This is a genomic window from Elusimicrobiaceae bacterium, from assembly GCA_017528825.1.
Taxonomy (GTDB): domain Bacteria; phylum Elusimicrobiota; class Elusimicrobia; order Elusimicrobiales; family Elusimicrobiaceae; genus Avelusimicrobium.
This window is the reverse complement of record JAFXOI010000001.1, coordinates 57,672-115,342: the sequence shown is the minus strand read 5'-3', so window position 1 is coordinate 115,342 and position 57,671 is coordinate 57,672. Positions and strand designations below refer to the sequence as shown.

General features: G+C 43.9%; 47 protein-coding genes, 3 tRNA genes and 3 pseudogenes (2 of these 53 cut by a window edge). 37 read left to right on the top strand and 16 right to left on the bottom strand.

What is annotated here, in order from left to right; translation table 11 throughout:
* Nucleotides 1-692 carry the 3' portion of a hypothetical protein gene (locus IKN49_00530; protein ID MBR3631546.1) on the top strand. It extends 277 nt beyond the left edge of the window, so the window shows 692 of its 969 coding nt (coding positions 278-969); the start codon falls outside the window, past its left edge; the stop codon is at nt 690-692.
* A gap of 7 nt (nt 693-699) precedes the next feature.
* Complete coding sequence (gene galE, locus IKN49_00525; GenBank protein MBR3631545.1) at nt 700-1,671, top strand: UDP-glucose 4-epimerase GalE; 972 nt, start codon at nt 700-702, stop codon at nt 1,669-1,671.
* Nucleotides 1,672-1,733: 62 nt separating this feature from the next.
* On the opposite strand, the gene IKN49_00520 is transcribed toward galE, so the two are convergent.
* Nucleotides 1,734-3,413, bottom strand: coding sequence for a diphosphate--fructose-6-phosphate 1-phosphotransferase (locus tag IKN49_00520; protein ID MBR3631544.1), 1,680 nt, complete (start codon nt 3,411-3,413; stop codon nt 1,734-1,736).
* 237 nt (nt 3,414-3,650) lie between these two features.
* Between IKN49_00520 and rfbF the strand changes: the two genes are divergently transcribed.
* From rfbF to IKN49_00475, 9 genes are read left to right on the top strand one after another with little or no spacing between them, the layout of a single operon-like run.
* Nucleotides 3,651-4,430 (top strand): glucose-1-phosphate cytidylyltransferase, encoded by a 780-nt coding sequence (rfbF, locus tag IKN49_00515; GenBank protein MBR3631543.1) that lies wholly within the window; start codon nt 3,651-3,653, stop codon nt 4,428-4,430.
* Nucleotides 4,431-4,440: 10 nt separating this feature from the next.
* Complete coding sequence (locus IKN49_00510) at nt 4,441-5,340, top strand: NAD(P)-dependent oxidoreductase (GenBank protein ID MBR3631542.1); 900 nt, start codon at nt 4,441-4,443, stop codon at nt 5,338-5,340.
* Complete coding sequence (gene rfbG / locus IKN49_00505) at nt 5,337-6,428, top strand: CDP-glucose 4,6-dehydratase (protein MBR3631541.1); 1,092 nt, start codon at nt 5,337-5,339, stop codon at nt 6,426-6,428. Before IKN49_00510 ends, rfbG begins: the two co-directional genes overlap by 4 nt.
* On the top strand, nt 6,419-7,681 hold the full coding sequence (locus IKN49_00500) for an FAD-dependent oxidoreductase (GenBank protein ID MBR3631540.1): 1,263 nt from the start codon (nt 6,419-6,421) through the stop codon (nt 7,679-7,681). The genes rfbG and IKN49_00500 overlap by 10 nt, the downstream gene beginning before the upstream one ends.
* Nucleotides 7,678-8,712 (top strand): hypothetical protein, encoded by a 1,035-nt coding sequence (locus IKN49_00495; GenBank protein MBR3631539.1) that lies wholly within the window; start codon nt 7,678-7,680, stop codon nt 8,710-8,712. The genes IKN49_00500 and IKN49_00495 overlap by 4 nt, the downstream gene beginning before the upstream one ends.
* Nucleotides 8,699-10,630 carry a DUF4422 domain-containing protein gene (locus IKN49_00490; protein MBR3631538.1) on the top strand — a complete coding sequence of 644 codons (1,932 nt, stop codon included), beginning with the start codon at nt 8,699-8,701 and terminating at the stop codon, nt 10,628-10,630. Before IKN49_00495 ends, IKN49_00490 begins: the two co-directional genes overlap by 14 nt.
* Nucleotides 10,631-10,659: 29 nt before the next feature.
* Entirely contained in the window at nt 10,660-11,712 is a 1,053-nt protein-coding gene (locus IKN49_00485; GenBank protein MBR3631537.1) for a DUF4422 domain-containing protein, read from the top strand.
* On the top strand, nt 11,709-12,668 hold the full coding sequence (locus IKN49_00480; GenBank protein ID MBR3631536.1) for a DUF4422 domain-containing protein: 960 nt from the start codon (nt 11,709-11,711) through the stop codon (nt 12,666-12,668). Before IKN49_00485 ends, IKN49_00480 begins: the two co-directional genes overlap by 4 nt.
* 8 nt (nt 12,669-12,676) lie before the next feature.
* Nucleotides 12,677-14,449 carry an ATP-binding cassette domain-containing protein gene (locus IKN49_00475; protein MBR3631535.1) on the top strand — a complete coding sequence of 591 codons (1,773 nt, stop codon included), beginning with the start codon at nt 12,677-12,679 and terminating at the stop codon, nt 14,447-14,449.
* A gap of 74 nt (nt 14,450-14,523) precedes the next feature.
* On the opposite strand, the gene IKN49_00470 is transcribed toward IKN49_00475, so the two are convergent.
* From IKN49_00470 to IKN49_00450, 5 genes are all read right to left on the bottom strand, one after another.
* Complete coding sequence (locus IKN49_00470; protein MBR3631534.1) at nt 14,524-15,450, bottom strand: prepilin-type N-terminal cleavage/methylation domain-containing protein; 927 nt, start codon at nt 15,448-15,450, stop codon at nt 14,524-14,526.
* A 395-nt stretch (nt 15,451-15,845) separates the two neighbouring features.
* On the bottom strand, nt 15,846-16,517 hold the full coding sequence (locus IKN49_00465; GenBank protein MBR3631533.1) for an ABC transporter ATP-binding protein: 672 nt from the start codon (nt 16,515-16,517) through the stop codon (nt 15,846-15,848).
* Nucleotides 16,510-17,733, bottom strand: a complete 1,224-nt coding sequence (locus IKN49_00460) for an ABC transporter permease (GenBank protein MBR3631532.1) — start codon at nt 17,731-17,733, stop codon at nt 16,510-16,512. Before IKN49_00460 ends, IKN49_00465 begins: the two co-directional genes overlap by 8 nt.
* 267 nt (nt 17,734-18,000) lie before the next feature.
* Nucleotides 18,001-18,072: transfer RNA gene (locus tag IKN49_00455), tRNA-Phe, on the bottom strand.
* Between the two features lie 17 nt (nt 18,073-18,089).
* Nucleotides 18,090-18,551, bottom strand: coding sequence for a GAF domain-containing protein (locus IKN49_00450; GenBank protein MBR3631531.1), 462 nt, complete (start codon nt 18,549-18,551; stop codon nt 18,090-18,092).
* Between the two features lie 94 nt (nt 18,552-18,645).
* Between IKN49_00450 and IKN49_00445 the strand changes: the two genes are divergently transcribed.
* From IKN49_00445 to IKN49_00430, 4 genes are read left to right on the top strand one after another with little or no spacing between them, the layout of a single operon-like run.
* A complete protein-coding gene (locus tag IKN49_00445) occupies nt 18,646-18,852 on the top strand; it encodes a 4Fe-4S binding protein (protein ID MBR3631530.1) in 207 nt (68 codons plus the stop codon).
* A 12-nt stretch (nt 18,853-18,864) separates the two neighbouring features.
* On the top strand, nt 18,865-20,031 hold the full coding sequence (gene vorB, locus IKN49_00440) for a 3-methyl-2-oxobutanoate dehydrogenase subunit VorB (protein ID MBR3631529.1): 1,167 nt from the start codon (nt 18,865-18,867) through the stop codon (nt 20,029-20,031).
* Nucleotides 20,028-20,774, top strand: coding sequence for a 2-oxoglutarate oxidoreductase (locus IKN49_00435; GenBank protein MBR3631528.1), 747 nt, complete (start codon nt 20,028-20,030; stop codon nt 20,772-20,774). Before vorB ends, IKN49_00435 begins: the two co-directional genes overlap by 4 nt.
* Complete coding sequence (locus tag IKN49_00430; protein MBR3631527.1) at nt 20,774-21,310, top strand: 2-oxoacid:acceptor oxidoreductase family protein; 537 nt, start codon at nt 20,774-20,776, stop codon at nt 21,308-21,310. The genes IKN49_00435 and IKN49_00430 overlap by 1 nt, the downstream gene beginning before the upstream one ends.
* 481 nt (nt 21,311-21,791) lie before the next feature.
* Here the strand turns inward: IKN49_00430 and IKN49_00425 are convergent.
* Nucleotides 21,792-21,908, bottom strand: a pseudogene (locus IKN49_00425) (prepilin-type N-terminal cleavage/methylation domain-containing protein).
* A gap of 374 nt (nt 21,909-22,282) precedes the next feature.
* The gene (locus IKN49_00420; protein MBR3631526.1) at nt 22,283-23,512 is read right to left on the bottom strand and encodes an MFS transporter; all 1,230 of its coding nucleotides are present in this window, start codon (nt 23,510-23,512) and stop codon (nt 22,283-22,285) included.
* An 84-nt stretch (nt 23,513-23,596) separates the two neighbouring features.
* Here IKN49_00420 and IKN49_00415 point away from each other — a divergent pair, with 84 nt between their 5' ends.
* Complete coding sequence (locus tag IKN49_00415; protein MBR3631525.1) at nt 23,597-24,925, top strand: RHS repeat protein; 1,329 nt, start codon at nt 23,597-23,599, stop codon at nt 24,923-24,925.
* A 72-nt stretch (nt 24,926-24,997) separates the two neighbouring features.
* On the opposite strand, the gene IKN49_00410 is transcribed toward IKN49_00415, so the two are convergent.
* From IKN49_00410 to IKN49_00395, 4 genes are all read right to left on the bottom strand, one after another.
* Nucleotides 24,998-25,468, bottom strand: a complete 471-nt coding sequence (locus IKN49_00410) for a tRNA (cytidine(34)-2'-O)-methyltransferase (GenBank protein ID MBR3631524.1) — start codon at nt 25,466-25,468, stop codon at nt 24,998-25,000.
* 197 nt (nt 25,469-25,665) lie between these two features.
* Nucleotides 25,666-28,224 carry an alpha-glucan family phosphorylase gene (glgP, locus tag IKN49_00405; GenBank protein ID MBR3631523.1) on the bottom strand — a complete coding sequence of 853 codons (2,559 nt, stop codon included), beginning with the start codon at nt 28,222-28,224 and terminating at the stop codon, nt 25,666-25,668.
* An 82-nt stretch (nt 28,225-28,306) separates the two neighbouring features.
* A complete protein-coding gene (locus IKN49_00400; GenBank protein MBR3631522.1) occupies nt 28,307-29,362 on the bottom strand; it encodes a DUF1646 family protein in 1,056 nt (351 codons plus the stop codon).
* A gap of 28 nt (nt 29,363-29,390) precedes the next feature.
* Nucleotides 29,391-29,464: transfer RNA gene (locus IKN49_00395), tRNA-Glu, on the bottom strand.
* Between the two features lie 195 nt (nt 29,465-29,659).
* Between IKN49_00395 and IKN49_00390 the strand changes: the two are divergent.
* The 4 genes and pseudogenes from IKN49_00390 (at nt 29,660) to IKN49_00375 (ending at nt 35,012) form a co-directional block, all read left to right on the top strand.
* Nucleotides 29,660-29,767 (top strand): annotated as a pseudogene (locus tag IKN49_00390) (prepilin-type N-terminal cleavage/methylation domain-containing protein).
* 526 nt (nt 29,768-30,293) lie between these two features.
* Complete coding sequence (ychF, locus tag IKN49_00385) at nt 30,294-31,373, top strand: redox-regulated ATPase YchF (protein MBR3631521.1); 1,080 nt, start codon at nt 30,294-30,296, stop codon at nt 31,371-31,373.
* Entirely contained in the window at nt 31,366-32,586 is a 1,221-nt protein-coding gene (rlmD, locus tag IKN49_00380) for a 23S rRNA (uracil(1939)-C(5))-methyltransferase RlmD (protein ID MBR3631520.1), read from the top strand. The genes ychF and rlmD overlap by 8 nt, the downstream gene beginning before the upstream one ends.
* Nucleotides 32,583-35,012, top strand: coding sequence for a UvrD-helicase domain-containing protein (locus IKN49_00375; GenBank protein ID MBR3631519.1), 2,430 nt, complete (start codon nt 32,583-32,585; stop codon nt 35,010-35,012). The genes rlmD and IKN49_00375 overlap by 4 nt, the downstream gene beginning before the upstream one ends.
* 77 nt (nt 35,013-35,089) lie before the next feature.
* Here IKN49_00375 and IKN49_00370 read toward each other — a convergent pair whose 3' ends face one another.
* Nucleotides 35,090-35,698: a M48 family metallopeptidase gene (locus IKN49_00370; GenBank protein MBR3631518.1), complete on the bottom strand. Its 609-nt coding sequence runs from the start codon at nt 35,696-35,698 to the stop codon at nt 35,090-35,092.
* Between the two features lie 95 nt (nt 35,699-35,793).
* Here IKN49_00370 and gcvT point away from each other — a divergent pair, with 95 nt between their 5' ends.
* The 10 genes and pseudogenes from gcvT to IKN49_00320 all read left to right on the top strand — a co-directional run bounded on the left by gcvT (nt 35,794) and on the right by IKN49_00320 (nt 45,790).
* A complete protein-coding gene (gene gcvT, locus IKN49_00365) occupies nt 35,794-36,873 on the top strand; it encodes a glycine cleavage system aminomethyltransferase GcvT (protein ID MBR3631517.1) in 1,080 nt (359 codons plus the stop codon).
* A gap of 9 nt (nt 36,874-36,882) precedes the next feature.
* A complete protein-coding gene (gene gcvH / locus IKN49_00360) occupies nt 36,883-37,263 on the top strand; it encodes a glycine cleavage system protein GcvH (GenBank protein MBR3631516.1) in 381 nt (126 codons plus the stop codon).
* A gap of 39 nt (nt 37,264-37,302) precedes the next feature.
* The gene (gcvPA, locus tag IKN49_00355) at nt 37,303-38,625 is read left to right on the top strand and encodes an aminomethyl-transferring glycine dehydrogenase subunit GcvPA (protein MBR3631515.1); all 1,323 of its coding nucleotides are present in this window, start codon (nt 37,303-37,305) and stop codon (nt 38,623-38,625) included.
* A 1-nt stretch (nt 38,626) separates the two neighbouring features.
* On the top strand, nt 38,627-40,078 hold the full coding sequence (gene gcvPB / locus IKN49_00350; protein ID MBR3631514.1) for an aminomethyl-transferring glycine dehydrogenase subunit GcvPB: 1,452 nt from the start codon (nt 38,627-38,629) through the stop codon (nt 40,076-40,078).
* A gap of 1 nt (nt 40,079) precedes the next feature.
* Nucleotides 40,080-40,778, top strand: a complete 699-nt coding sequence (locus IKN49_00345; GenBank protein ID MBR3631513.1) for a hypothetical protein — start codon at nt 40,080-40,082, stop codon at nt 40,776-40,778.
* On the top strand, nt 40,775-41,473 hold the full coding sequence (locus IKN49_00340; GenBank protein ID MBR3631512.1) for a M50 family metallopeptidase: 699 nt from the start codon (nt 40,775-40,777) through the stop codon (nt 41,471-41,473). The genes IKN49_00345 and IKN49_00340 overlap by 4 nt, the downstream gene beginning before the upstream one ends.
* Nucleotides 41,470-43,776 carry an AsmA family protein gene (locus tag IKN49_00335; GenBank protein ID MBR3631511.1) on the top strand — a complete coding sequence of 769 codons (2,307 nt, stop codon included), beginning with the start codon at nt 41,470-41,472 and terminating at the stop codon, nt 43,774-43,776. Before IKN49_00340 ends, IKN49_00335 begins: the two co-directional genes overlap by 4 nt.
* Nucleotides 43,763-44,356, top strand: a complete 594-nt coding sequence (locus IKN49_00330) for a hypothetical protein (protein MBR3631510.1) — start codon at nt 43,763-43,765, stop codon at nt 44,354-44,356. Before IKN49_00335 ends, IKN49_00330 begins: the two co-directional genes overlap by 14 nt.
* Entirely contained in the window at nt 44,349-45,521 is a 1,173-nt protein-coding gene (locus IKN49_00325) for a class I SAM-dependent rRNA methyltransferase (protein MBR3631509.1), read from the top strand. Before IKN49_00330 ends, IKN49_00325 begins: the two co-directional genes overlap by 8 nt.
* 131 nt (nt 45,522-45,652) lie before the next feature.
* A pseudogene (locus IKN49_00320) lies at nt 45,653-45,790 on the top strand (prepilin-type N-terminal cleavage/methylation domain-containing protein).
* A gap of 341 nt (nt 45,791-46,131) precedes the next feature.
* Here IKN49_00320 and IKN49_00315 read toward each other — a convergent pair.
* Nucleotides 46,132-46,482: a hypothetical protein gene (locus IKN49_00315; protein MBR3631508.1), complete on the bottom strand. Its 351-nt coding sequence runs from the start codon at nt 46,480-46,482 to the stop codon at nt 46,132-46,134.
* Between the two features lie 151 nt (nt 46,483-46,633).
* Here IKN49_00315 and IKN49_00310 point away from each other — a divergent pair, with 151 nt between their 5' ends.
* The 4 genes from IKN49_00310 (at nt 46,634) to IKN49_00295 (ending at nt 49,406) form a co-directional block, all read left to right on the top strand.
* Nucleotides 46,634-46,915, top strand: a complete 282-nt coding sequence (locus tag IKN49_00310) for an aspartyl/glutamyl-tRNA amidotransferase subunit C (GenBank protein ID MBR3631507.1) — start codon at nt 46,634-46,636, stop codon at nt 46,913-46,915.
* Nucleotides 46,916-48,331 (top strand): Asp-tRNA(Asn)/Glu-tRNA(Gln) amidotransferase subunit GatA, encoded by a 1,416-nt coding sequence (gene gatA, locus IKN49_00305; GenBank protein ID MBR3631506.1) that lies wholly within the window; start codon nt 46,916-46,918, stop codon nt 48,329-48,331. It begins immediately after the preceding gene.
* On the top strand, nt 48,328-48,774 hold the full coding sequence (locus IKN49_00300; GenBank protein ID MBR3631505.1) for an NUDIX domain-containing protein: 447 nt from the start codon (nt 48,328-48,330) through the stop codon (nt 48,772-48,774). The genes gatA and IKN49_00300 overlap by 4 nt, the downstream gene beginning before the upstream one ends.
* A 134-nt stretch (nt 48,775-48,908) precedes the next feature.
* Nucleotides 48,909-49,406: a type II secretion system protein gene (locus tag IKN49_00295; GenBank protein ID MBR3631504.1), complete on the top strand. Its 498-nt coding sequence runs from the start codon at nt 48,909-48,911 to the stop codon at nt 49,404-49,406.
* Nucleotides 49,407-49,471: 65 nt separating this feature from the next.
* Here IKN49_00295 and IKN49_00290 read toward each other — a convergent pair whose 3' ends face one another.
* Nucleotides 49,472-50,797 carry a PhoH family protein gene (locus tag IKN49_00290; protein ID MBR3631503.1) on the bottom strand — a complete coding sequence of 442 codons (1,326 nt, stop codon included), beginning with the start codon at nt 50,795-50,797 and terminating at the stop codon, nt 49,472-49,474.
* Between the two features lie 120 nt (nt 50,798-50,917).
* On the opposite strand from IKN49_00290, the gene IKN49_00285 reads away from it, so the two are divergent.
* Nucleotides 50,918-53,287, top strand: coding sequence for a DUF3536 domain-containing protein (locus IKN49_00285; protein MBR3631502.1), 2,370 nt, complete (start codon nt 50,918-50,920; stop codon nt 53,285-53,287).
* Between the two features lie 261 nt (nt 53,288-53,548).
* Here IKN49_00285 and IKN49_00280 read toward each other — a convergent pair.
* Nucleotides 53,549-53,632 (bottom strand) — tRNA-Tyr (locus IKN49_00280).
* Nucleotides 53,633-53,811: 179 nt separating this feature from the next.
* Between IKN49_00280 and mutS the strand changes: the two genes are divergently transcribed.
* Together mutS and mutL are read left to right on the top strand one after the other, a co-directional pair.
* Complete coding sequence (gene mutS, locus IKN49_00275) at nt 53,812-56,379, top strand: DNA mismatch repair protein MutS (protein MBR3631501.1); 2,568 nt, start codon at nt 53,812-53,814, stop codon at nt 56,377-56,379.
* Nucleotides 56,372-57,671, top strand: the 5' portion of a protein-coding gene (gene mutL / locus IKN49_00270) for a DNA mismatch repair endonuclease MutL (GenBank protein ID MBR3631500.1). It continues 578 nt past the right edge of the window; only the first 1,300 of its 1,878 coding nucleotides appear in the window; its start codon is at nt 56,372-56,374; its stop codon lies off the right edge, out of view. The genes mutS and mutL overlap by 8 nt, the downstream gene beginning before the upstream one ends.

The window sequence follows — 57,671 nt, the reverse complement described above, 5'->3', positions numbered from 1 at the left end:
ATTTGCTAGATACCTATGCCAAAGTGCTTTATGTAGATGTAGATGTGATGATAGGCGGAGATTTATCTTATATTTTTGACAATTTCGGTTCTAAGGGCGGGGTTGCCATGTGCAAAGATACGCAAAAGGGTCTCACGCTGATTACCAAAAATTTTATCAAACCCTTGCCGCAATATGATATGACCGTGCCGTGTTACAATGCAGGGGTGACATTATTTACAGACCAAATCCCGCATCGCAAAGAACTTCGTATGTGGTGTTATAATAAGACAGCCGAGTGGTTGGAAAATTTAGTCTGCCCGGACCAAGGGGTAGTAAACGTGATGTTCCAAGAGTTCAAAGTGCCGGTAGAAGTGTTGCCGGACATTTGCAACTGCCTCCCTTCCAACCCTAAATACTTGGATAAAGACTGCCACGATGTGCTAATCTATCATTGTGCGGGCGGCGGGGTGCGTTTTTGGACCTATACCTATAATGCTCCGTGGCAAAAGTATTACCAAGAGTATTTAGCCATGGGCGGTAAACCCCATACCGATAAAGAACATGCGTGGCTTAAATTTATTAAAAAGTATGACTTACAACGTTTTGATTTCTTTGAACGCTCTCCGGACCCGCAAATGCATCCGGCGCGTTTCTTAAAATACATCGTAACTTGGCCGTATAAATATGTACGCCGTAAATGTTGTAAGTGAGGAAAATATGAAATCTATTTTAGTCATGGGCGGAGCGGGTTATATCGGCTCTCATACCGTTAAACATTTGGTGGAACAAGGCTATCACTGCGTGGTGGCGGATAATTTGTCCAGCGGCCACCGGGAAGCTGTGCATCCTCAGGCTGCTTTTGAAGAAGCGGATTTATTAGATCCGGTTTCTTTGGAGGCGGTTTTTTCAAAATACGATTTTGAAGCAGTGTTACATTTTGCGGCATTTGCCAGCGTGGGCGAGAGTGTGCAAGACCCGCAAAAATATTATCAAAACAATGTAATCGGAACTTGGAATTTGTTACAAGCCATGCTTAGGCACGGAGTGAAGAAAATCGTTTTTTCCAGCACGTGTGCCACCTATGGCGAGCCGCAATATACTCCCATAGATGAGAAACATCCACAACATCCGATTAATCCGTATGGACGCACTAAACTGGTAGTAGAAAATATCTTTGCCGATTATGCAAAAGCATACGGCCTAAAATACATAGCACTACGGTATTTTAATGCGGCAGGGTGTTCCAGTGACGGATCTATCGGAGAGTCTCATGATCCGGAAACGCATTTGATTCCGCTGGTATTGCGTGCGGTGCAGGGAAAGCGGGATTGCATCCAGATTTTCGGTACGGATTATCCCACCCCGGACGGTACCTGTTTGCGCGATTATATTCACGTGGAAGATTTGGCAGTAGCCCACCGGTTGGCATTAGAAAAATTAGATAGTTATAGCGGATATATTAATTTAGGTACCGGTGTTAAGACTTCCGTTAAGGATATTATTGCCGCCGTGGAAGCGGAAACCGGCAAAAAATGTCCGGTGCGCACGGCTGCTCGTCGTGCCGGAGACCCGGCGGAATTATATGCCGCTAATGGCAAGGCCGAAGAAGTGCTGGGTTGGAAGCCAAAATATATGCTCAAGGATATTATTGCCACAGCGTGGAATTGGGAAGAGCATAAAAAGTATTGAGCTTTAAGAATCCGTTAAAAACCCCCGCTTTGGTAAGCGGGGGTTTTGTGATGTCCTACAGATTATTTCTTACCGCCGCGTTCAAAGGCCAGCGTATAAGTAGTCATATCCGTGATTTCGGCCGGCCCGAAGTATTGGATCGGTCCCGGGAACAAATAGGATTCGCTCATCGCCCATAAATCACGTTGTTTGGCAAAGGCCTTAAAGACCGGCCCGTTGAGTTCTACTAAGGCTTTGCGGATAACCGGTTTTTCTTTGCCTTTGCGGCGTTCCATATTCATCATCATGGTCAAAGGTACACCACCGCATTCCCATTGAGTGGCTTTTTTGGTCAATTTGCGTACGGAGGATAAATAGCCCGTGCAGTTATTGAGAGCCAACGCGGCCGCATTAAAACCTAAAGCGTACGTATAATTGGCATCAAAGGTGGACGGTACTCCGCAGCGACCTTCGTAACCGAAGAAATGCGTAATGGTGGAAAATTTGCCATTATACTTGCCGGCTTTTTTGAGAGCGGCTAATTTGGTGCGCAACATATCAATTAACAGTTTTTCCGTTTCAATCAAAGAAACCTGTACATTGCCGTGCGGATCGCGGTCCAACATCAGTTGTGCGGCAATTCCTTCCGGTAGAGAACTCATCAAATCGGCCAATTTTTTCGGCAATTTGGAAATGATGAAGGCTTTCTTTTCCGCAACCGTGTTCATTTTGCTTAGTGCGGCTTCATGGTCTGCCAGTAGGTCATTTAACGCGGCAATTAAAGCCTTCATTTCCGGAATAAATTCAATTAACCCTTCCGGTACCAGCACTACACCAAAGTTTTTGCCTTGTTTGGCCCGTGCCGCAATAATGCCGGCCAAGTAATCAATGATTTGTTTCAAGGTCATTTTTTTGGCTAAAACTTCTTCGCCGATTAAGGTGACATTGGGCTGGGTTTTGTGTGCTACTTCCAGCGTAATGTGAGAAGCACTGCGCCCCATTAAGCGAATGAAGTGCCAGTATTTGCGGGCCGAATTGACATCGCGGCAGATATTGCCCACCATTTCGGCATAGATTTTGGTGGCGGTATCAAAACCGAAGGAGGTTTCAATCTTGTCATTTTTCAGGTCCCCGTCAATAGTCTTGGGAACGCCAATTACACAAATGTCTGCCCCGTGGGCCTTAAAATATTCCGCCAACACGCCGGCATTGGTATTAGAATCATCTCCGCCGACAATTACTAATGCATTGAATTTGTTTTTCTTCAAGTTAGCTAATGCGGTGGCTAATTGTTCTTCGGTTTCGATTTTGGTGCGTCCGGATTGGATTAAATCAAAACCGCCGGTATTGCGGTAACCTTCCATGAGTTTGGGGGTAATTTCTTTGAATTTATTGTCCAAAATGCCGCTCGGGCCACCCAAAAAACCATACAATTTGTTTTTGGGATTGGTTTTTTTCAATCCGTCCAGTAGGCCGGCAATTACGTTATGACCGCCCGGAGCTTGTCCGCCGGACAATACAACGGCGGCTTTAATGGCTTTTTTGCCGATAGCCGGGTTGGCTCCTTTTACAAAAGTGATCTCCGGCATACCGTAAGTATGGGGGAACATTTTCTTTACTGCAGCTTGGTCAGCCACGCTTTGGGTGGCTTTGCCTGCTTTGGGTTTAATAAAGCAAGCGCCTTTTTTCAAGATTTCCGGCAGCACCGGTTTATAAGCGCAACGGTGCTGTTGCAGAGGAGAAACAGCGTTTTTATTTGCCATAACAGCTCCTAAAGTAAAATATTTACTAAATTATAGCAAACTTATTTTCCTTCGTGGTGCGCTAGAGGAAAAAGCAATGGCTGGTAGCGTGTATAAATGCTACAATATGATTAGGGATTACAGAAGTAGCAATTTAGATTTACAAAAAACAAAACTTGTGCTAAAATGAAAAGAGGTCGGCGCACAGCTAGGATGTGGGCTGATGTCGTGGTTTTTAACAAGGAGAGTGCAGATATCATGAAAGTATTGTTGCTGGCAGGTGGACTCGGAACACGTTTGGGCGAGGAAACATCCTTGCGCCCTAAACCAATGGTAGAGATCGGCGGATACCCTATTCTATGGCATATTATGAAACTTTATACGCATTACGGATTTACGGAATTTATTGTCCTATGCGGTTATAAAAGCGAAGTAATCAAAGAATATTTCCTAAACTACTATACCAACAACTCCGACGTAACTATTAATTTCTCCAACAATGAAGTGGACATTCACCGCACCTCCGCAGAGCCTTGGAAAGTAACCATGATTTATACCGGCCGCAATAACATGACCGGCAGCCGCATCAAACAAGCCCGCCACTATGTGGGCAAACATCCGTTTATGCTCACGTACGGAGACGGCGTGGCCGATGTGGATATTAAGAAACTGGTGGAATGCCACAAAAAATCCGGCAAATTGGCCACATTAACTGCGGTACAGCCTTCGGGTCGTTTTGGTGCATTGAACATTGAAAATGATGGTCAAATCACGCGTTTCCAAGAGAAACCGAAAGGAGACGGCATGTGGGTCAATGGTGGGTTTTTTGTATGCCAGCCGGAAGTGTTTGATTATATTCCCGACGGAGATCAAGTAATTTGGGAAAGAGAACCTTTGCAAAACCTAGCCAACGCCGGCCAACTCAATGCTTACAAACACAGCGGTTTTTGGCATCCGATGGATACACTTAAAGACAAAATGGACTTAAATGCCCTGTGGGAACAAGGCAAAGCCCCTTGGAAATTGTGGAATAAATAGGGAAATTTGTATGGATAAGCGTGTTTTAATTACGGGCGGTACCGGATTTATCGGGCAACAAGTAGTACGCCAATTATTGGAGAAAGGGTATGAAGTGCATAGCCTAGTTTATCCGCCTTTTGCACCGGAACAAAAAGGGCTCATTCAACATGAAATGAACGTGCTGGATGGACAAGCGGTTAATGCTTTTCTGACAGAACATAAGTTTGAAAGTTTGATTCATTTGGCTTGGTACGTAGGGAAAGGATGCCATGGGTCCGACTTAAATTTAGACTGGGTGGTAGCCACCTTGAACCTGCTGAAAAGTTTCAAAGAAAACGGCGGCAAACGCTTCCTAGGTGCGGGTACCATTTCGGAATATGAGTATAAGTACGGTTATTTTACCGAAGATGTTACTCCTACTGACCCCGGTACCATGTACGGGAATGGTAAAAATTCCGTCTATCATCTAGCTAAGATATTCTGCAAACAAAATAATATCGCTTTCAAATGGCCGCGGATTTTTAACTTATACGGTCCTAACGAAAAGCCTCAACGCCTGATGCCGTCGGTGATGGTGTCTTGTTTGAAAGGGGAAGATGTTAAAGTAAGCGATTGTCTTAAGTTCCAAGATTATCTGCATGTCGAAGATACTGCTCGTGGAATTGTGACGGTGTTTGAGTCCGACGTAAATGGATCGGTAAACATTTGCTCCGGTAAGCCGGTGCAATTACGCTATATTGTGCAAAAAATTGCCGAAATGACGGACTTTAAAGGGAAAATTTTATGGGGTGCTATCCCGGCAGCGTTTGGGGATGAAGTAGTGGTGGGAAATAATGCCAAGCTTTTGTCCTTGGGATGGAAACCTAAATATACTTTGGAAGAAGGATTAAAACAAACTATTGATTGGTGGAAGGAGCATATAAAATGAAAGCATTTAACGATGTGTACCGTGGAAAAACAGTTTTGGTGACCGGACATACCGGTTTTAAGGGAAGTTGGTTGTCTATTTGGCTGACTTCTTTGGGAGCGAAGGTCATAGGATATGCTTTGGACCCGTACTCTCAACGTAGCAATTATTGTGCATCTCACTTAAAAAATCATTTATTTGCCGATGAACGCGGAGATATGCGCGATAGTGCCCGACTGGAAGAAGTTATTGCCAAATACAAACCGGAAATTATTTTTCACCTGGCCGCACAAGCTCTGGTACGTGCCTCTTATCAAAACCCTAAATATACATATGAAACTAATTTGATGGGTTCATTAAATTTATTAGAGGCCGTGCGAAAATTTGATTTTATCAAAACGGTCATCATGATTACTTCTGATAAATGCTATGAAAATGTAGAACAAATTTGGGGCTATAAAGAAACCGACCGTATGGGCGGTTATGATCCTTATTCTTCTTCTAAAGGTTGTACGGAATTAATGATCGCTTCGTACCGTAATTCTTTCTTTAATCCGAAAGATTATGCCAAGCATGGCAAAGCAATCGCATCCGTGCGCGCCGGAAATGTTATTGGCGGTGGAGACTGGAGTGATAACCGGTTGATTCCCGATTGCATTCGCTACATTGAAGAAGGAAAAGATATTGAAATACGTAGCCCGCATGCCACCCGCCCTTGGGAACATGTGTTGGAACCGTTGTCCGGCTATTTGCGCGTAGGACAAAAACTAATGGAAGACCCGGTCGGGTATGCCCAAGGGTTTAACTTTGGCCCTTCCATTGAATGTAATAAAACCGTATGGGAAGTGGTGGAATACTTAGTTAAATACTACGGAAAAGGCAAAGTAGTAGATGTGTCCGGCGTGGAAATGGTGCATGAAAATACTTTGCTGAGTTTAGACGTAACGAAAGCATACCGTATGTTGCAATGGAAAGCGATGCTTAATTTGCATGAAGCAATTGAATTTACAGTAGATTGGTATAAAGAAGCGTTGCATAAAGATGATATGTTTGAATTCTGCCAAAAGCAAATTCAGGCGCATATGGATAAAGGTTATCTGTGGGAATAGTAATTTTAGGAGCAGGGATAGCCGGCATTTCTGCCGGCTTCCATCTTAAAAAGGCAAATAAACCCAGCGTTATTTATGAAAAGACAAACGACTGGGGCGGTTTATGCGGAAACTTTACAATAAAAGGTTTCCGCTTTGATCGTTTTGTGCATTTTACTTTTACAGATGATCCCTATATCAAAGGAATTTTTGAAACTTCTTCCCCTCTTTTAGAACATCCGCCGGTATCGAGCAACTATTATAAAGGGTACTGGCTCAAGCACCCGGCACAAAATAATTTAGCACCGTTACCTACCGAAGAAAAAGTAAAAATCATCACAGATTTTATTAATCGTCCGCACAAAGAAGTGCAAGATTTGAAAAATTACGAAGAGTGGCTTCGTGTGCAGTACGGTAATTATTTTGCGGAAAATTTTCCGTTTCGCTATACCCGCAAATATTGGGGGTTAGAGCCGCGGCAGTTGGAAACCAAGTGGGTGGGCAACCGGATGCACGCGCCGGATTTAACACAGGTGTTGGCGGGAGCTTTTGAAGAACAACAACAAAATTTCTATTACACCAAATATATGCGCTACCCTAAAAAAGGGGGATTTCGCTCTATTTTAGATACATGCCGCGAGGGGTTGGATATTCAGTTCAACAAAGAAGCGGTAGCAATTGATCCGCAGGCCAAAACCGTTACTTTTGCCGATGGCACCACAACGCCTTACACGCGTTTAATTTCTTCGATCCCTTTGCCGGAAATGGCCCATATTGTAAAGGGAATGCCGGAAGAAGTAAAAAGAGCCGCAGCCGCACTGCATAATACGTGTGGGTATATGGTGTCATTAGGATTTAAGCGGCCCGATGTGGCAAAATATTTATGGTTTTATATTTACGATGAAGATATTTTGCCGGCGCGTGTCTATTCGCCCAGTATGAAATCACCCGACAATGTGCCGGATGGATGTAGCTCTTTGCAAGCGGAAATTTTCTTTGATTGTAAAGCAAAAGTTCCCACTAAAGAAGAAGTGCTTAAAAATACCATTGAAAAACTTTCGAGTATGGGGCTTTTTAAGCCGGAAGAAATTGCGGTGCAAGATATACGGTTTGAAAAATATGCCAATATTACCTTTGATAAGGATATTTACAAAAACCGCCAAATCGTATTAGATTATTTAAAGTCTGTTGGGATAGAAAGTATAGGGCGCTTTGGACAATGGGCGTATTATTGGACACATCAAGCCTTCGAAAGCGGCCGGGAGATCATTTGATGATAAATCTAAATGTTGACAAAATACAGCCCGTATTTTCTTCTAATTATGTAACTATTGCAATGAGTAGTTCAGAGGCTTATGTCCCCTATTTAGCAGTTTGTTTGAATTCATTAAAAGAACATACTTCTTCAACATGTAATTATGATATTGTGGTATTTACATCTGAAATCAAAGATAAAGATAAAAAGATATTACGATCGTACATTGAATCAAAAAATATTTCTTTAAGATTTTTTAATCCCAAAAAATATTTCCAGTATGTAAAATTACATATTTCTCATAATTATTTTAAAGAAGAATGCTATTATCGAATTATTGCTCCATTAGTTTTTAATCATTATGATAAATTAATTTTTACAGATATTGATTTAATCTTTAATGAAGATATTCAATATTTGAATAATGTCAAAATGAACGGAAAACCTCTTCTTGCTGCTATTGATTTAGTATGGCACGGAATAATAAATCAACGGCCTGATTTAAAAGAACAATATTGTAAAGAAGTTTTAAAGATTGAGGATCCTTATCAATATGTAAATACGGGTGTGTTAGTGTTTGATATCCAACATTTTGATTGGAAAAAATATATTTCAAAGTTATTTGTATTAATCAATAATAATAAATTTGAAACCCAAGAACAATGCGCAATCAACTCCCTATTTTATGGTAACATTGAATTTTTAGATTATTCTTGGAATACAGCTACTAAGACGCATTGGATAACAGATTTATTAAGTGCGATGCCTCCGAAAACTAAAGAAATTTATTTAGCTAGTTGGCAGTGCCCAAAAATTATTCATTATTTGGGTGGTAACAAACCCTGGCATGATCCTGATGAAGATAAAGCAAATATTTGGTGGCAGTATGCCAAAGAAACACCATACTATAAGATAATTAAAAACAGATTGTATAATACATGTAAATATCGTTGGTATCAATATTTGTTTTCGATAAAAAAATTTTATAGTTATAAAATTATTATGATTTTAGGTTTCAAAATAGTTATCAATCAACATGATGAAAAGTAATATTAAAATATTTGTAACATATAAAGAAAAAAATAAAGTTTTACGCTCGAATATCATATCCCCCATTCAAACAGGAAGAGCTATTTCTAATGAAGTATTTGAAAATATGTTGGGTGATGATACGGGGGATAATATTTCCAAAGAAAATCCGTGTTATAATGAACTGTCTGCCCAATATTGGGTGTGGAAGCATTATGAAGAAATAGGCAATCCGGACTATGTGGGTTTCATGCATTATCGTCGGCATTTTTTATTTAATGAGGCGTATGAACATTCAAATCAAAGATGGTTGAATCATACTATATTTTTTGAGCCGTCAATAACTACGTCTTATATAGAAACAAATTTATCTGATTTGGCAATACAAAATGCAGTTTTGGGAAACGATATATTGATTTTAAAAAAAATTGATATTCAGAAAATAAATCCAACTTTTCGTAACATTAGAGATTGTTATACCCAAAATGTTCCTCAAGCAAATGGAAAAAATTTTGATATTTTAATAGAGTCAATTTTACAATTATATCCTGAGTTGCAAAAAGAGGTCAACTATCTTAAGACAACTAATTTTCAATGTTTATGTAATATGTTTGTCATGAAAAAAGAGCTCTTTTTTGAATATTCTAGTTTTTTATTTAAGATTTTAGAAAATGTAACTAAAAAAATTGATATACAAGGTTATTCCTCACAAGCACTTCGATTCTGTGGCTATTTTGGCGAGATGTTATTAACTCTATTTGTGCATTTGAAAGAAAAAAATTCAAATCTTAAAATCAAACAATTGGATGGCGTTTATTTCTTAAATACAAAAGAACAAGAAGAATTATTTCCAGTATTTCAAAAAAATAATGTCGCTGTTGCTATGTCTTCGAGTAATGAATATGTGCCCTATTTATCAGTTTGTTTGCAATCTTTACAGGACCATGTATCAAAAGACCATAATTATGATATTGTCGTTTTTGAACGAAATATTACAGATGAAAATAAAGCAATTTTAAAAAAACAAATTGAACAAGAAAACATTTCTTTAAGATTCTATAATCCGGTTGATTTGTTTGAAAAATATAATTTACATTATCCTTCTTGTTATAACTTGGAATGTTATTTTAGATTAGTTTCTCCTTATATATTTAGGCATTATAAAAAAATAGTTTTTACAGATGTGGACTTATTATTTAATGCAGATATTGCAGAATTGTATGATATCAATATTGATAAATATCCCTTAGGGGCCGTGCAGGATTATATTTGGGGAATATTCGTAAATAATCCAAAGTTAGACTGGCGAGAATATGCACGAGATGTGTTGAACTTAGAAAATCTATATAATTATTTTAATACCGGTGTTATGTTGTTAAATGTGGAAGAATTTAATAAAAATCGATATTCGAATAAATTATTAGAATTGGTATCTCATACGCAATTTAGAATATTAGAGCAAGATGGATTAAACAAATTTTTTCAATCCACTATCAAATATATTCCCTCTGCATGGAATTTTCCTACTTTAAATAGTGTGTATAAATCCATGATAGAGTGGATGCCCTATGAATTTGCTGTTAAATACAAACAAGATAGATTATCTCCAAAAATCATACATTTTGCCGGAAGTGAAAAACCTTGGTATTATTTAGAAAATGAAATGGCAGATATTTGGTGGAAATATGCCCGCAAAACTCCTTTCTATGAAATGATATTAGAAATGATATTAGAACGAAAATGGAAGCATGAAATTACGCAATTAAGTGCGAATACGAACTTGTTGTTTAACTATCATAAAAACTTGTTGCATTATTATAAATATAAAATAATTCTTCCTTTTGTTTGGGGAAACCTACGAGTCAAATATAACAATAAAAAATCAATGTATAAACAAAAAGTATCTCAAGCCCGTCATTGGCTTTCCCAACATAACTAATTTTGACAGGCAAAATATAGGATTATGAAATGAACTCACCAAAAGTGAAAATTTTTATTTCTTATAAAGACGAACATAAATTGTTTAAAAATGAAATTATTACTCCGATTCAAACGGGGCGTGCCATCGCCACGAAATCTTTTGAAGGAATGCTTGGAGATGATACCGGAGATAATGTTTCTAAAGAGAATCCGCGTTATAATGAACTCTCAGCCCAATATTGGGTATGGAAGCATTATGAAGAAATAGGAAATCCGGATTATGTAGGTTTTATGCATTATCGCCGGCATTTTGTGTTTGATGAAAACTTTTCCTTACAGAATAAAGCTTCATGGTTCCCCGGAATGCCCATTTACAAAATCGCTGCCCAGGATGCTTCGTGTGAAAAAAACCTCTATCCGGAAGCAATCCTGGCGACGTTAAAGGAACAAGCGGATTGTTACGTAATTAAACCCTATGATATCCGTCAGTTTGCCCCGGGTGATTTATATATGAAACATCATTTCCTCAATTATGTACCGGGTAGTAGGCGGGATGTTTGGAATCAATTTGTCCAGGTTGTGTGTGATGTAACGCCTGACTATGTGCCGTATCTTAGACAATTTATGTACGGGCACACATTGCATGCTTGTAATATGTTTATCATGAAAAAAGATTTGTTTTTTGAATATTCCTCGTTCTGTTTCCGTGTTCTAAAAGAATTAGATAAGCGGGTGGACAGTAGTTCGTTTAAAGGACAAGAGGAACGTTTCCTGGGATTTTTGGGGGAATATTTGTTGACCATTTTTGTCATGAAACTACAGCAAGAATCATCGCGTAAGATAAGTTACTTAGACGCCTTGTTCTTGACGGAGAAAAATAGTTCCTTTACTAAAAAACTGTCTGATTATTTTGCCATTATCAATACCTCCACCCACAAAGTATTAGTTCTGTTTGGTAAACAGATTAAACTGAAACGTCATAACCGTGCACGGTTATTGGTAAAAAGATTAGAGATGCAAGAAAAACAATTAGCTGTCTTGGAAAGTAAAATTACGGATTTAGAAGAAGAATTGTTTTTCAAAGAGTTGAAAAAACGATGAATAGCCCTAAAGTTAAGATTCTTGTTGCCCATCATGATCAACGTTGCCCCGCGATAAATAGCGAGGTGTTGTGCCCTGTTCAGACGGGTAGTGCGTTGGCGCCGGACTTATTTCCGGACATGTTGCATGACAATAGTGGGGAAAATATCTCGAAACAAAATCTAAAATACAATGAGTTGACTGCGTTATATTGGGCATGGAAAAACCAAGATAAGTTGGGAAATCCGGATTTTATAGGGCTGATGCACGATAGACGGCATTTTCTGTTTAATCCGGCCCTGCCTATCCCGAATAAAGATGTTACTTGGCTACCGCAGTCACCGGTGTATATGTTTCCTCCTATTTGCGAGCGGTATTTAACTTATTTAACAGATGATATCATTCGCTCTTACTTTACCCAGTATGATTGTATGGTTCTTAAACCGTATAATAGTCTTCCGCGTATTGGGCAAGGAAATATGCGAGATTGTTTTTTGCATTCGGAAGAAATGACTTATGAAATTTTTGATGTTTGGGCCGCTACTGTTAAAAATTTATTTCCGGATTATCTCACAGAGCTGGAACAATTTTCAAACGGCACTTATGGATATTTGTGTAATATGTCGGTCATGCGTAAAGATTTATTTGATCAGTATTGTCATTTTCTGTTTTCAGTTTTGCAGAGCGTCGATGCACAAATAGATTCTACCGGTTTTTCTGTAGCTAAAAAACGGTTTTTAGGCTACTTGGGGGAATTTACGCTGTCGCTTTTTATGATGAAGCTGAAAAAACAGAAAGATGTACGTGTGATTGAAATGAATGGATTATTTTTTATGCCGCAAGATTGCAAAGAGTATCACAAGTTAGCAAAGTATAAATGGGGCAAAACTTTCTTATGGGGAAAGTGGCGTCAGAAATATCAACGTAAATATGATATCCTATCTTCTAAGTTAGCCGTTTTGCATTTTTTTAAGTGAAGGTTATTATGAAAAAAATATTACAACTTATCAACAAAAACACACTAGCTAAAAATTTTCGCCGAATGTGGCCCTATATTAAGCCGTATTGGTTCCGGGCCTGTGTCGGCGTGGCACTTACCATACCGGTGGGTGCGTTGGACGGGGCCGTGGCAATGTTTCTTAAGCCCTTTATGGATAAAGTGATGGTGGATAAACAACCTCATTTTTCTGCCATGATTCCCTTTTTGATTGTGGGATTTACGGTGGTACAGGGGATTTTAATTTACGCTTCTAACTATTTTAATACCTGGGTGGCGCAAAAAATCACGATTGGAGTCAAACGCGATTTGTATAAAAAGCTACTTGCCATGGATACCAGCTATTTTGATAAAAATAATTCCGGTACCATTGTGATGCGTTATTCTAACGATGCTGAAACTGCATCCTCCGGATTGGTCAATAATACCAAACAATTTTTATCGAAAACATTTTCATCTATCTCTTTGATTTGTGTATTATTGTACAACTCGTGGCAGCTGGCTTTAGTGGCGGTGGCTGTGTTGGGATTTTTTGTTTATCCGATGAGCGTAGTGCGCAAAAACATGAAAAATCTGATGAAAAAAACCGTCGGCAATTTATCTTACATTATTACCATTTACAACGAAACGTTTGCCGGAAATAAAACCATTCGCTCCTTTACCTTAGAGGAAGAATTTAAGCACCGCTTCCATCATGTAACGGATATGACCTTTGATTTGGCTATGCGGATGGTCAAAAGAACTAACTGGCTTAGCCCGCTGATGCACTTTTTGATGTCTATTGGGGTGGCTATTGTAATCGGATGGGGAGGCCATTTGATTATTACAGGGAAGATTACCAGTGGTAACTTTGTGGCATTTGTGGCGGCATTAATGATGTTATATACACCGCTCAAATCTGTCGGGAATAACTATATTGCCATTCAAAATTCGTTCTTGGCTATTGTCCGTATTTTTGAAATTTTAGATTTACAACCCAGTATTACAGATCGGGACAATGCTCTTGTTTTAACAGAAGTACGCAAAAAGATTACCTTTGAACATGTGCATTTTGAATATGTCCCGGGTCGTGAGGTCTTGAAGGATATTAATTTAGAAATTCCTGTAGGCAGTACGGTAGCCTTGGTGGGTAATTCCGGTGGCGGAAAGACCACTATTTCTGCTCTGTTGCCCCGACTCTATGAAATTAAACAAGGGGCCATTAAAATTGACGGGCATAATATACGTGATGTACAACAGAAAAGTTTACGTCAATTAATTGCCATGGTGTTTCAGGACAATTTCTTATTTTCCGGTACGATTCGGGAAAATATTTTATTGGGCAACGCCGGCGCCAGTGAAGAGACCATTTGGGCGGCTTTGAAAAATGCCTGTTTGGACACTTTTGTCAAAGAATTACCCCAGCAATTGGACACCGAGATTGGTGAACGCGGCATTTTACTTTCCGGCGGACAGAAACAGCGTTTAGCTATTGCGCGGGCATTTGTAAAGAATGCGCCGATTGTAATTTTGGACGAGGCGACCAGCGCATTGGATAACAAATCTGAAAAAGTGGTGCAAGAAGCGTTGGATAACTTGATGAAGAACCGTACGGTAATTGTCATTGCCCACCGCTTGTCCACGATTCAAAACGCCGACAAAATTGTGGTGATTAATGATGGAAAAATTGCGGAAGAAGGAACGCATGACGAATTGCTTAAGAAAGCAGGTGCCTACGCGGCTCTCTACTCCATGCAATTTAAACCGCATGAAAATAAATAGCGTGTTTATTTCGGTTAAAAATCCCGCGTCCATTGTGTGGCGCGGGATTTTTGATACACTCTCAGTTGATTCTATTATAAATATTGCGGGTCACATGCGATGCCGCGCGACTGACATGTCGGAGCGGATCCACAACCGCTGGTGCCATTCTTTGCACAACAACAAGAAGTTTCATCATAGGAATTTATATAGTTTGGATGAGTAGTGCCACAATCATTCCAATCGCCGTAACAAATAGAACCGTTTGTATAACTATTGCCTAGACACCCCCACTTTACGTCAGACACACAAGCACCTCCATTTTCAAATTTTGATCTGTGACAGCCGGCATTTTTACTGCCCATGCAAATTCCTTCGGATCCGATCGTTTTCTCAGCTCCATCTACATATCCGCATTGCTCATTCATTCCTGCTACAACACCCAGACCTAATGCTTCACATCTATCTGCCGTTGTCTTATAACATTTTGTTTTGCTTGTACTCCAACTGCGACTAGCATGATCACACGTGGCTTTGTCGATTTCTTGGTCTAGTAGATAGCCCGTATAGCCGTCTGATGAGGTTAGTTCTTGCCCCATAAGTAATTTTCCGCACAGTCTTTCCGCGCGCTCATCACCCGTCTTGGCTTCACAATGTAACTGCCCGGCAAATTTCGGGTTATCATCTAAATAACTGGCTAACCGTACATTGGCTAACTTACTATTCGTCACTCTGATTACATTCGGGTCGGCCGTATTATTAGGTGTTACTAAAGCAAAGGTTAAATCTGCATTATTCATAGTAACATCTAAATTAGCCATATTATCTGTATAAGCTCCATTGCTCATTTTGATAGCTTCTTCGGCGTCTTTTATCGCTTTAGCTCCGGGGAGCATAGTGCTCCAATGGCTTTTATCTACAGCTCCTTGATACATGGGGATAGCAATAGCTGATAAAACTCCTATAATGAGTACGACGACTAATAGTTCTACTAGTGTGAAGGCATGTCTGTTTTTTTGCATACGACTCTCCTTTCAATTCTGTTTTGGAAAACGGACGCAAAAAAACGGCTGTTATGCTTGAGCCAGCTCACCTAACCCAACACATAACAGCCGTGGTCTGCCGCACCCAAAGGTGCGGCAAACACTCGGCACAAGAAAAATCAGGAGCGACCCTTTTCTTCTTGTGCCTAAAACGACTGTCTTTGGAGGTGAGCTGTGCCGTCAGATTTCCGACAGCGCACCGTATTCTGCATACGGTTCCAAAAACAGATGAAATTGTAATTTACCGCGTTGGTGCGCGGGTACTTTTGCTCCTATACGACTCTCTTATTATAACAAAATACACCGCTTTATAAGCGGGGTATTTTTTGCATATTGTTTTATTGATCGTTGGATTTATTATTAAGTTTTACAGATTATTGGGTGCGGGTCAAGCGGCGGTTTTCCAATCTATATACCGCATCAGCAAAGGTGGCGGCGTGCACGTCATGAGTGACCATTAAGACGGTTAAGCCCTGCTTGGCAAGGGCGGCAAAATCGGCAAATACCTGCTCTTTGCGGGCCGTATCTAAATTGCCGGTGGGTTCGTCGGCCAGTAATAAATCAGGTTTATTGCACAAAGCCCGTGCAATAGCGGCGCGTTGCTTTTCCCCGCCGCTTAAATCAGCCGGCATTTTATGGCTAATGTTGCCAATACCAAATTGATCCAGTAATTTCTGTGCGCGGGCCGTTGCCTCTTTGCCGCGCATGAGCGCCGGTAAAGCCACATTTTCCAGTAGCGTAAACTCCGGTAGTAGCCCGTCAAATTGGAAAACGAATCCCATTTTTTTCAGCCGCAAAGCCGAGCGTTTGCTTTCGCTTTTGATTTGGCTAATCTCTTTTCCTTCAAGAAAAATTTGGCCGGAGGTGGGTCTGTCCAGTAATCCGATTAAGTTAAGTAGCGTGCTTTTTCCGCTACCGCTGGGGCCCAGCAAAACTACAAAATGTCCGCGCGACACCGTCAGCTCCGCATTTTCCAATACACAGAGGTTTTCTTGGCCTTGGCCGTAAATCTTAGTTAAGTTTTTAATTTCTACCAGTTCAGCCATAACGAATCGCATCCGTTGGATTGACGCGGGACGCTTTTACTGCCGGATATAACCCCGCAGCAAAACACACCAAATAGCTACCGCCAATCACAGCTAAAATATCGGCCCATTGCATACGCACAGGGACCTTGGTTAAATAATAAATATCACCGGGAAGTTCTACTATATTAAAAGTGGCAATGATCCAACACAATACTACCGCCAACATTACGCCCAATACAATGCCGATCGTAGCGGTCATCATAGCTTCCCACATGAAAATACCGCGTATCATTTTGGGGCTGGCACCTAAGGAGCGCATAATGCCGATATCACGCAATTTTTCCGTTCCCAAAAGAATAAGATTAGAGGCAATGTTTAACGAAGCTACGATGATAATTAAAAAGAGAATGATAAACATCACGGCTTTTTCCAATTTCAAAGCGGCATAGAGAGTGCTGTTCATTTGTGCAAAGGTGCGCACCGCATAACCAAAGCCCACCGCCTCTTGAATGGTCGGGACCAATTTTTCGGCTTGATTCATGTCGTTTAATTTAACGGCAATGCCCGTGACACCCTGTTTGAGACCTAAAAAATCACTCGCTTCAGATAGCGGTGCATAGGCAATAGTATTGTCAAATTCGTAATATCCCGTGCGTAAAAGTCCGCTGATGCGAAACTTTTTCATCTTAGGAAACATCCCCGCACTGGTTGAGATAGATTGAGGGGAAATGAGCACTACGTCATCACCGATTTCCGCATTGAGATTATCGGCCAGTTCTGTTCCCAGCACCAGCGGGGCGGGGGCATATTCTTCCCAATCTGTCGGTTGAAAGGCGCCGTCCACCAGAGATTGGTTCAAGTTATTAATTTTAGCTTCTTGTGCAGGGTCTAAACCACGAATTACTACGCCGACGCTTTGTCCGTTTGCGGAGATAATCGCTTGTCCGTAAATGTTGGGAGCGGCCCCGGCTACTTCGGGCAAAGATTCTAATTGGCTGATTTTCTGCGGATAAACGTCCGCGTTCATACGTCCGAAAATAAGAATGTGGCTTTGCGCCCCGATGATTTTTTCTTTAATATCGCTTTGAAAACCGTTCATCACGGATAAGGTGGTGATTAAGGCAGCCACGCCCACGCTCACGCCCGCCACGCCGATGAGCGTGGTAATCAGCGCAAACAAACCTTTGCGGTGCAGCATATAGCGTAGGGCTACAAAACGCGGAAAAGATTTCATATGTATATTGTACTTTAAAAGTGAGTGCAATGTGCGAAGCGGCACGATAGTGCCGAGGTATTCGAGTTTTTGAGCGACAACGAAGTGGGGTAAATTACGAAGAAAAGAAATGCCGAGTAAGAAAAACGGGGCACCGTGCTTTTCAAAGAAAAATATTTTAATTCGCGGAGTGAGATTGTGAGGTATACTGTAGGAACGCGCCCGGAGGGCGGAGGTATCCGAACAATCGAACGACAAAGAAGTAAAGGATTTTACGAAGAAAAGAAATGCCGAGGGACAGGATCGAACTGTCGACACCTGGTTTTTCAGACCAGTGCTCTACCACTGAGCTACCTCGGCATTACCTCTATATAATACTATATTTGCACGACACTTGCAAATACCCGCACGACTTCTTCCAATCCCGCGCGGTCCATCTCATCAAATCGGTTCAATACCGGTGAGTCTATATCCAATACGCCCCACACTTTTTCGTCTTGAAGTAACGGGATTACTATTTCGCTTTTAGAAGCACTGTCGCAGGCAATATGTCCGGTAAATTGATGCACATCGGGCACTACGAGCGTTTTTTGTTGCAGGGCCGCCGTGCCGCATACGCCTTTGCCAAGCGGAATTTCCGTACAGGCCGGTTTTCCCTGAAAGGGGCCCAAGCGTAATATATTTTTATCCAGCAGATAAAATCCGGCCCAGTTGATATCCGGCAACGTATGGTAAATCAGCGCAGCTAAGTTAGCCATATTGCTCACAAGACCAAAACGCGCCTCTAATAAAGCGCCGGCTTGTTTACTAAGTAGGGGGTATAAATCCGTTTTAGACATGAGCTTATTATAACAAATCCTTTTGCAGCGCTTGCACCCCCAAGGAAAAAGACATACAATTTAAGTAGGACTTATTAATAAGGAGGCATACCCGATGCCTAGAATTGAAGTGGATGCCAATCGCTGTAAAGCGTGTTACTTGTGTGTCAACGCTTGCCCTAAAAAATGTTTGGACAAAAGTGAAACCATTAGTAAGAAAGGTTATTTCCCAGCCGAGATGAAACACCCCGAAAATTGTATTGGCTGCACGATGTGTTATATGATGTGCCCCGATATTGCTATTACGGTAATTAAAGACTGATTTGAGGAATTTATGACCCAAAAAACATTAAGAAAAGGCAATGAAGCTCTCGCCGAAGGCGCCATCCGCGCCGGGGCACGCTTTTTTGCCGGATACCCCATTACCCCGCAAAACGAAGTGCCGGAATATATGGCGGCTTATATGGCCGATGCCGGCGGCGCTTTTGTGCAGGCGGAAAGTGAAATTGCCGCGATTAATATGGTCTATGGTGCGGCCGCTACCGGTACACGAAGTATGACATCATCTTCTTCTCCCGGAGTGAGTTTGAAACAAGAAGGTATTACCTATTTAGCCAGTGCCGATTTGCCTTGTTTAATTGTTAATGTCATGCGTGGCGGCCCTGGACTGGGCAGTATTGGCGGTGCGCAGGGGGATTATTTCCAAGCTACGCGCGGTGGCGGTAACGGCGATTATCATGTGATTGTACTGGCCCCCAATTCCGTGGAAGAATTAGGCAATTTCCCTAAATTGGCTTTTGATTTAGCCGAAAAATATCGTATGCCGTGTATGATTTTGGCCGATGGTATTTTGGGTCAAATGATGGAAAGTATGGCGTTTAATTTTGACCCGGTAGATCCCAATCAACTGGGTAAATTTGACTGGGCGGTAGATATTGAAAAAGGGGCTCGCCCCAAAGCCAAAGTGTTTTCTTACAAAGGGGACAATTTAATTGCTGACGTGACCGAGCGCGCCAAACGCTATGGACTGATTGAAAAGACCGAAGCACGCTATGAAGAGCGCAACACCGAAGATTGCGACGTGTTACTCGTGGCGTACGGACTTTCCTCCCGCGCTTGTTTGGAAGCTGTTAATCACGCCAAAGAAACGGGCTTAAAAGTAGGACTGTTCCGTCCGATTACCTTGTGGCCGTTCCCGTCTAAACGCTTAGCGGAACTGGCCGGAAAATGCAAGGCGATTGTAACCGTAGAGCAAAGTTTAGGACAACTGGTGCAAGATGTGAAACTCGCCGTGGGAGATAAAACGCCCGTTTATTTGAAGGCCTATCCCGCCGGCGGCCAGCCGGAAGGAGCGGCGATTTTAGAGGCGTGTGAGTCGGCTTTGAACGGAAAAACCGACGGACTGTTTGACTTGCAACGCCATGCAGAAGGATTTACCTACGAGTGTAAACGTGACCTCGCTTTAGGGGTACAAGGTGACCGCAAAGGAGGCAACAAATGAGCACGATTTTAGCACAAAGACCCAAAAGTTTAACCGATAAACCCATGCATTATTGTCCGGGTTGCGGCCATGGAATTGTACACCGTTTGATGTGTGAAACGTTTGACGAGCTGAAAATTGCCGAGCGTGTGATTGGCGTGGCGCCGGTAGGATGTGCGGTATTTGCCGACGACTATTTTGCCTGTGATATGGTCCAGGGCGCACACGGCCGCGGCCCGGCGATTGCCACCGGTATTAAACGCAGTAAACCCGGCGCGATTGTGTTTTCCTATCAGGGAGACGGAGATTTGGCTTCTATCGGCATGGCGGAAATTGTGCATGCCGCGGTGCGTAGTGAAAATATTACCGTCATTTTTATTAACAATGCTATTTACGGGATGACCGGCGGTCAAATGGCCCCGACGACTTTGGTGGGCCAAGTAGCCACCACTGCCCCGAAAGGGCGCGACCCGAAATTGCAAGGTTGGCCGATTAATATGTGCGAAATGCTTTCACAGATTACCGGCGCCAAGTATTTAGAGCGCGTAGCGGTAGATACGCCGCAACACGTCATGGCGGCCAAAAAAGCCATTAAAAAAGCGTTTGAAAATCAAGTCAAAGGCGTCGGTTTTAGCATGGTGGAAGTGCTTTCCCAATGCCCGACCAACTGGCATGCCAATGTGGAACAAGCGCTGGAATTTGTGCGCACTAAAATGATGCCGCAATATCCGTTAGGTGTCTTTAAAGACGAGGGGGCCAACTAATGTATCAAGGAATTAGAATTGCCGGATTTGGCGGACAAGGGGTTATTTCGGCGGGCATTTTGCTCGCGCAGGCCGGTGTGGAAGATAAGAAAAATGCAAGTTGGTTGCCTTCTTACGGACCGGAAATGCGCGGCGGCACGGCCAACTGTTCGGTGGTGGTAACCGACGGGGAAGTGTATACGCCGATTGTGTCTGCTCCCAGTACGGTGATTGTGATGAATGAGCCGTCACTACCGAAATTTGAACCCATGCTCAAAAAAGGCGGACTTTTAATTTTGAACAGTTCGCTGATTAATTCCCGCCCGACACGCACGGATATTACCACCGTGTGTGTGCCGTGTAATGAGTTGGCCCAACAAGTGGGAATGGACCGCGTGGCTAATTTGGTGGCGCTCGGAGCGTTTATTAAACTAACCGGCACCGTCACACTAGATAGCGTATGTGACGCGATGAAAAAAGTATATAAACGCGCCAAACCGGAAATGTTGGAGCTCAACCGCAAAGCCCTACAAGCCGGATTTGATAGCGTGAAGTAAAAGGGAGTTTTAGAACAGAAATAAAAAGCCACAATTTTTATTGTGGCTTTTTATTTATCTAATAGGGAAAAGTATAAAGATAGCTTCCATTGCTTCCAATATATTTTCCACCTAATACCTTTTTACAAAATCCGCCTTGACCGGTAGTCATGTCTGATTTTTCAAAACAAACAATTTGTAATCTATCGGGAAATCTATCGTGCTGTTGCCCACTATCTCGCACTAACCATATAAAACCACTTTGTGCATACTTGCCTGTTAAATGCCTTAGCTCAATATAGCGCCAACCATGTTTATTATCATAAGAAAAGTATAATTGCCATTCGCCATTTGTAGCGATATTGGTATCTGTGCCAGTCCAATCGTCCGGTAGAATATGGCCCAAAGCATCAAAATTGGGAGCTAACGATTGCCCATGTTCTAAATCATACATTTCATTAGCTTGAATAACAGCTTTATATAAAGGAAGCATATTTATGATTTTAGATTTTTCGACTGCTTTTTCATATTGCGGTAAGGCAATGGCTGATAAAATACCGATAATCAGTACCACTACCAATAATTCTATTAGGGTAAACCCTTGTTTTTTATTTTTCATCTTATTCTCCTTATCTTTATTAAGTCGTCATGCTGAGTCGTCTTTGCTCAGCATCTCCTCCACTTTTACCTGTTTTGGAAAATAAGATGCAAAAACGGCTGTCATGTTTGAGCCTATTTCCCTAACCCAAAACAAAACAGCCGTAGTTTACCGTCAAAAACGATAAACATTCGGCACAAAACAACGGGTTTCGAAGGTCCGTTATTTTGTGCCTCAATCGGCTATTTTTGGAGGGAAATAGTGCCGCCGATTGGCAGCTCTCCGTATTCTGCATACGGTTCCAAAAACAGATTAAATTGTGTGCCGGGGGATCAGCCCGGGGTACTGCTATAACTCCTTTTTATAGTATAGTAATTTTTGGATAAAAAACAAATTTATTCCGCTGTATCTACCGCATAATAACGAATCAGGCGGCCTTCGGCTCGGGCGGTTTTGACACAAGAGTATAAGAAAAGGCAGGCCGGTAACAGCATTGCCAAACATCCCAAAAAGGCCATTTTTAGACCAAACAAGTCGGACACTTTGCCAATAAGCGTCGGGGAAATAGCATCCCCCAACGCATGAATGAGAAATATATTGACCGCAAAGGCCATCGAGCGTATCCGGCGGCTACTTAAAATGACTAATGAGGCACTAATCGGCCCCATGGGGATAAAAATACACGTTATTGCAATAAAAAAGGTAATGAGCGAAAACGGCATCCGGTGGCTTAAAATACCGGCCCCGCCAAAAGGAATGGTTAAAATCAAACTAGCCGCGATGACAATAAAATAGGCATAATTTGTTTTTTTAAGCAACCGGTCTGCCACGTGCCCACCTAAAAAAGTACCTAGCGCCCCCGCCCCAATAACCATACCACCGAAAATCATGCCTGCCTGTCCTAAATCTAAATGAAAGAAACGGTGCAAATAAGTGGGCATCCACGCGGATAAGCCACCCAAGACAAACGTTTGCATGGCATGGGCTAAACATAGGAAAAGAAACGGTTTGTTGCGCAGGAGTGCCAAATATTGTAGAGAAGAAGGCATAGCGCGGTTAGCTAGGTGGCGGTGCGGGCGGTCTTTGAGGAAAACAAAACTGAGCAGGCCTAAAATGGCCCCCGGTATCCCCATCAGCATAAACGCTGTTTTCCAGCCCCAGTATTTGCCCAAGAGGCCGCCTGTCAAATATCCCAAAGCGGCTCCCAACGGGAGCGCAAGTGCAAAATATCCCAAAATGGTGGCGCGCTTTTGCTTGGGATATTGTTCGGCCAGGAAAGGTTGCGCAATAGTAGTAAACCCGCCTTCGCCTATGCCGATAAATGCCCGTGTGCCCAGCAAGGAAAAATAATTTTTGACTAGTCCGCTACAAAAAGTGGCCGCGCTCCAAATCAGCGCGCTGGCGGCAATCCAGTAATGGCGGGGTTGCCGGTCGGCAAAAAAACCGACTATCGGGGCATAACACATATACACCAGCATAAATATAGAGGCCAATGTGCCAAGCTGAAAATCGCTGATTTGTAAATCGGCTTGAATGAGCGGAAAGACGGAAAACAGCACTTGCCTGTCTATGTAATTAAACAGGTTGAGCAAAAATAAAATCCAAAAAAATCTCCGTGCGTTCATTGTAGTTATTTTATAAAAAAATCGACTATAAATTTCCTTGAAATTTAACGGGAAATTTATATAATAAGTATAAGGAGGATGTTTATGAATATATTTAAGAAAGGTTTTACACTTATCGAATTGTTAATCGTCATGGTCATTGTGGCGGTCATGGTGACCGTTGCTTTGCCGCAATATAAAGTGGCGATGGAAAAAGGCCGCGCTATGGAAGGACTCCATAACGTACAAGCCATGAGCGAGGCGGCCAACGTGGCTTACATCAAAAATTACAATGCTTATCCGGCCACAGTGGATAACAATTTGTATGCCGGAACGAAGTCCAAATTTTTCAATATCTCGGTGGATAGAAAAAGTGCCAGCGAATTGCAAGTCAACGCGGAGAGAAGTAATTTGGGTGGCAACGGCTATACGATTTCTTTTACCAATAAAGATGGTGAAGTTACTGCCCGCTCCTGCAGTAGCAGTAGCAGTATGGGACAACGATACTGTAAAACTTTGGGAATTACCCAGCAGACCGTTCCCAGCAGTGGTGGAACCAGCGGCGGGACCAGCGGTGGAACCAGCGGCGGAACCAGCGGCGGCGGCAATAACGATGACCTCGGAGCAGCAGCTGACGAGCCCGGTCTGGGGGAAACCACGGAGTGTGAAGAACATTTTGAAGGATACAGTTGTGTCAGAACCTATACGGAAGAGGGATATAGTGAGAATAAATGCAGAGATGACTATTCCTCCTGCGTAGAAACGGTATACAGTAAAGATGGCACGAAATTAACGGAAACTACCAGCCGCTGCGAAGGAGAGGATAAGTGCGAAAAGGGCGTGACCAAAACCTACGATGAGAAAGGAAATATCATTTCGGAAACGGATAATGAAACTGGAACGACTATAGATTATATTTATGATGAGGATGGCCGTTTGACTCAAAAGGGAGATACTTACTACGAATACGGAGACGATGATAGATTGGCCTATGCCTGTACGGAAGGAAATTGTAAGGACCGTTTTGGCGGAATGGAAGAATCGTGGATGACTCGTTCCGGCAAAGAGGTGAACTATTGTATGGAAGGCCAGTGCCAGGCTTACACATACGATGATGGCGGCCAGCTCAATTATCAATGGAATTTCAATAAGGACCTGGATAAAGGTGTCGGAGTTGAGTATTTTGAAGGACAAACTGTTTTAAACGTATGTGACAGCAGCGGCAATTGTAAAGATGTGGACGTACCGGGCGGAGAAAACTTGTTACACAACTCTGTCGAAATCTCTTGGTCTTCAGACTATGGATTTGCCGTGCTGAATTTCTACAATGAAAAGGGAATGTTGACGAGCCAAATTGAAGTAAGAGACGATGGCGGCGGACGACAAAAACTTTACAATGAAGAAGGAGAACTCAAGGACGAATCGGAGTTCTAGTATTAGTTGATTTAGTTGAGTGCCGCCCCGTTTTATACAAAAGCGGGGCGGTTTTTTTATGCTAATCGGAAACTATTTTTTCAAGTAGGTTATTTGATTTTGCCGAAGGGCTTCAAATAAGGTAATAGCGGCCGATGAAGAAAGATTTAAGGAACGTACGGGCCCTGTCATCGGAATGGTGAAAAGACGGTCTTTGTAAATTTCGTAGAAGTCTTTGGGCAAGCCGCAGGATTCCGCTCCGAAACAGAGGTAACTGCCATCCTTAAACTCAGCATCCCAGTAAGCGGTTTTCCCTTTCGTGGAAAGGAAAAATAATTGCTCCCGGGTCGGTTTATTTACATCCAAAAATTCTTCCCAAGTTTCATAGCGTTTATAATCCAAATTAGGCCAATAATCCAGGCCCGAGCGGCGTATTTCTTTAGAAGCGATTTTGAAACCTAGTTTCCCTACCAAATGCAAACGAGTACCGGTAGCCACACAGGAGCGGCCGATATTACCGGTATTAAACGGGATTTCGGGGTTAATGAGTACGATGTTGAGCATAAGTTGTAAATTTCAATTAGTTTTTTAGGGCAATCATAGAAATGCTTAAAAAATTGAGTTTTAAGGGAGTATAATTTTTATTGTTTGAGCAAAGGTTACTTTGCAAGTTATAAAAATTCCCTTAAAACCCAATTTTTTATTTCTCAGATTGCCTAGCTTTTTGGTTACTTTTCTGCAATGAAAAAAGTAACAATTACTTACTCTTCCCAACGGATAAAGAACGGCATGAGTACATTGGGCACTTTATCGCAGGCGGGCAAAATACGCAAAGCATAATCTTGTCGTCCGCTGTTAAACGGAGAAATTTGCACGTCATAGATATAGGCTTCTCCGTCCTTTCCGGTACAATTCATATCTACGGCATCTTCTTTGTCGATATCTCCCAAAGCACCGCGTGTGCCTAAGTACAATTCTACTTGGACATCTTCCGGAGCTAAATTACCCAAAAATACTTTTGCTTTGAAATTTAATTTGTCTCCCATTAAAATGGCTTTGTCAAAGGAAGGAGTAATGTCTGTCACATTGACACGATACCAGTTATCCATAATTTTCTTACGCCAAGCAGCCACTTGTACGGCGGTATCATTTTGTGCCAAACCCTGGCCAAAATTATGTGCACCCACATAGAATTTTTCATAATACTCTTTGACCATACGGTTGGTATTGAAGAAAGGTGCAATTTGCTGAATAGATTTCTTCATTAACGCAAGCCAGGTGGGGGAGAATCCTTTTTCATTCTTGGCATAATAAGCGGGAGCAATTTCTTGCTCTAATAAGTTATAGAGAGATTCCGCCTCCACCGCATCACGTTCCGCATCGGAGCCGTATTTTTCCGCGCCGCCAATTGACCAGCCGAAATCACACGGGCCCACTTCGTCCCACCAGCCGTCCAAAATGGACAAGGCAAGTGCTCCGTTCACGGCGGCTTTCATGCCGGACGTACCGCTTGCTTCCATGGGGCGGATGGGGTTATTAAGCCACACATCGACGCCTTGCACCATATAGCGGGCGGTGTTCATATTGTAATCTTCCATAAATACAATTTTATTTTTGAAGCGAGGATCGTTTTGCGTTAAATTGTAGATGGTCTTAATAAATTCTTTTCCCATCGTATCGGCCGGATGTGCTTTTCCGGCGAAAACGAATTGCACCGGGCGCAACGGGTTATTGACGATTTTATCCAACCGGTCTAAATCTTTAAACAGTAAGGTGGCCCGTTTGTAAGTCGCAAAGCGGCGGGCAAAACCGATGGTTAATACTTCCGGTTTTAAGACACGATTGGCTTTGTTGACGGTCATAACGTCAAAACCCTGACGTTTGAGCTGCTGTTTTAAGCGTGTGCGTGCCATATTGATGAGCTTGACTTTGCGTTGGTTATGCACACTCCACAAATCTTCATCGGGAATGTCAGCCACTTTATTCCATATTTCTTGTTTGGACGGGTCTATTTCGTCGAGTTGGTTATTGTTATAGAGATATTTGCGATATAAATCATTGATTTCATGCGAAATCCAAGAGGAACTATGTATCCCGTTGGTAATACTGTCAATGGGCACTTCGTTGATGGGCAGTTGCGGCCACAAGTTGCGCCACATTTCACGGCTGACTTTTCCGTGCAATTTGGCCACTCCGTTGGCATAGGCAGTTAAACGTAATGCCAAAACGGTCATGCAGAAAGTAGTTGAATCGGATTTTTCTTTTCCAAGCGCCAAAAAGTCTTCCCAGGAAATTCCCATTTGTTGGGCGTAATATTCCATGTATTTGCGCACGAGCATAGGATCAAAATGTTCGTTTCCGGCAATTACCGGTGTGTGGGTGGTAAATACGGAAGAGGCCCACACAATTTCCCGCGCCTGAGAAAAATTCATTTGTCGAGCCTGCATGATATCCAAAATGCGCTGGATCAGTAAGAAAGCACTATGTCCTTCATTGATATGATATACGGTAGGGTGGAGGCCCATGGCAGCTAAGGCTTTCACACCGCCGATGCCCAGCACCACTTCTTGGCGGATACGATTTTCACGATCACCACCGTACAGTTTTTCCGTAATTAAACGTTGGGCCGGGGTATTTTCCTGCAAATTGGTATCTAGTAAATATAACTGGGTGCGGCCCACATCTACGCGCCAAATGCACGCTTTTACATTTTCATTAAATCCAAGTGGAATATCTACGGTAATTTCTTTTCCTTCTTGATTGAGTACCCGTTCTACGGCCATGTGGGCCCAGTCATTATCGGGATATTCTTCATTTTGCCAGCCTTCGCGGTTGAGCACCTGTTGTACATAACCTTTCTTATAGAATAGACCTACCCCGATAATCGGCATTCCAAGGTCACTGGCAGATTTGATATGGTCGCCGGCGAGCATTCCCAAACCACCGGAATAAATAGGCAACCCTTCTCCAATACCATACTCCATGGAGAAATAAGCGGTTAACATATTACCTTGTTCTTGTTTGTGTTCGTGATACCAAGTGTGCGGATTGTTCTTATAAGCATAATAAGCGTCTTTTACTTGGTTGACTTGCGCGACAAATTGGGCATCTTTGCTGAGTTCTTCAAGGCGTTTTTGCGGAACGCATCCTAACATCCATTTGGGATTTCGGTGGGAATCTGTCCAAAGTTTTGAGTCGATTTGCATAAACAACATAATAGCCGGCCAGTTCCAAGTGAACCACATATCATTGGCTAGTTCTTCTAAAAATTTGATGTTCTCCGGCAAATTTGGTTGTACATTGAAGGAATGAATTTTCATGACAGCTCTCCTTTTTAAGATACTTTTATTATATAAAAAATCCGCCTTCTATTGGGAAGGCGGATCTCAAAAAGCTTATTTTTTATAGGATGGCCGATAAAATGAAGAAATAGACAAACATTAAAATGAGCCCCAGCCCAAACGCTGCTTTGACCCATTCTTTGCTCTTAATTCCTAACTTGGAGGCACAAATAATGTTGGGAATGTTACCCGGAATTAGCATACCTCCGGAGATAATTAAACTCATCAATAAGAAAGTAATAGAGCGGTCTGTAATAGCGGGGGTAACCTCTATAGCGGCCAAGGTGGCATTGTCCAGCACGGCAGAAAGCATATTGATCCAATACAGCCAAGAGTCGCTTAAATAGGTAATGGTTTTCATGGCCAGTGGTTTGAGCCCGTCACCCAGCAAAGTTAAAGCCATGACAAATAAATATACCTTGCCGGCCCGCACAAAAATACTTTTGACGGTGTGTTCGCTGGCGGTATCGGCCGCTTTAGCTCCGGGAGCCTTGGTTTCGTCGGCGCGTAGGGAGCTGGCCATCCCTGCCATGAATAATACACCTCCCAACACATACCATCCTAAATGTTGAATTAAAAAGAAAAATCCGGCATGATGTGGTGCTCCGGATAATTTGGAAATGACTACCGTGCCTAAAGGTTCTCCAATAGCGGTTAACACAGCCCCCATACCAATGGCATAACACGAAAAAATGACCAGCTTGATGCGGCTTCTGCGGTCCAGCGGCAGCATAACAGCTACTTCTGCCAAAATGAGTGCGGCAATAATGGCGGTAATAATACTAGAGGTAAATCCCAATGCTGCCACAATGGTAAATAAGGTAATACGCAGGCCAAATTTTTTGACGGCAAATTGGGTGAGTTTTTGTAATTGGGAGTGAAATTGCTTAAATAATAACCCGGCAATCAGTACTGCGGCGGTAATTTTGATGGGGTCTTCCAAGGCCGCTCCTACTAGATGCCAGCTCCATACCTTGGAAACAGTTACGGCAAATGCCCCGCACAAAAACAAAAACGCTTCTAAATTTTCTTCTACTTTATGTACCGTTAACGGTAGAAACAGCACTACGACAATAAGTGCGGAGAGTAAGACCATTTGCAGGGTTGATAATTCCATGATTTTTATATTTCCTATACAAAAAATACGTCCCGTACGAGATTCGAACTCGTGATCTCCGCCTTGAGAGGGCGGCGTCCTGGACCACTAGACGAACGGGACTTATGCTATCATTTTATCAAATTGCGAGGCATAAGGGAAAGGGGAAAAATAAAATAGACTGTATGCGGTGACCCCAAAATGCCTACGCTTGATTTTTACTTTTTTTTTGTATCTTTTTACTGGTAGCCGTTTTAGCGCGTTATACACTTATTTTTGGCGCGCGAAAGGGTATATAAAAACAAGGAGCCAAACAATATGAAAAAAGGTTTTACCTTAATTGAATTACTCGTGGTGGTACTGATTATTGGTATTTTATCTGCCATTGCCTTACCGCAATATAAAACGGCGGTAGAAAAAGCTCGTGCAGTAGAGGTTGTAACACTTGCAAACAGTTGGCAAAAGGCTATAGAATTATACCTTTTAGAGAACGGATATCCTTCAGAGACTGTTGAGTTTTTAGATACTGAAAGTAGTGCAAAGGGAGAATTAGTAGTAGATGTGCCATTAGATTGCACAATAGATATGGGATATTGTAGTAGCAAAAATTTTGCTTTCAGGGCTTATTGTAATGATACATTTTGTCAGATAGAAGTGTGGCGTTATCAGAATGGGGATCCTGCAAATGATGCGGAATATGAATTGGCAGTAGGGACAGACAGTTCTGAAAGTTCAGGGTGGTTTAAATCATGTTTTGTTAATGATAGATACCCCTATAGTAAACATATTTGTAAAAGTTTAGAGGCTCAGGGGTGGGATGTTTATTAATAACGTTTCCTTTTACCGATACATCTAAGAGGTGAAATAATTGATCCTATAATACTTTTCATCCTGTTTTCTTAAAATGCTAAAATATCTATAAGATTTTTAGCATTTTTTATGTCCGAAGGAGATTTTCATGGAAATTGGTATTGTCGGATTGCCTAATGTGGGCAAATCTACCCTTTTTAATGCGCTTACCTGCGCAGGCGCAGAAGCCAGTAACTATCCTTTTTGTACGATTGAACCCAACGTCGGCATTGTGCCTATTCCCGATAAGCGGTTGGATAAATTATTTGAGATGTTCAAACCACCCAAGAAAACCGCGGCTTTTATTAAATTTGTAGATATCGCTGGTATTGTCAAAGGCGCTAGCCAAGGCGAGGGACTGGGCAATAAATTTTTGGCCAATATCCGCGAAGTGGATGCGATTATCCACGTCGTGCGTTTATTTGAAGATGAAAACGTGACCCACGTGATGAACTCGGTAGATCCCTTGCGCGATATTGAGGTAATTAACACTGAACTCATGCTGGCCGATTTGGAAAGTGCCACTAAAATTTGTGATCGGTTAGGTTCCAATGCCAAATCGGGCAAAAAAGACGCCATTGCCGCCTTTGAGCGGATGAAAGAAATCAAAGCCGCGTTGGAAAACGGCAAGCCGGTATCGTCTTTGGGGCTGGAGCCGGAGGAGTTAAAAGAGTATCAATTTTTGACCGCCAAACCCGTTTTATACGTGGGCAATAATTCTGAAAAACGCAACGTGGAAAATGCCGAAAAGGTGGCTAAATACGCCCGTGAAACCGGTGCCGGATTTGTGGAATTGTGCGTGAAGTTTGAAGCCGATATTGCCGAATTTTCCGAAGAAGAAAAGAAAGCGTTTTTGGCCGAAACCGGCAACGATTATACCGGCCTTGAAAAAGTGGTGCGCGAAGGCATGAAATTATTAAATCTTTGCACGTACTTTACCGCCGGGCCGGAAGTAGAAGTGCGCAGTTGGCTCATTCCCGTCGGCTGCACTGCTCCGCAAGCGGCGGGCAAAATCCACAGTGATTTTGAAAAAGGTTTTATTCGCGCCGATGTATACACCTATGATGACCTTATCAAATACGGCGATGAAAAGGCCTTGCGCGAACATGGTCTGATTCGCTCGGAAGGGAAGGACTATATTGTAAAAGACGGCGATGTGTGCCTGTTTAAAATCAATGCCTAGTATTACGTGTAAACATTTCAAACAATGTGGCGGTTGTGCGCTACTACACTTGTCTTATGAAGAGCAAGTGTCCAAAAAGGCCGCGTGTCTAAAAGAAACCTTAAAAGATTTTTGGTCCCAAGATATTCCGGTTACCCAAACAGATCATCCCGAATTTTTCCGCAATAAAGTGGAGCTTGGTTTTTGCCGTCAGCCAATTTGGAAAGAGCCTTTTGATAAAAAAGTCAAACGCGATAAAACCTTGCCGCTGGAATTTGAACAATGCTTCGGCTTTAAGCTCAAAGGCCGTTGGGACCGTGCGGTAGATATAGAGGAGTGCCACACGTTTGATGCGCAGATGATTGATTTGGTGCGGGCCGTGCGCGCCTGGGCCAAAACAGAAAATTTAGAGTATTACGATCACCGCAAACATACCGGCATTTTGCGTCATTTGATGTTGCGTGTCGGCAAAAACACAGGCGAGCAAATGGTGGTGTTATTTGTAACGGATGATGTACCTGAAAAAACCTTTGTCCAAGCGGTAGAAAGTGTGTGGCCGCAAGCCAATATCTTGCTGGCGGTAAATACCTCGCTGGCCGATACCGCCGCGCCGGAAATCTTGCGCGTGCTGAAAGGACAAGACCATATTTGCGAAAAAATTATTTTAACAGGGCCCGACGGTAAAAAAGAAAGAGAAGTCACTTTTACTCTCGCGGCACAGGCGTTCTTTCAGACCAATACGCTTACCGCTCAAAAGATGTACAGTCGCGTGCGGGGGCTGGTCAAAAAAATATCCCCGAAAATCATTTATGATTTGTATGGAGGTGCGGGCAGTTTTTCACTCTCTTGCGCGGATTTGTGCGAAAAAAGTATTTGCGTGGAGTCTGTTGCCCCTGCCATTTACAATGGTATTGAAAACGCCAAAATCAACGGGGTCAAAAATGTGCAATTTTTCTGTGCCAAAGTGGAAGATTTCGTCAAACAGCAACCGATAGAGAAAAAAGACGCGCTGATTATTGTGGACCCGCCGCGCAGCGGTATGCATCCCAGAGCCGCCAAAGCGGTGGCTGAATCGGGTGTGGCAAATGTTTTGTACATTTCGTGCAACCCCGTAACACTAGCCAACGATTTGAAAATTTTAACGCAATCTTATGAAATACTGGACGTGGAAGCGTTTGATTTCTTTCCGCATACCGAACACATCGAAACGCTCGTACAATTGAAATTAAAATGATCGTAGAACAGGCCCTTAATTCCTTAAATCCGCAACAAAAACAGGCCGCCTTATATGAGGACGGCCCGTGTCTGATTGTGGCAGGTGCGGGAACGGGCAAAACCAAAACGCTGACCACCAAAATCGCTAAACTTATTGAGGAAGGATATTCTCCGTACCGCATTTTGGCTGTTACCTTTACCAATAAAGCCGCACAGGAAATGCGCGAGCGTGTGGAACAATTAGTCCCCGGCCAAAGCCGCCAAGTGTGGATACATACTTTTCACTCATTTGGCGTGCGTGTGTTGAGGCAAAATGCCGAAAAAATAGGTTTGTCTAAAGATTTTGCCATTTATGATGAAAGCGAGCAAAAGCGTGTAGTCACCTTACTACTTGAACAGCTTGGCGTTAAAGACCCTAAGAAAGAAGCAGGGCAAATTGTCGGTACCATTTCCCGTGCCAAAGATGATGGAATTACCCCGGAGATGTTGACCACCTCCGCTATGCAAAGCGGTCTGGATTATCAAATTCGCGCCGCGGAAATTTACAGACGTTACGAACAAAAACTCAAGGAAGCTGGCGCTTTGGATTTCGGAGATTTGCTCGTTAAAACCTTACAACTTTTCAAAGAGCACGAGGATGTACGCACGTATTATCAGCAGTTTTTCCAATATGTATTAGTGGATGAGTATCAGGATACAAACCATACCCAGTATCTCATCACGCGTTTGTTGGCTGAAAAGCACCGCAAGTTGTGTGTGGTGGGCGACCCGGACCAAAGTATTTATTCATGGCGTGGGGCGAACATCCGCAACATTTTGGAATTTGAAAAAGATTTTCCGGATGCCAAAATTATTACGCTGGAGCAGAATTATCGCTCCACAAAAGTGATTTTGGATGCCTCTAATAAACTCATTACCAAGAACACGCAACGTAAAGAAAAAAATCTCTTTACCGATAAACCGCACGGCGATGAAATAGAAGTGCGGCAGGCTCCTACCGAAGGCCAAGAGGCCGATTGGGTCGCCAAAACCATTAAATATCAAATCGATGTGGAAGGGAACTCATTAAATGGTATTGCGGTTTTCTACCGCACTAATGCACAGAGCCGTAATTTTGAAGAAAAATTCCGCCGTTATCAAATTCCCTATCGCTTGGTCGGTACGGTGCGTTTCTATGACCGAAAAGAAATTAAAGATATATTGGCGTATGCGCGGCTATTGATTAATCCCAATGATGATATTAATTTGTTGCGCGTTATCAATACGCCCACGCGCGGGCTGGGCAAAACCGCCCAAGAGAAATTTATGTCCTATGCCCAAGCCAATCATATTTCTTTATATAGCGCCTTAAAAGCGGTACAAACCGTGCCGGATTTAACCCCGCAAGCGCGGCGCGCGGCACTGGAATTTGTGCGTTTAATAGAGGGTTGGCGAGCGGCTGTTTTATTCTCTACCCCGACGAATTTGATGGATAAAATAATTAAAACGTCCGGTTACGAAGCAATGCTTGAGTCGGAGTTGGAAAAAGACCCCGAAGCTGAGTCCCGCTTGCAGAACTTAGACGAATTAATTAATGCGGTCAAGGAATATGAAGAACGCAAAGAAGAGCCCTCTTTATCAGATTTTTTGCAGGAAGTTTCTTTGATGACTGGTACCGATGATTCCCAAGCCGGTGAAAGCGGGGCCGTCACGCTGATGACAGTGCATTTGGCTAAAGGGCTTGAGTTTAACACCGTGTTTGTCACCGGTTTAGAGGACGGGCTATTCCCTATTCATAGCGATGATGAAAATGAGATGGAGGAAGAACGCCGTCTTTGCTACGTTGCTATGACACGTGCGAAAGAAAAATTGTTTATGACTTACGCCGCACAACGGCGTCGATATGGCGAGCTCAAAGACAATGTCCCCTCTCGCTTTTTATTTGAAAGCGGCTTGTTAAAAGAGGAAGACCGGGAACAGTACGAGCAAAGCCGTCCGCGTTATGATAATTTCCGCACGAAGTATGGATTGTATGGCCAAGGCGGCGGTTTTTACGGTGGGCAACGTAATAAAAGTGGATATCAAGGCAGTTTTGGCCGAAGTGCGGATAGTTACAATGGTTTTGAAGGATTTGTTAGCCGCAGTAAATTTCAGAAAAAATACGATGAACACGGCTACGAGATAGAAGAAGTAGATCTTGATTACGCGCCGCGTCGTTTTGCCACTTCGGATTCACGCCGGCATTTCCCAAATACTTCTGCCCCTAAACAAGAAAAAGGCACCTCCACTACTACAGGTAATGGCAAGACGGTAACGGTGGGGGGAAAAGTAAGACATGGCGTCTTTGGAGAGGGACAGATTACTGCCGTGGCCGGCTCGGGGGACAGTTGCAAGATAACGGTGCAATTTGGCAAAGGCGTCATGCGCACCTTTATGCTTGCCTTTGCTCCGCTGGAAATTTTGTAGCAAATCGTGAAAAGATATACGCGGAGCAAAAATTTCGCTCCGCGTTTTTTGTTCATTAACAGATGTTTTGTACTCGCTTATTTTTCCGGCGTATATTTTAGTTCCAGATTTGCACAAACTGCGCCGCGGTTTTCATTGAGCCATCGGCGGCAGGTTTTGTAATCTGGGCAGAACTGTCCTACCAATTGCCAATACTCGGTGCCGTGGTTCATGTGCACTAAGTGGCACAATTCATGCACGACTAAATAATCCCGTATGGCAGGCGGCATTTTGATGATGCGGTAGGTGTAATTGATATTCTTTTTAGCAGAGCAACTGGCCCACAAGGTTTGTTGATCTTTGATGACTACGTTATTATATTCTACCCCTATTTTAGCGGCCCACTGAGCTGTTTTGGCTTTTAACACCTCTGTTGCTTTTTCGCGCAGCCACGTTTCGGCCAGTGTGTTGGGATTGGTTTGCGGGGTTTGCAGATAGATATTAAAAAGTTCTCCGTTAAAATCCACCCCTTCCTCTTGGTCCGGTGTTACGTGAATGCGCACCGGATACAATTTGCCTTCGTACAATATTTTGTCCGGCTCGGCGGCGGAGTTTTCCTCGGCAGAACCGAACACTTCCGGCATTTCTTTTTTAAGCCGTTCGATAAATAGTTTTACATCACTAATCACACTTTGGGTATCGCTCATATTCTTATTATAGCAATTGCGGAAAATACCGTTGGTATTTCTTCTGTTTTTTTGGCCTATATTTTATACAATACATATATATAGTGGAGGAGTCCGTGAGTACAGAAAATTTGAAGAAAACGCCGCTATGCGCTGCCTGTGAGGCCGCCGGCGGAAAAATGGTAGATTTTCACGGGTGGTTGTTGCCCGTACAGTTTGACAGTATTTTAGCCGAGCATAAGGCCGTGCGCGAAGCGGCGGGTATGTTCGACGTTTCTCATATGGGACAAGTATGGGTAGAAGGGAAAGATGCGTGGAAATTTTTGCAATATGTGAATACCAATATCATCAAACGTACTCAGTTCAAGGGGACCTATTCACATCTCGTCGATGAAAAAGGTCATATTATTGATGATGCTATTTCATTTGCGCTTTCTCCGGAGAAGTATTTGGTAGTGGTCAATGCGGCCTGTATTGATATTGATGCGGCGTGGTTTAGTAAAAATGCCGCCGGATTTGACGTCAAAATCACCAATGATAGTGAGAACTGGGGCATGATTGCCTTACAAGGGCCGAAGGCCTTGGAATATGCCGCTGCATTACTACCGGGTGTGCAGGACATGGAACGTTTTACGATTAAAGAAATCGAATTATTCGGTGCCAAAGGATATGTGACCCGCACCGGTTATACCGGCGAAGACGGCGTAGAAATTATGTTGCCGCCGGCGCAGATTGTGCCGTTGTGGGATAACCTCAAAACTGCCGGTGTAAAACCCTGCGGCCTGGGCGCGCGCGATGTGCTACGTTTGGAAGCGGGCTATTTGCTTAACGGCGTAGATGCCACCGGAACACAAACCCCGTATGAAGCAGGTTGCGGGTGGGTGGTTAAATTAGATAAAGAAAAATTTATCGGACAACAAGCCCTTTCTGCTCAAAAAGTAGCCGGTCTAAAAAGAAAATTGACCGGGTTCATGTTGACTGTTCCCGGTGTGCCGCGCGAAGGATGCAAGATTTTTAAAGACGGCAAAGAAAAAGGGTATGTCACCAGCGGTACATTCTCTCCGTTGTTTAAGGGGATTGCTGTAGGATATGCCGATACGGATTTACAAGAAGGAGACGCAGTAGAAATAGAAATACACGGCCGCAAATTGCCGGCTAAGAAAGTCAAAACACCGTTTTATCAAAATCGGGTATAAGGAGAAATTATGCATACGGCAGAAAATAGTAAATATGTAAAAACGCATGAATGGGCTTATTTGGAAAATGGAGTGGCCACTGTGGGAATTAGCGAATATGCTCAGCAGGAAATCGGAGATATTGTGTTTGTAGATTTGCCGAAAATTGGCACGCAAGTAACCGCCGGACAAAATTGCTGTGTAATTGAATCTGTTAAATCTGCCAGCGAAATTTATGCTCCGCTCAGCGGCGAAATTGTAGAAGTGAACGAGGCAGTCAATGCAGATCCGGCCTTGGTCAACCGCGCTGCGCACGGGGATGGATGGCTATTTAAAATCAAAGCCAGCAAACCGGAAGAATATGAAGGATTAATGGATTTGAAGGCCTACCAAGACACCTTAGATAAATAATAAATCCCCGCCTGTGGGCGGGGTTTTTTAGAGGATTTTATGTTTACTCCCCATACTCAAGAAGATAAAAAAATAATGCTTCAAAAAATCGGTGCGTCCACGGTGCAAGAGTTGTTTGCACAAGTGCCGGCGGATTTATTACATCCGGTTATTTCTTTGCCGGAAGCCTTGCCGGAAGGAGCACTGACTCGTCACATCAAAGAACTGGCCGATAAAAATCAATCGTTGTCCAATTTTATTGGAGCCGGTTGTGAAGAACATTTTATTCCGGCGGCTGTAAATGCACTAAGTAGCCGCGGGGAATTTTTAACCGCTTATACTCCTTATCAAGCGGAAGCCAGCCAAGGTACTTTGCAAACGATTTATGAATTTCAAAGCTGTATTTGTGCGTTATTTGATATGGATGTATGCAGTGCTTCTCATTATGACGGAGCTACGGCCTTGGCGGAAGCGGCGGCCGCTTGTTTGCGAGTCAATAACCGTACTAAAATTTTATATTCTGCCGGTTTGCATCCGCATTACAAAGAAGTGTTAAAGACTTATCTGAAACACACCGCTAACGTGAAATTGGAAGAAGTACCTTTGCAAAACGGTACGGTAGATTTGGCGGCTTTGGAAAAACAACTGACGCCGGAAGTATCTGCGTTCTTAGTAGCCGGGCCGAACTTTTTCGGGCAATTAGAACCGCTGGAAGATATCGGAGAACTGGTGCATAAAGCTGGGGCCTTATTTGTAACGGTGGCTAAACCACTGGCACTTTCTTTGGTGCATACACCGGGCCAGTACGGAGCTGATTTTGCCGTGGCCGAAGGGCAACCGCTTGGAAATGCGATGCATTTTGGTGGCCCGGGATTGGGGATTTTTACCTGCAAAAAAGAATTTGTTCGCCAAGTGCCCGGTCGTATTGTGGGAATGGCAAAAGATAAAAACGGCAAGCGCAGTTTTGTGCTGACCTTGCAAGCACGCGAACAGCATATTCGCCGGGAGCGGGCTGCTTCTAACATTTGTTCCAACCAGGCTTTGTGTGCCTTAAATGCGGTTATTTATATGACCTTGTTGGGGCCTGAGGGACTTAGAGAAGTAGCTGAACTTAATTTGGAAAAAGCGCACCGACTGGCCGAGCTCTTGCAAGCGGACGGGCACACGCTTCAATTCCATACTCCGTTCTTTAATGAGTTTGTGTTGCGGCTCAATGTTCCGGCGAAACAAGTCATTAAAAAATTGGCGAAAAAAGGAATTGCCGCCGGCTATGATTTGGGCCAAGTGAGCAAGGAATTAAAAAATTGTTTGCAGGTATGCGTAACGGAAACAAAAACCGACGCCGATTTGAATGCTTATGTAACGGCTATGAGGGGGTTTTAATATGCAAGAGATTTTGAAAACCAGTAAACTCAGTATTGAAAAATCCCACGCGGGCCGGCGCGGTGTGCGTTTTGAAAAACCGCAATTTGGACCGGAAAAATATGTGCCGGCCAAGTATTTGCGCAAAACCAAAGACCGCTTGCCTGAACTTACAGAACAGGATACCGTGCGGCATTTTACCAATTTGTCCCGTCAGAATTATTGTTTGGACAGCCATTTCTATCCATTGGGTTCTTGCACGATGAAATACAATCCAAAAGCCTATGATGTGCTTAGCAATTTAGATAAATTTGCGCAAGCACATCCTTTTGCTCCGGAGCAAGCGGTGCAAGGGACTTTGGAGATGCTGTATAATCTGCAAGAAATGCTCAAAGAAATTACCGGACTAGCGGCCTTTACGTTGCAGCCGGCAGCCGGAGCTCATGGAGAACTAACCGGTATTTTGACGGCGCGTGCTTATTTTGATGCCTTAAAAGACAAAAAGCGTACGGAAGTAATTGTGCCCGACACGGCGCATGGTACCAATCCGGCCACTTCTCATATGGCGGGCTATCAGGTGATAAATATAAAATCCGGCGCGGATGGACGTGTGGATTTACAGGCCTTAAAAAATGCTTTGTCAGAGCGGACCGCTGTGGTTATGTTAACGGTGCCCAATACAGTAGGTCTTTTTGAAAAAGAAATACGTCAAATTGCCCAGTTAGTACATGACGCCGGTGCCTTGTTATACATGGACGGAGCCAATTTTAATGCACTGATCGGTTCTGCTAAACCGGCAGACTTTGGCATTGATATCATGCACTTGAATTTGCATAAGACTTTTGCGGCTCCTCATGGCGGCGGCGGCCCGGGGGCTGGCCCTGTGGGGGCTACGGAAAAATTAGCTCCGTATTTACCTAAACCGATGGTAACCAAAACCGCCAAAGGCAGCTACACGCTAAGTGGGAAAATGCCGAAAAGTTTGGGGAAAATGAAATCTTTTTATGGAAATATCGCGGTATGTATCCGTGCCTATTGTTATTTGCGTCAGTTTGACGGAAAAACATTAAAAACGATTTCAGAAGATGCGGTATTAAGTGCCAATTACATGCGGGTACTGCTCAAAGAGGCTTTCCCGGCCTTCTTTGACAGTGCGTGTATGCACGAGTGTGTGCTGACGATTCAAAAGGAAAAAATGAATGGGGTACATACCAGTGATGTAGCCAAGCGGTTGTTGGATTACGGCTTTTATGCTCCGACGATTTATTTCCCGCTCATTGTTCCGGAAGCCTTGATGATTGAGCCGACCGAAACAGAGAGCCGGGATATGTTGGAGGCTTTTGCCGAAGCCTTGAAAAAGATCTTTGAAGAAGCTCAGAATGCACCGGAAGCGGTGAAGCAGGCTCCGCATACGCAGCCTGTGGCGCGTATCGACGAAGTAGGCGCCGCCCGCGAGCCGAATTTACATTGGTAATATGGCGGCTGTTCAATTATTAACTCCTGCGCTAACTGTCTATGAGCACATGGCTTTGGACGAAACCTTGGCGCGGGAGCCTTTGGCAGAACCGGTACTGCGGTTTTACCATTGGACGGACGGCCCGGCAGTGACGTTTGGCTATGCGCAGTTCTATGATTTGGTGCGTAAACAAGTGCCTTTGCAGGCAGGCGCCTTGTGCCGGCGACCTACGGGGGGCGGACTTGTATTTCATGGAGAGGATTTAACCTTTAGTTTGATTTTTCCAAGTGAAACACTACGCCCGCAAACGATGTATGCCCAGTTGCATGGCGCTATCGAACAGGCTTTTGTGCAAGCAAAAATTGCCCAGCCGATTCGCCAAAGTGCGGTGAGTGCTACGGCTTATGCTCCACAACAAAACGGGATTGCCAACGGCTGTTTTGCCCGTCCGGTAGAGGATGATTTGTTAGAGGGCGGACATAAAATTTTAGGGGGAGCGTTACGGCGTTTTGGGAAAGTGGTATTATACCAAGGTTCTTTGCAACTTACCGGCGCGCGCACAGAGGTACAATTTCGCCGGGCTATTGTGGCAGGTTTGGAAAAAATATGGGCCTGTACGTTCCAAACAAAAATGATATCTCGGGAAACATTAGACATTGCTAAAAATTTAGCACGAACAGTTTATCAAACGGATGCGTGGACCAAGAAATTTTTATGAACAAATGGATTAAATTACTCATTGCAATTTTATTAATGCCTACGGTGTTTTGGGTGGGCGTAGAAACGGTGGGGGCTTTTTTCTACGTCTTAAAAGACTTTCAGGTGGCCGTAGGACTATTAGCCGGGGCGGCACTTTATTGTGTGATCCATTTTGGCGGATATAAATTTGAACGGATGTATGTATGGGCGCACGAAACAACGCACGCTGTGGCGGCTTTGTTGTGTGGGTACCGCGTGCATTCTATTACGGTCAACAAAGATAACGGACATGTCACAATGGACCGTTACAATACGATGGTAGTATTGGCTCCTTATTTTGTGCCGTTCTATGCTATTTTAACGGGGTTTTTATATTTGGCAGTTGATTTGTTCGTAGATGCGGCTCCCTATCGTTCGGCCTTCGTGTTTGTGGTAGGATTTTTCATGGCATTTCATTTTGTACAAACCTTTCAAACTTTGTGGGAAGTGGACCAACCTGATTTGAAACTAGCCGGCGGACGTGTGTTCTCGGCGGTTATGATTATTTTATGTAATGCCTTGGTGCTGGTATTAGTATTAAAATTACTGTTTCCGCAACGGGTGCATTTATTAGAGATGGCGGCTACTATCGGAAGAGAAAGCTGGCACGTGTGGAAACTGATTTTTCATTTTGTGGCGGGATGGTTTTCCTCTAATCCTTCCAGTGCAGTATGAGCAAAAAAGAACAGACTACAACTAAGAAAACAAAGAAATCTAGCGCGTGGCATTGGGTGGGCCGGTTGTTTACAATACTGCTGCGCACGTTGTTGTTTGTAGTCATGCTTGTATTTTTGATCGGTGGGGTGTCGTGGGTGGCGATAAGCCATATGTTTAACGCCCAGCAAATCAGTCAGGCCATGACCTATCAATTGCAAAAAGTATTTAACCGGCCTGTCATCATTTCTTCTTTGGATCTGAAATTCTTAAATACCGTGGAGCTGAAGGGTTTTGCCGTGTTGGACAGTGAAGTGCAACCGGGCGAAGAGGTGGTGTCGGCCGAATCTGTATTGATTCGTTATCAGTTATTACCCTTGTTAGATCATGAACTGATTATTGATGAAGTCACCCTGCAAAAACCGCGTATTAATGTTTTGCGTGCGGAAGACGGTATTTATAATGTACCTCCCGTAAAAATGTCTGAAGCGCAACCCACGTATGTCAATGAACAAACCGGTCAGAAATGGCAAATTAAAATTGAAGACTGGCGCATTCGCAACGGGGTAATGAGTTATAAAGATTTAAAAAGCGGAGTCAGCCATGCCATTTACGGGCTCAATATGCATTTTCGGAAATTGAGATTTAATGATTGGTCTGATTTTCGCTTGGAAACCGTACTGCGCAATCAATGGGGAGATAATATTTCTGATTTAGAGATACGCGGAGTGGGACAAATTAATTTTGCAGATTTTAGATGGACCAAGTTTGGACTGCGTAATTTCAAAACGCATGTGGCGGTTTTCCGTAAGCCGGTAAATATGACGATAGATTTGGAAAATTTACGCCAACCTACTTTTTCCTTACAGGCCAAAGCGCCTGCTTTTGACCAACAAGATTTATCCGTTTTCAAAAAAGATTTACCCGTTTTTAGCGTTCCTGCTACGACTTTATCGGTGAAAGGAAATCTGAACGATACCTATACCCATTTAACACTGGAAGAAACCACCCTTCACAGTAATTTAACCTCGGTTACGGCTAGCGGAGAAATCGATTTTGCCAGTGCACCGGTAACGGCAGATATCACGTTTAAGACAGATTCAACGGACTTAAATACGCTTAGCAAGCACTGGCCGGCACTCAATCGATTCAAGTTAGCCGGTCAAACTGCCGCATCCGGTAATTATCAGTCTAATAAGGGCCGCAATGTTTTGCCTCAATTGGAATTAACCGCCAAAAATGTAACGGGTGATTTTTGGGGATTTAAGGCAAAAGATGTAAACGGGCAGTTTATCGCCAAGAAGAATTTTACGGATTTGTATGCCAAGACTACTTCGGGTCAAGTACATGTAGCCGATACTGTTTTTGACGAATTAAAAATGACAGGATCGTACCGTAATGATGATGTGTATGCGTACATTTCTTCGGCGTTACTTAACAAAGTGCCGCTCAAATTAAGACTGTCTATTAATAAAATCAAAAAAGACAACCGTACTATTGATACATCTATTTACTTAAAGCATTTTGATCCGATGGCTTTTATTGGGGTAGTAGCGGATTTCGTGGATGTTATTTTAGCGATTCCGGAAAAACCGTCCGCCCCCACTCCGTTGCAGACGGGAGAGTTGGCTTGGATGCGTAATTTCCGCGATCGTTTGCCGACCTTTATGCCTCGTTTTTCGGGTACGTTATATGCTGATACTTTTGGCAGCAGTGTCTTGTCCGGTAAGCGATTTAATGCAGAGTTTGCGTTTACAGGGCTGTTGCCGGGTGCGGCAGATTTAGATGGTACTGTGGATATGAAACTGGAAGACGGTATCATTCATCAAATGGAAAAAGTAGCGGAAGAACAAGAGGCTTTAAGCGTTACTTATACCCCATTTATTATGTTGCACCGGATGGAAAGCAGCGGAAGTTTTAAGGTGGGGGAAGTGCTCAAAGATGTGGCATTTGAAGAAATGGCTGTTTCAACGGACTTCAAAAAGGGTACAATGATTATTAACAACGCTTTTACGCAGGGGCCGATTATTTCGGCGGCAGTGTCCGGATGGACGGACTGGGTGCGTGAAACATTTGAGCTGGTGATTTGGACGATGATTACTCCTTCGTCTCGGCGCGGTGTGCTGGCGGAAAATTTGACCGATGAAAACGGCAATCCGGCACTTTCCTTTAAGGTGTCTTCTTCCATGTTAAAACCTAAACTGGAAATGCTGCGTGCCAAAAAAACCAATGAACAAATCACAGCTGCCCGTGCGCGTGGTTTGCGTACGAATTTTACGAAGAGTAAAGAATTTGTGAAAGGAGAGTTTAATGCCAAGAAATAATCTAGATTTGTTGTCACTTTTGCAAGAACACGGAGCCGTGGTAGAAGGACATTTTGTGATGCCTTCCGGCTTTCACAGTCAGACATATATTCAAACATCACTTTTGCTTCAGCATCCGCATTTGGCACAAAAAATTGCCCAAGCCATGAGCGACAAATTTCCAGCCAAATCCGACGTGGTTATGGCTTTAACTCCTTCCAACTCCGTGTTGGCGCAAGAAGTGGCGCGCGTGCGCGGAGCACGGGCCATTTTTGCTTCTAAAGATGATAAAGGAAAATTAATTCTAAAACATAATTTTGTCATTAAACCGGGTGAAACGGTGCTATTAGTAGATGACGTCACCGTGGGCGGGCGCAAAGTATTGCAGGCGGAAGCCTTAGTGAAATCCGCCGGCGCAAAAGTGCTAGGCATTACGGTAATGGTGGACCGCTCCATGGGTATTTTACCGTTGACTTTGCCGCTACGGGCCCTGCTCTCGTATCCAATTCAGACATTTAGCGCTAAGGATTGCCCGTTATGTGCATCCGGAATGCCGGTACAGAACATTGACGATTTTAATAAGGACGTAGAGAATGCTTGAAATACAACTCAAACCCAAAGAACAGCGCCGCATAGCAGCCGGGCACTATTGGATTTTTTCCAATGAAATTGCCCATCTGGATACTTCCATTGAGCCGGGTACGCTAGTTCGTGTACTCGACAGCGATGGCAATTGCGTGGGGACCGGATTTTTTAATCCGCATAGTTTAATTGCGGTGCGTTTGGTGCAAAAAGGGGCGGAAGAATTGCCGGAAGATTTTATCTTTCAAAATTTAGACGCCGCTTATGACTTGCGTAAAGAAATCGGCGTCCGAAAATACGGCCGTATGTGTTACGGGGAAAGTGACCAACTGCCCGGGCTGATTGTAGATCGTTTCGGTGATATTTTGGTGGTGGAAATTTTAACAGCCGGCATGGAAAAACAAAAAGAAGCCATCATCGCCGCGTTAAAGAAAATTTTTAAACCCAAAGGCATTTATTTCCGTGCGGACAGTGCTTTTCGCGGGTTAGAGGGATTAAACAATACGCCCGAAGTGGTAGGGGAAGTGCCGGATACGGTGCTGATTGAAGAAAACGGAGCTAAATTTGAAGTGCCTTTGCGCGTAGGCCAAAAGACCGGTTATTATTATGACCAACGTGAAAACCGCGCTTTCTTAAAACCTTATTTCAAAGATAAACTGGTGGTGGATTTATATTCGTACATCGGTTCTTTTGGCATTGTGGCGGCTTTGAACGGGGCCGCACAAGTGTGGGGAGTGGATTCTTCCGCCGCGGCCGTGGAACTGGCCAACAAAAATGCCGAGCTCAACGGGGTAAAAGAGATTGCCGTGTATCACCGGGATGATGCGGAGCGCGTGCTTTCTGCCATGAAAAAGAAAGAACTGCCCGATCAACCCGATATGGTGCTGTTAGATCCGCCGGCTTTTGCCAAAAGCCGCAAAAATTTACCGCAAGCGGTAGGCTTGTATGTTAAATTGGTCAAGATGGCCTTGGAAGGGCTTGAGAAAAACGGTTATCTGGCTTTTTCTACGTGCTCGCACCATATTTCGCGCGAACTGTTTGTGGATATTATTCGCCAAGGTGTCAGCAAATCCGGTAAACGTGCAGTACTAGTGGAACTGCGCGGCCAAGCTAAAGACCATCCGGTATTAATCGGTATGCCGGAGACAGATTATTTACACTTCGCCTTAATACAAGTGAAATAGTTGAAAGTAATTTTGACAGAGAGCGGAACGAATAGTTCCGCTCTTTTTTGTTTGGGTTTTAGGGAATTTTCAAAAAAGACTTGACACTTTTTTTTTTAGTATCATTTAAAAAAATTATCAAAGGAGGCTGTATGAAAAAAGGATTCACCTTAATTGAACTGTTAGTAGTAGTGTTGATCATTGGTATTTTGTCCGCGATTGCTTTACCACAATATAAAAAAGCTGTTGCCAAAGCACGCTTTTCCGAAGCCTTAATTATGCTTAAATCACTCAAACAAGCAAAAGATGTATGTTCTTTAGAAAATGGAACAGGCTGTGCTAGCGTTGGGAGTGGGTCTCTTGCAGTTGAAGTACCAGTGGAAACGGATCACTTTATGTTCGATGCTGGGGATGGGTATACCGGATATTATGGCCCGACAGCCGGGTATAAAGATGAAAATGTCTGTATCTGTTATTATGATGCAGCAGACCCAGTGAGAGGATTTAATGGTACTTTAGTTCTTTCGCAGGGTGGAAATTTTTGTTCCGAAAATGATCCTACGATGGACTATGCTAAACTACTCAATATTCCGGAAGTGACTGCAGACGAGTGCGGTTGTTGTTAATCTTTTCACATCGCGTGCAGGGCCGCACCAATCGTCGCTAAAATAGCCCCGCCGAAAAAGATAATCAGCAAAATAGGAAGCATCGCAATCAAAACCGTTATCCAGCCAAATAGTCCCGCCCACCACGCGCTTTGACGGGCCAGTTCTTCTTGATTTTGAGTCAGCTGGTCTTGGGCACGTAAAGAAAAAATCAGCGCACCCAAGGCCAGCGGGATAGCAAAAAAGCCCGTAAAACAAGACAAACAAATCGCTACCACCGCCAACACGAAATGTGTATTTATTCTGCAGCTACTGCCACCCGGATTTGTTGGATTTTGGGTAGAAATATCCGTCTGTACTGTTTTAGTGGGTTTCATTTTTTGCCTCCATAGTTATTTATTTTAACGGCTTATTTCTTTTTGCCGCCGTCACCGCATCCGCATCCACATCCCATAGTGACACCCCCTTTTCCTATAGTCATCTTGCCCCATTATTATATAAAATGTATTTTCAAAGGAGTGTCTCAAAATGATATTAGAAAAAGACAATGCGGCTCAATGTGCCCGTATGACCAAAATCCGTCTTACCCAGCAAGAAACAGCCGACTATGAAAAACAATTGCAAGATTTATTTGGTTGGATGAAAGAGCTGGCTGAAGTAGATACTACTGCGGTGCCGGAAACATCTTTAGCTCGCGCGGCGTATTTGCGCCCGGACGAGCCCATTACCGATGAGCCGCTGGCGGAAGCGTTGGTGGCGGCATTCCCTGCCAAAGAAGGCCATTGTGCCAAGGTGAAAAAGGTGCTCTAAATGAAAACAGTATTGGAAATTGCACACGCTGTACAAACCGGAGCTCAAACGGCCCGCGCCGCGGTGGAAGAGGCCTTAGCCGCTATTGAAAAATTAAATCCTACTTTGAACGCTTTTGTAGAGGTATGGGCGGAAGAGGCTTTGCAACGCGCGGATGAAATAGATGCGCGCCGTGCCCGCGGAGAAAAATTAGGATTGTTAGCCGGAGTGCCGGTAGGAATTAAAGATAACATTTTATATAAAGGGCACAAAGCGACCTGTTGTTCCAAGATGTTGGCCAGTTACGTTGCGCCGTACAATTCCACGGTAGTCAATAAATTGTTGGCGGCCGATGCAATTATTGTCGGGCGCACCAATATGGATGAATTTGCCATGGGTAGCAGTAACCAAACCTCTGTCTATGGACCGGCCCGCAACCCTGTAGATACTCAACGAGTACCCGGCGGTAGTTCGGGGGGTAGTGCCGCGGCCGTGGCGGCCGGTATGGTACCGGCGGCTTTGGGCACCGATACAGGCGGATCAGTGCGTCAACCGGCGGCTTTTTGCGGCGTAGTGGGCATTAAACCCGGTTATGGGCGTATTTCTCGTTATGGAGTAGTGGCATTTTCTTCCGGAGCAGATCAGGTTGGTGTGCTTGCTTCTGATGTGGCCGGTGCGGCGCGTATGCTGGAAGTGTTATGCGGCCGGGATGAAAATGATTCCACCTCTCTTCCCGATGAAGTGCCTGCATTTAGTCAGCATTTTACGAAGGATATTAAAGGGCTCAAAGTCGGCATGCCCAAAGGATTTTTGGACGATTTAGATCCGCAGATTAAAACGGCGGTTTTGCAAGCGGCTGAGCAACTGAAGCAATTGGGTGCTCAATTGGTAGATATTGAAGTGCCACATGCCAAATATTCGGCCCCGTGCTACTATATTATTACCAGCGCAGAAGCGAGCTCCAACTTAGCCCGCTTTGACGGTATCCGATATGGCTATAATGACCAGACTACCTCTAATCTGAACGATTACTACGAAGTATCCCGCGCGCCTTTTGGCGTCGAGGTGAAAAAACGTATTATTATTGGAGCTACGGCATTGAAAGCGGAAAATTACGCGGATTGTTATTTGCAGGCAGTCAAAGTGCGAGAGCTGATTAAACAAGATTTCGTAAAAGCATTTGAGCAGGTAGATGTCATCTTGACGCCTACTTCTCCGATGACCGCTTTTAAGCTGGGCGAACATGCCGATAATCCGCTGGCGGTTTATTTGGCAGACTTATATACTTGTCAGGGAAATATCGGTGGACTGGCCGGTATCAGTGTTCCGTGCGGAAAGGATAAACGGGGATTGCCGATTGGCTTGCAATTCTACGGGCCGATTTTGCAGGAAGAAAAAATATTAAATGCGGCGTATCATTTTGAGAAGAAAGCATGATAGTATCTGAATTTTCTTGCGGCGGTGTGATACTGGACGGACGAAAAGTATTACTGGTGCAAGTAAAAAATATGAAGGGCAAAAAAATATGGACTTTTCCCAAAGGCCATATTGAGGCAGGGGAAACTCCCCGTCAGGCGGCCCTGCGCGAAGTGCTGGAAGAAACCGGCTACAAAGCCGTTATCGTCCGGCCGATGATTCGCGTAAAATATGCTTTCACCTTCCAAGGTAATTACATCAAAAAAATGGTGCAGTGGTATTTAATGAAAAAACTGGGACGCATTGGTAAACATGATGCGTCGGAAATTTTGTCTATTCGGTGGGTGTCACTACTTAAAGCGCGTGAGTTGGTGCAATACCCCAGCGATATCCGGCTGGTGGAAATGCTACTTTCTTCCTTACATATTGAGCCGGCCGAAGAACCCGAAACAGAAGAAAAATAATTTGTAGGTGTAACACCTCGTCTGATAGACGGGCGATATTGTCTTTTTGTCGATAAAGGAAAGGACTTGATATATTGTTTCTTTTCGATTACATTATTAAGTAGTGTTAGAATTAACTTTCAAGGAGCCTAACTATGAAAAAAGGTTTTACTTTGATTGAATTACTGGTAGTAGTACTCATTATCGGTATTTTGTCAGCGATTGCCTTGCCGCAATATGAGAAGGCAGTCACAAAAGCAAAAATAACTGAGATGAAAGTAATAGCTCATTCTCTCTATGAAGCGGGTGAAGCATATCGTTTAGAAACAGGTCAATACCCTGCAGACACTTCGGGGTTAGTATTGAATTTTGGACAGAATGTGATGAATAAATATGACATTAGTTGTTTAGCACCGGAAAATGCAACTTTTCGATCTTGTCAGGTGAGTCTACGTACGTACAAAAAGGATGACGTTATGGGAGTAATATATTCTTGGACTGGTGTCTACACTGCTACGGATCAATCCTATCAATTAAGAAGAGCAACTGCGGCTAATGCAACAACTCCTTGGGGATTTACTGCAAAAGATTGCGTTCCTTATGGAGGACATTTAGTTAATACGCCAAGCGGTAATGGCTGTGTGCTAAATTAACAGATGATTAAATAAATCCCCGTCTTTACGACGGGGATTTATGAATTGATTCCAATTATTGAAAATTACAACAATTTGGAGGCCATATCCGCCAGGCGGCTGCGTTCTGTCTTGGTAAACGTGATATGCCCGTAAGAGGGTTGGCCTTTTAAGCGGTCCACAATATAGGTCAATCCGTTGGATTCCACATCTAAGTACGGCGTATCAATTTGATACGGGTCGCCCGTGATGATGATTTTGGTGCCTTCTCCGGCGCGAGTCAAAATAGTTTTCATTTCGTGCGGTGTGAGGTTTTGGGCATCATCGACAATCATATATTGTCCCGGCAGAGAGCGTCCGCGCATATGCGTTACGGAAGCGATTTCAATCTTACCGCTATCTAACAGGTAATGCGCTTTTTCCTCGCCTTCTTCCGGGTTTTTGCGGTCTGCTAGGAATGCCAAGTTGTCATAAATGGCGCCCATCCATGCTTCCAATTTCTCTTCTTTCGTTCCGGGTAAAAAACCCAAATCTTTTCCCACCGGTACGATAGAGCGGCACACGACCATGCGGCGATATGCATTTTCGTCCATGGTGCGTTGCAATCCGGTGGCTAACGTAATTAACGTTTTACCGGTGCCTGCGGTGCCGACCAAGGTCACAATGTCCAAACTATCATCGAGCAATAATTCCATGGCAAAGCGCTGTTCTTTGTTTAAGGGTTTAATGCCCCAGGCTACCGGTTCTTGAGTTGAAAGCGGTTTGAGCAAAAGTTCGCCGTGATTAGACACACGTCCGATAGCGGACTTTTTGGCATCTCCGGCGGCTTTCAAAATCAAAAACTGATTGGGAAAATAGGTATCTTTGGGCAAAGATAATTTTTTGTCGCGGTAAAAAGCATCTATTTTTTCGGCAGGAACTTCCACTTCCGCTACGCCGGTGTATAGTTCATCTACGTTTACTTTGTCCGACGTGTAATCTTGCGCCGCAAGGCCCAAAGCCTCTGCTTTTAAGCGCATATTAATATCTTTAGTCACCACGATAACGGGGGCCTGTGCTTTTCTATAAGAGCCCTCTTTTTTGGCCATGGTGTAGGCAATGTTCAAAATGGAATTGTCGGATTTATTTAAGGACAATGCTTGCGGTAAAATGTTGGTTTTATCCAGTTCAATTTTCAACATGCCGCCCTTGGGTAATTTCACGCCTTCGTTTAACCGGCCTTTTTGACGCAGGGCATCTAACTCTCGGGAGACAATGCGGGCGTTCCTGCCGCGGGTGTCGCCTTCGCTTTTGAACTGGTCCAATTCTTCAATGACGACCATCGGAATAACAATATCATTATCTTCGAAGGCGTAGATAGAATCTACATCATGCAACAAAACATTGGTGTCTAAAATAAATGTTTTTTTCATATTTCACCTCATAGCCGCCTGCGCGGCCGGATACCTATAGTATAGAGTTTGTGCGGCTTTTAATCAAGTTTTTTTTACACACCTGTGCACAGATGGCCTTCAATACGCTACAATATACTTATGAAATATCTTTGCATTCACGGACATTTTTATCAACCTCCCCGCGAAAATGCTTGGCTGGAAACTATCGAACGCCAAGACAGCGCGGCCCCTTTTCATGATTGGAACGCTCGCATTACTGCCGAGTGTTATGGCCCCAACGCGGTTGCGCGCGTACTCAATGAGAAGGGAGAATTGGTTCGTCTGGTTAATAACTATGCGCATATCAGTTTCAATTTCGGCCCGACGCTTTTATCGTGGATGCAAGAAAATGCCCCGCAAGTGTACCAAGCCGTTTTAGATTCGGATAAACAAAGCCGTCAACTCTTTGGCGGACATGGTTCTGCCATTGCACAAGTATATAATCACATCATTATGCCGCTGGCCAACGGGCGGGATAAAGAAACACAGGTCAAATGGGGCCTGTATGATTTCAAAACCCGTTTTGGACGAGACGCAGAAGCTATGTGGCTAGCCGAAACAGCCTGCAATACCGAAACCTTGGAAGTATTGGCGGCGCACGGATTAAAATATGTAATTTTGGCACCGGGTCAATGTGCCCGCGTGCGCAAGATAGGGCAAAAACAATGGACGGATGTATCTGGCGCCAAGGTAGATCCTAAACGGGCTTACTTGTGCAATTTGCCGTCGGGCAAAAAAATAGCTTTGTTCTTTTATGACGGGCCGGTATCACAAGGAATTGCTTTTTCCGATACGCTTAAAAGCGGAGAAAATTTGGTCAATCGTTTAATCGGTACTTATAGCGATGACAAAGGCCCGCAGTTGGTACATATTGCTACCGACGGAGAAACCTACGGACATCATCAAAAATTTGCCGATATGGCTTTGGCCAGTTGTTTGGAAATCATACAAGATATGCCGGATGTTCAACTGACGGTGTATGGGGAATTTTTAGAAAAATATCCGCCTGAATATGAAGCGGAAATTATTGAAAATACATCGTGGAGTTGCTTTCACGGAGTGGAACGTTGGCGCAGTGACTGCGGATGTAATTCAGGTCGAGCCGGCTGGCATCAGAAATGGCGTGCTCCATTGCGTGCCGCATTAGATTTTATTCGCGATGAGATGGCCCTGACTTTTGAAAATAAAGGCCGTGAATATTTCAAAGATCCGTGGGCAGCACGAAACGATTATATAGAACTGATTTTAGACCGCAGTTTGGACGCCCAGCACCGCTTTTTCTTGCGGCATGCTACGGAAACAGCTTGGCGGGACCGCAGTACCGCACTTAAATTACTGGAAATGCAACGGGCGGCCTTGCTGATGTACACCAGTTGTGGTTGGTTTTTTGATGAAATCAGCGGGTTGGAAACAGTACAGATTTTACAATATGCTTCGCGTGCTTTGGAGTTACATGTCCAAGTGGGTGGCAAGGAACTGGAAGAACATTTTGTACAAATGTTAAAAGCGGCCCCCAGCAATGTAAAGAGTTTGAAAAACGGCGCGGCCGTGTATGAAAAATACGTGCGTCCGTCTCGTATGTCTTTGGAAAAAACCGCCTTGCAAATTGCCTTGCACTACGGAGCAATGGACAAAGATCCTTTGCCTATGTACGGCTGTGAGATTAGCCATTACCGCTGTGTGGTAAATAAATCTAGTCAGGCCAGTGTGATGACAGGCGGCATGCACATCAAAAATATCATTACATTAGAAGAGAAAGACGTGGTGTTTGCGGTGGGATATACGCATCAGGAATTTTGTATCACTTGCGGTACGGCTCCTGCCAACGAAGTTAATGAACAGGAAATTTTTGCTTCCTTAAAAAATACCATGCAGCATGGCTCGGCGGCACAATTGCAGGAAGAAATCTCCCGCGCTTTTAAGCATATTTATCCGTTTAATTCTTTGTTTGCCGATGTCCGGCGCGAAGTGCTGAGCCGTTTGTTGCACCGGGTGGAAAAACAAACCACAGAAGGATTTGACCGTATTTTTGAAGTACAATATCCGGCTGTGCGCGGGTTAAAATATGTAGGAGCCCCTTTGCCGGCTGCTTTTGCGGCTGTGGCGGATTTTGTACTCACTTCTGATTTGCAAACCGAACTCCAGCAAAAAGAAATAGATGTCCATGCAATCGAAGAATTACTGGAAGATGTGCATGCGCTGGGGTTAAAGCTGGACATGAAAAAGATTAACCCGATTGTGGAGCAAAAGTTAGAGGCTTTTGCGCAGGAGTTCTGGCAACAACCGCAACAAATAGAAGCGGCGGTAAAATTGGTGGAGTTCTTAAACTATATTGATATTTTTGGCTTTACGCCAAACTATTATCAAGTGCAGTTAAAAGTATTTCAAGGGCTGGAAAAGCTAAGCGTTGCGGCCCGCGGAAAAAGTATTTTGAAAGCACTGGCTCATAAGCTAAAAATTGAAATATAAGTTTTGGCCCGAACACTTCCTCATAAAAATAAACCCCGCTTGCGCGGGGTATATTTTTGGTAGGGATAGGATTCGCCTTCCGGTAAAATTCCTGACGGAATTTTCCTGCAGGCCGGGCTCGCGGTTTTTGCCTTTCGCCGCTAACAGCCGCGGCTCAAACAAAAACATCGCTGCGCCTTTCGAATCCTCGCGGCAGGAAGCAGTTCCTGCCGCTTCTATACATAAAATTTAAAACCCGCCAAGAAGGCGGGTTTCAAATTTTGGTAGGGATAGGATTCGAACCTATGTAGGGCGTAGCCCGACGGTTTTACAGACCGTTGCTTTTGACCACTCAGCCACCCTACCGAATAAAGTGAAATGAGAGCGGGATATCCCGCAGGTCGTAGCATTTTCAACACATTTATTATAACAAAAAAAGCATTCGACTGTCATTTTTGTTTCTTCTTACCAAACAGAGAGGTGGCTCTTTACCGACGAAAAATTTAACGCTCCAAGGAAGCATTGAAAATTGATAAAATAACCATATGGCAAGTACCTATGATACTCCTTTAATGAAGCAATACGCCGCGATTAGAAACCAATATCCCGGCGTCATTTTGTTTTTCCGATTAGGGGATTTTTATGAAATGTTCGACGAGCAGGCGCGTGAAGTGAGTGGACTGCTCAGTCTCACTTTAACCCAGCGGCACGGGGTACCTATGTGCGGCATCCCGTTTCATGCCGCCACCACCTATATCGGCAGACTACTCAAAGCCGGCAAAAAAATAGGTATTTGCGAACAAGTCAGCTCAGAGGCCGACGGAAAAACTAAACTCTTTGAACGTAAGGTAATCCGCGTAATTACTCCGGGTACGGTTTTGGAAGATAATATGTTGGATGCCAATCAATCCAACTTTTTGGTCTGCTTGACTACTCGGGGCAATGGTTGGGGCATGGCCTGTGTAGATGTATCCACGGGAGAATTTTGGGTTACTGAGCAAACCGATGATCCCCACTTGACCAATTTGGCAGGTGCTTTGGCGGCTGTAAATCCTTCAGAAATTATGGCAGACGATAATACCTTGCGGCAATTGCAACACAAGGTGGTACTGCCTTCCCATTTATTATTGACCACGTTAGATCCGTTGCAGGGGGGAGAAACCATCCCGCCTACTTGGCCGGTGGAGGCCCAATGGAAGGGCCGTTCCATGGCGCTGACGTGTGCGTTACAGGTGTTGCGGTATGTAGCGGCCACCGAGCCCGGCGTGCAGGATACATTAGTGCCTGTGTACCGTCAATTAACCGATTATTTGCAACTAGATGAAAATGCAGTTAATTCCTTGGAACTGGTCAAAAGCCAAGAGGGATCTCGCCAAGGCAGTTTATGGGCTTTGTTGGATCACACCAAAACCGCTTTCGGCAGTCGTAAATTAAAAGAGTGGATTTTGCATCCTTCGTTATCTGTGCAGGAAATCCGCCAGCGGCAAGACTGCGTGCAAGGATTTATGCAAAATCAAGAGGCGCTGGCAACATTAGGGCCTATTTTGGAGAACATTTCCGATGTTGAACGGATTATGACTCGCACCGCGGCAGGACATGCCTCTCCGCGCGATGTGGGGGGATTACGCCAGTCTTTACTTCATGTAGAACCGTTGCATCGATGGCTGGAAAAATACGGTGCGCAAGTAGTTCCGCATATCCAACAGCGATTTGAGCAATTTTATCCGGCTACTCAAGAGATGTCCAAATTATTATATGAGGCCATTGATGAAGAGCCGCCCTTGCATATCGGAGACGGACATATTATTCGGCCGGGATATCATGCCGAGTTGGATGAATTGCGTGCCTTGCGTAGCAACAGCGGCAAAGCGCTGGAAGAGTTGTGCGCCCGCGAAAAAGAGAAAACCGGTATTACCAATTTGAAAGCAGGATACAACTCTGTGTATGGGTATTATTTAGAGGTAACTAAATCGCAAATTGAAAAAGTACCCTACAATTATACACGCAAACAAACCCTGACCAATGCCGAACGTTTTATTACGCAGGAACTAAAAGAATTAGAAAATAAAATCTTAAATGCCGAAAGCCGAATTTTGCGGTTAGAAAGTGCTTTGTTTGACGAAATACGTAAAACCTTGGCCGGCCAACTGACTCCGCTAAAACAATTTGCTCAGGCAGCGGCGGAATTGGATGTGTATTTATCCTTAGCCTTGGCGGCTTTGAAATATAATTTTGTGCGTCCGACCGTAACAGACGGAACGGGGCTCTCTTACAAAGCAGGCCGTCATCCGATTGTGGAATCTTTAATTCCGGCGGGCTCTTTTGTTCCCAATGACTTGGAACTGGACGGTTGCCAAACCCAAATGATGCTCATTACCGGTCCTAATATGGGCGGAAAAAGTGTGTATCTCAAGCAAACAGCTTTGATTGTAATTATGGCTCAAATGGGTTCCTTTGTACCGGCCAAAGAAGCGTTTGTGGGAATTGTAGACCAAATTATGACCCGCATTGGTGCACACGATGCCTTGCAACGGGGTAATTCTACCTTTATGGTGGAAATGAATGAAACAGCCCATATTTTAGCGTCTCAAACCCCGCGCAGTTTGATTTTGTTAGATGAGGTCGGTCGCGGTACTTCTACCTTTGACGGTATTTCAATTGCGTGGGCTATTGTGGAATATTTATACCGTCCAAAAGGAGGCGCGAAAGTATTATTTGCCACCCATTATTTTGAGTTAGTAGACTTGGAAAATAAGTATGCCAGCGTGAAAAATTTTCACGTAGAAGCCAAGGAATATCAAGACGCTGTGGGACAAAGCAAACTGGCCTTTTTATACCGCATTTTACCCGGACCGGCCGATCAATCGTATGGAGTGCACGTGGCTGAAATTGCCGGCTTGCCGGCGGCCGTAACTTTGCGTGCACGCAAAGTGCTTAAAGATTTGGAAGCGCAAAAAGGTACCAAAATTTCCGCCAAAGAAAAAACAGCCGGACAGGATTTATTTTCCGCTCCCATTTTACAAGAAATCCAAATGACCAATCCGGACAAATTAACGCCCATGGGTGCTTTGCAATTGATAGCCGAATGGAAAAAGAGAATAGAAAATGAATAAAATCCATGTGTTAGATGAAAAAACTGCCGGTCAAATTGCTGCAGGAGAAGTCATCGAGCGGCCCGCAGGCGTATTAAAGGAATTATTAGAAAATGCGGTGGATGCCGGAGCTACGGTCGTGCACATAGATATAGAGGGGGGCGGCCGGGAGTTAATCCGTATCAACGATAACGGTTGCGGGATGACTCCGGCGGATTTGGCGGCCAGCGTGCTACGCCATGCAACCAGTAAAATTAATCATTTTGAAGATCTAAACAATTTGCATACTTTTGGATTTCGCGGGGAAGCCTTATATTCCGTAGCGGCTGTATCTCATTTGAAAATGACCAGTTGCGTGCCGGAAGGGGAAGGCTCTTGTTTAGAAGTGCACGGCGGTCAAGTGATGGGCCAGCGCCCTGCCCCGGCTATTGCAGGCACAACGGTGGAAATACGAGATTTGTTTTACAATGTGCCGGCCCGGTTAAAATTTCTGAAAAGTGCTTCTTACGAACGCGCTTGCCTGTTAAAGGTAGTAGAAGAAAGTGCACTGGCTAATTTGCAAGTAGGATACACTGTAGTAAGTTCCGGGCGGGAAGTATATCAGCTGCCTGCGCAAACGGGACCAGTCAAAGAAGCGGTACTGGCCCGCGCCCGCGATATTTTAGGCGCGGAGGTGGGGGAAAGTTTAATCCACCGCTCTTTTAAGGAGTTGGGACTGGAAATTTTCATTACGCCGCCGGATAAATTAGTGGCCACGCGTGATTTACAATTTATGTTTGTTAATCGCCGCCCGGTGGAAAGTAAAACCATTCAACAAGCGGTATACCGCGCCTTTCAAAATGTCCGTTCCAAAGACAGACATCCCGCTTTTATCATTTATATAGAGGCCGATCCTGCCTCTTTCGATGTGAACATTCACCCGCAAAAACGCGATATCCGTTTTGCAGATGAAAGACACATGTTCTCTACCATTTTGCAAGCGGTATCGGAGACGGTATTTAGTTCGGCCCAGCCGGTGAACTTTCAACCGCAAGCGGACGCGTCCGATACACCGGTTGCCACGCAAAAACCCTTGGTGCCTTCTGTTCCGGTGGCGTCAGCTGATTTATTTGAAAAACAACCCGGGGAAATAGTGGGTATCCCGGCTGTTTCCAAGTCGGAAGAATCCTCTCCTCGCAGTTGGGCCTTGCGGGAAACGGAAGATCCGGTGGAGTATCGGGCCGCCAATGCAGAATTCGTGGCTTCTAAACCGCAAACAACTTCTCCGAAAGCAGATGCAGTTTCTTCTGCGCAAGCGGCTGCTCCGGCGTGGT

Coding starts and splice junctions, on each gene's coding strand:
- rfbF (MBR3631543.1), top strand. CDS start 3,651: ATGAAAGTATTGTTGCTGGCAGGTGGACTCGGAACACGTTTGGGCGAG.
- IKN49_00325 (MBR3631509.1), top strand. CDS start 44,349: ATGCTTGAAATACAACTCAAACCCAAAGAACAGCGCCGCATAGCAGCC.
- IKN49_00295 (MBR3631504.1), top strand. CDS start 48,909: ATGAAAAAAGGTTTTACTTTGATTGAATTACTGGTAGTAGTACTCATT.
- IKN49_00480 (MBR3631536.1), top strand. CDS start 11,709: ATGAATAGCCCTAAAGTTAAGATTCTTGTTGCCCATCATGATCAACGT.
- vorB (MBR3631529.1), top strand. CDS start 18,865: ATGACCCAAAAAACATTAAGAAAAGGCAATGAAGCTCTCGCCGAAGGC.
- IKN49_00345 (MBR3631513.1), top strand. CDS start 40,080: ATGGCGGCTGTTCAATTATTAACTCCTGCGCTAACTGTCTATGAGCAC.
- IKN49_00450 (MBR3631531.1), bottom strand. CDS start 18,551: ATGTCTAAAACGGATTTATACCCCCTACTTAGTAAACAAGCCGGCGCT.
- IKN49_00285 (MBR3631502.1), top strand. CDS start 50,918: ATGAAATATCTTTGCATTCACGGACATTTTTATCAACCTCCCCGCGAA.
- IKN49_00400 (MBR3631522.1), bottom strand. CDS start 29,362: ATGGAATTATCAACCCTGCAAATGGTCTTACTCTCCGCACTTATTGTC.
- IKN49_00430 (MBR3631527.1), top strand. CDS start 20,774: ATGTATCAAGGAATTAGAATTGCCGGATTTGGCGGACAAGGGGTTATT.
- IKN49_00510 (MBR3631542.1), top strand. CDS start 4,441: ATGGATAAGCGTGTTTTAATTACGGGCGGTACCGGATTTATCGGGCAA.
- IKN49_00435 (MBR3631528.1), top strand. CDS start 20,028: ATGAGCACGATTTTAGCACAAAGACCCAAAAGTTTAACCGATAAACCC.
- IKN49_00460 (MBR3631532.1), bottom strand. CDS start 17,733: ATGAAATCTTTTCCGCGTTTTGTAGCCCTACGCTATATGCTGCACCGC.
- IKN49_00520 (MBR3631544.1), bottom strand. CDS start 3,413: ATGGCAAATAAAAACGCTGTTTCTCCTCTGCAACAGCACCGTTGCGCT.
- rfbG (MBR3631541.1), top strand. CDS start 5,337: ATGAAAGCATTTAACGATGTGTACCGTGGAAAAACAGTTTTGGTGACC.
- IKN49_00420 (MBR3631526.1), bottom strand. CDS start 23,512: ATGAACGCACGGAGATTTTTTTGGATTTTATTTTTGCTCAACCTGTTT.
- gcvPA (MBR3631515.1), top strand. CDS start 37,303: ATGTTTACTCCCCATACTCAAGAAGATAAAAAAATAATGCTTCAAAAA.
- IKN49_00310 (MBR3631507.1), top strand. CDS start 46,634: ATGATATTAGAAAAAGACAATGCGGCTCAATGTGCCCGTATGACCAAA.
- rlmD (MBR3631520.1), top strand. CDS start 31,366: ATGCCTAGTATTACGTGTAAACATTTCAAACAATGTGGCGGTTGTGCG.
- gcvH (MBR3631516.1), top strand. CDS start 36,883: ATGCATACGGCAGAAAATAGTAAATATGTAAAAACGCATGAATGGGCT.
- IKN49_00475 (MBR3631535.1), top strand. CDS start 12,677: ATGAAAAAAATATTACAACTTATCAACAAAAACACACTAGCTAAAAAT.
- IKN49_00330 (MBR3631510.1), top strand. CDS start 43,763: ATGCCAAGAAATAATCTAGATTTGTTGTCACTTTTGCAAGAACACGGA.
- IKN49_00370 (MBR3631518.1), bottom strand. CDS start 35,698: ATGAGCGATACCCAAAGTGTGATTAGTGATGTAAAACTATTTATCGAA.
- IKN49_00415 (MBR3631525.1), top strand. CDS start 23,597: ATGAATATATTTAAGAAAGGTTTTACACTTATCGAATTGTTAATCGTC.
- IKN49_00315 (MBR3631508.1), bottom strand. CDS start 46,482: ATGAAACCCACTAAAACAGTACAGACGGATATTTCTACCCAAAATCCA.
- IKN49_00445 (MBR3631530.1), top strand. CDS start 18,646: ATGCCTAGAATTGAAGTGGATGCCAATCGCTGTAAAGCGTGTTACTTG.
- galE (MBR3631545.1), top strand. CDS start 700: ATGAAATCTATTTTAGTCATGGGCGGAGCGGGTTATATCGGCTCTCAT.
- IKN49_00340 (MBR3631512.1), top strand. CDS start 40,775: ATGAACAAATGGATTAAATTACTCATTGCAATTTTATTAATGCCTACG.
- IKN49_00490 (MBR3631538.1), top strand. CDS start 8,699: ATGATGAAAAGTAATATTAAAATATTTGTAACATATAAAGAAAAAAAT.
- IKN49_00485 (MBR3631537.1), top strand. CDS start 10,660: ATGAACTCACCAAAAGTGAAAATTTTTATTTCTTATAAAGACGAACAT.
- IKN49_00375 (MBR3631519.1), top strand. CDS start 32,583: ATGATCGTAGAACAGGCCCTTAATTCCTTAAATCCGCAACAAAAACAG.
- IKN49_00290 (MBR3631503.1), bottom strand. CDS start 50,797: ATGAAAAAAACATTTATTTTAGACACCAATGTTTTGTTGCATGATGTA.
- IKN49_00335 (MBR3631511.1), top strand. CDS start 41,470: ATGAGCAAAAAAGAACAGACTACAACTAAGAAAACAAAGAAATCTAGC.
- IKN49_00465 (MBR3631533.1), bottom strand. CDS start 16,517: ATGGCTGAACTGGTAGAAATTAAAAACTTAACTAAGATTTACGGCCAA.
- gatA (MBR3631506.1), top strand. CDS start 46,916: ATGAAAACAGTATTGGAAATTGCACACGCTGTACAAACCGGAGCTCAA.
- mutS (MBR3631501.1), top strand. CDS start 53,812: ATGGCAAGTACCTATGATACTCCTTTAATGAAGCAATACGCCGCGATT.
- IKN49_00470 (MBR3631534.1), bottom strand. CDS start 15,450: ATGCAAAAAAACAGACATGCCTTCACACTAGTAGAACTATTAGTCGTC.
- IKN49_00300 (MBR3631505.1), top strand. CDS start 48,328: ATGATAGTATCTGAATTTTCTTGCGGCGGTGTGATACTGGACGGACGA.
- glgP (MBR3631523.1), bottom strand. CDS start 28,224: ATGAAAATTCATTCCTTCAATGTACAACCAAATTTGCCGGAGAACATC.
- gcvPB (MBR3631514.1), top strand. CDS start 38,627: ATGCAAGAGATTTTGAAAACCAGTAAACTCAGTATTGAAAAATCCCAC.
- IKN49_00410 (MBR3631524.1), bottom strand. CDS start 25,468: ATGCTCAACATCGTACTCATTAACCCCGAAATCCCGTTTAATACCGGT.